The organism is Pedobacter kyonggii, from assembly GCF_004310665.1.
Lineage (GTDB): Bacteria > Bacteroidota > Bacteroidia > Sphingobacteriales > Sphingobacteriaceae > Pedobacter > Pedobacter kyonggii.
Map to the genome: position 1 here is coordinate 115,343 of NZ_SIXF01000009.1, position 57,671 is coordinate 173,013.

63 protein-coding genes (2 of these 63 running past the window's edge) are annotated in these 57,671 nt (G+C 40.7%); 36 read left to right on the forward strand and 27 right to left on the reverse strand.

The annotated features are described in order from the left end of the window. The 34 genes from EYS08_RS11655 to pepE form a co-directional block, all read left to right on the forward strand. A protein-coding gene (locus EYS08_RS11655) for a polysaccharide biosynthesis/export family protein (protein ID WP_165456430.1) crosses the window boundary here: on the forward strand, window positions 1-824 show its 3' portion. Its footprint begins 4 nt before the window's first position; the window shows 824 of its 828 coding nt (coding positions 5-828); its start codon lies beyond the left edge, outside the window; it ends in the stop codon at window positions 822-824. After that, the gene (locus EYS08_RS11660) at window positions 824-3,223 is read left to right on the forward strand and encodes a GumC family protein (protein ID WP_131030195.1); all 2,400 of its coding nucleotides are present in this window, start codon (window positions 824-826) and stop codon (window positions 3,221-3,223) included. Before EYS08_RS11655 ends, EYS08_RS11660 begins: the two co-directional genes overlap by 1 nt. Before the next feature lie 79 nt (window positions 3,224-3,302). After that, window positions 3,303-3,806, forward strand: coding sequence for a UpxY family transcription antiterminator (locus EYS08_RS11665; RefSeq protein ID WP_131030196.1), 504 nt, complete (start codon window positions 3,303-3,305; stop codon window positions 3,804-3,806). A gap of 152 nt (window positions 3,807-3,958) precedes the next feature. Then, window positions 3,959-5,758 carry an asparagine synthase (glutamine-hydrolyzing) gene (gene asnB / locus EYS08_RS11670; RefSeq protein WP_131030197.1) on the forward strand — a complete coding sequence of 600 codons (1,800 nt, stop codon included), beginning with the start codon at window positions 3,959-3,961 and terminating at the stop codon, window positions 5,756-5,758. Between the two features lie 25 nt (window positions 5,759-5,783). Continuing rightward, entirely contained in the window at window positions 5,784-6,893 is a 1,110-nt protein-coding gene (locus tag EYS08_RS11675) for a glycosyltransferase family 4 protein (protein ID WP_131030198.1), read from the forward strand. A 26-nt stretch (window positions 6,894-6,919) separates the two neighbouring features. Then, window positions 6,920-7,777, forward strand: a complete 858-nt coding sequence (locus EYS08_RS11680; RefSeq protein ID WP_131030199.1) for an ABC transporter permease — start codon at window positions 6,920-6,922, stop codon at window positions 7,775-7,777. A 120-nt stretch (window positions 7,778-7,897) separates the two neighbouring features. Further along, window positions 7,898-8,215 carry a four helix bundle protein gene (locus EYS08_RS11685; protein WP_208745845.1) on the forward strand — a complete coding sequence of 106 codons (318 nt, stop codon included), beginning with the start codon at window positions 7,898-7,900 and terminating at the stop codon, window positions 8,213-8,215. A 99-nt stretch (window positions 8,216-8,314) separates the two neighbouring features. Then, window positions 8,315-9,577, forward strand: coding sequence for an ABC transporter ATP-binding protein (locus EYS08_RS11690; protein ID WP_131030200.1), 1,263 nt, complete (start codon window positions 8,315-8,317; stop codon window positions 9,575-9,577). A 3-nt stretch (window positions 9,578-9,580) separates the two neighbouring features. Beyond that, window positions 9,581-10,294: a class I SAM-dependent methyltransferase gene (locus tag EYS08_RS11695; RefSeq protein WP_131030201.1), complete on the forward strand. Its 714-nt coding sequence runs from the start codon at window positions 9,581-9,583 to the stop codon at window positions 10,292-10,294. Between the two features lie 7 nt (window positions 10,295-10,301). Further along, a complete protein-coding gene (locus EYS08_RS11700) occupies window positions 10,302-11,099 on the forward strand; it encodes a glycosyltransferase family 2 protein (RefSeq protein WP_131030202.1) in 798 nt (265 codons plus the stop codon). Window position 11,100: 1 nt separating this feature from the next. Then, on the forward strand, window positions 11,101-12,027 hold the full coding sequence (locus EYS08_RS11705) for a glycosyltransferase family 2 protein (RefSeq protein ID WP_131030203.1): 927 nt from the start codon (window positions 11,101-11,103) through the stop codon (window positions 12,025-12,027). A 6-nt stretch (window positions 12,028-12,033) separates the two neighbouring features. Next, window positions 12,034-13,005: a glycosyltransferase family 8 protein gene (locus tag EYS08_RS11710; RefSeq protein ID WP_131030204.1), complete on the forward strand. Its 972-nt coding sequence runs from the start codon at window positions 12,034-12,036 to the stop codon at window positions 13,003-13,005. Then, window positions 13,006-14,157, forward strand: coding sequence for a UDP-galactopyranose mutase (glf, locus tag EYS08_RS11715; protein WP_131030205.1), 1,152 nt, complete (start codon window positions 13,006-13,008; stop codon window positions 14,155-14,157). A gap of 3 nt (window positions 14,158-14,160) precedes the next feature. Beyond that, complete coding sequence (locus tag EYS08_RS11720; protein WP_131030206.1) at window positions 14,161-15,297, forward strand: hypothetical protein; 1,137 nt, start codon at window positions 14,161-14,163, stop codon at window positions 15,295-15,297. Then, window positions 15,294-16,496: a glycosyltransferase family 4 protein gene (locus tag EYS08_RS11725; protein WP_131030207.1), complete on the forward strand. Its 1,203-nt coding sequence runs from the start codon at window positions 15,294-15,296 to the stop codon at window positions 16,494-16,496. The genes EYS08_RS11720 and EYS08_RS11725 overlap by 4 nt, the downstream gene beginning before the upstream one ends. After that, on the forward strand, window positions 16,496-17,419 hold the full coding sequence (locus tag EYS08_RS11730) for a glycosyltransferase (protein ID WP_131030208.1): 924 nt from the start codon (window positions 16,496-16,498) through the stop codon (window positions 17,417-17,419). Before EYS08_RS11725 ends, EYS08_RS11730 begins: the two co-directional genes overlap by 1 nt. Before the next feature lie 3 nt (window positions 17,420-17,422). Further along, entirely contained in the window at window positions 17,423-18,478 is a 1,056-nt protein-coding gene (locus EYS08_RS11735) for an acyltransferase family protein (protein WP_131030209.1), read from the forward strand. Between the two features lie 123 nt (window positions 18,479-18,601). After that, window positions 18,602-19,411 (forward strand): glycosyl transferase, encoded by an 810-nt coding sequence (locus tag EYS08_RS11740; protein WP_131030210.1) that lies wholly within the window; start codon window positions 18,602-18,604, stop codon window positions 19,409-19,411. After that, window positions 19,390-20,196 (forward strand): class I SAM-dependent methyltransferase, encoded by an 807-nt coding sequence (locus EYS08_RS11745; protein WP_131030211.1) that lies wholly within the window; start codon window positions 19,390-19,392, stop codon window positions 20,194-20,196. The genes EYS08_RS11740 and EYS08_RS11745 overlap by 22 nt, the downstream gene beginning before the upstream one ends. An 11-nt stretch (window positions 20,197-20,207) precedes the next feature. Continuing rightward, entirely contained in the window at window positions 20,208-21,134 is a 927-nt protein-coding gene (locus EYS08_RS11750) for a DUF6625 family protein (protein ID WP_131030212.1), read from the forward strand. Further along, entirely contained in the window at window positions 21,110-22,069 is a 960-nt protein-coding gene (locus EYS08_RS11755) for a glycosyltransferase family 2 protein (protein WP_131030213.1), read from the forward strand. The genes EYS08_RS11750 and EYS08_RS11755 overlap by 25 nt, the downstream gene beginning before the upstream one ends. After that, complete coding sequence (locus tag EYS08_RS11760; RefSeq protein ID WP_131030214.1) at window positions 22,069-23,103, forward strand: glycosyltransferase family 4 protein; 1,035 nt, start codon at window positions 22,069-22,071, stop codon at window positions 23,101-23,103. Before EYS08_RS11755 ends, EYS08_RS11760 begins: the two co-directional genes overlap by 1 nt. After that, the gene (locus EYS08_RS11765; protein WP_165456431.1) at window positions 23,096-24,253 is read left to right on the forward strand and encodes a glycosyltransferase family 4 protein; all 1,158 of its coding nucleotides are present in this window, start codon (window positions 23,096-23,098) and stop codon (window positions 24,251-24,253) included. The genes EYS08_RS11760 and EYS08_RS11765 overlap by 8 nt, the downstream gene beginning before the upstream one ends. Further along, the gene (locus tag EYS08_RS11770) at window positions 24,250-25,461 is read left to right on the forward strand and encodes a glycosyltransferase family protein (RefSeq protein WP_131030216.1); all 1,212 of its coding nucleotides are present in this window, start codon (window positions 24,250-24,252) and stop codon (window positions 25,459-25,461) included. Before EYS08_RS11765 ends, EYS08_RS11770 begins: the two co-directional genes overlap by 4 nt. Before the next feature lie 347 nt (window positions 25,462-25,808). Then, entirely contained in the window at window positions 25,809-26,183 is a 375-nt protein-coding gene (locus tag EYS08_RS11775) for a hypothetical protein (protein ID WP_131030217.1), read from the forward strand. Further along, window positions 26,184-27,470, forward strand: a complete 1,287-nt coding sequence (locus EYS08_RS11780) for a glycosyltransferase family protein (protein ID WP_131030218.1) — start codon at window positions 26,184-26,186, stop codon at window positions 27,468-27,470. Window positions 27,471-27,686: 216 nt separating this feature from the next. Then, a complete protein-coding gene (locus tag EYS08_RS11785; protein ID WP_244215934.1) occupies window positions 27,687-28,688 on the forward strand; it encodes a glycosyltransferase family 4 protein in 1,002 nt (333 codons plus the stop codon). A gap of 113 nt (window positions 28,689-28,801) precedes the next feature. Continuing rightward, window positions 28,802-30,202 (forward strand): exosortase Y-associated Wzy-like protein, encoded by a 1,401-nt coding sequence (locus EYS08_RS11790; protein ID WP_131030220.1) that lies wholly within the window; start codon window positions 28,802-28,804, stop codon window positions 30,200-30,202. 134 nt (window positions 30,203-30,336) lie between these two features. Then, window positions 30,337-31,557, forward strand: coding sequence for an XrtY-associated glycosyltransferase XYAG1 (locus EYS08_RS11795; protein WP_131030221.1), 1,221 nt, complete (start codon window positions 30,337-30,339; stop codon window positions 31,555-31,557). After that, complete coding sequence (locus EYS08_RS11800) at window positions 31,554-32,402, forward strand: glycosyltransferase family 2 protein (RefSeq protein ID WP_131030222.1); 849 nt, start codon at window positions 31,554-31,556, stop codon at window positions 32,400-32,402. The genes EYS08_RS11795 and EYS08_RS11800 overlap by 4 nt, the downstream gene beginning before the upstream one ends. Before the next feature lie 61 nt (window positions 32,403-32,463). Further along, window positions 32,464-33,084, forward strand: a complete 621-nt coding sequence (xrtY, locus tag EYS08_RS11805; RefSeq protein WP_131030223.1) for an exosortase Y — start codon at window positions 32,464-32,466, stop codon at window positions 33,082-33,084. A gap of 7 nt (window positions 33,085-33,091) precedes the next feature. Next, a complete protein-coding gene (locus EYS08_RS11810; protein ID WP_131030224.1) occupies window positions 33,092-33,643 on the forward strand; it encodes a WcaF family extracellular polysaccharide biosynthesis acetyltransferase in 552 nt (183 codons plus the stop codon). Window positions 33,644-33,664: 21 nt separating this feature from the next. Further along, complete coding sequence (locus tag EYS08_RS25710) at window positions 33,665-33,814, forward strand: hypothetical protein (protein ID WP_165456432.1); 150 nt, start codon at window positions 33,665-33,667, stop codon at window positions 33,812-33,814. Window positions 33,815-33,868: 54 nt separating this feature from the next. Further along, window positions 33,869-34,585, forward strand: a complete 717-nt coding sequence (pepE, locus tag EYS08_RS11815; RefSeq protein ID WP_244215935.1) for a dipeptidase PepE — start codon at window positions 33,869-33,871, stop codon at window positions 34,583-34,585. 80 nt (window positions 34,586-34,665) lie between these two features. On the opposite strand, the gene EYS08_RS11820 is transcribed toward pepE, so the two are convergent. The 26 genes from EYS08_RS11820 to EYS08_RS11940 form a co-directional block, all read right to left on the reverse strand. Then, complete coding sequence (locus tag EYS08_RS11820; protein ID WP_131030225.1) at window positions 34,666-35,517, reverse strand: hypothetical protein; 852 nt, start codon at window positions 35,515-35,517, stop codon at window positions 34,666-34,668. A 67-nt stretch (window positions 35,518-35,584) separates the two neighbouring features. After that, window positions 35,585-36,373: a DUF4099 domain-containing protein gene (locus EYS08_RS11825; RefSeq protein WP_131030226.1), complete on the reverse strand. Its 789-nt coding sequence runs from the start codon at window positions 36,371-36,373 to the stop codon at window positions 35,585-35,587. Between the two features lie 10 nt (window positions 36,374-36,383). Next, window positions 36,384-37,604: an ArdC family protein gene (locus tag EYS08_RS11830; RefSeq protein WP_131030227.1), complete on the reverse strand. Its 1,221-nt coding sequence runs from the start codon at window positions 37,602-37,604 to the stop codon at window positions 36,384-36,386. After that, the gene (locus EYS08_RS25715; RefSeq protein WP_165456433.1) at window positions 37,597-37,755 is read right to left on the reverse strand and encodes a hypothetical protein; all 159 of its coding nucleotides are present in this window, start codon (window positions 37,753-37,755) and stop codon (window positions 37,597-37,599) included. Before EYS08_RS25715 ends, EYS08_RS11830 begins: the two co-directional genes overlap by 8 nt. A gap of 6 nt (window positions 37,756-37,761) precedes the next feature. Then, complete coding sequence (locus EYS08_RS11835; protein WP_165456434.1) at window positions 37,762-38,196, reverse strand: M23 family metallopeptidase; 435 nt, start codon at window positions 38,194-38,196, stop codon at window positions 37,762-37,764. A gap of 35 nt (window positions 38,197-38,231) precedes the next feature. Next, window positions 38,232-38,645, reverse strand: a complete 414-nt coding sequence (locus tag EYS08_RS11840) for a hypothetical protein (protein WP_131030229.1) — start codon at window positions 38,643-38,645, stop codon at window positions 38,232-38,234. A gap of 57 nt (window positions 38,646-38,702) precedes the next feature. Further along, the gene (locus EYS08_RS11845) at window positions 38,703-40,685 is read right to left on the reverse strand and encodes a type IV secretory system conjugative DNA transfer family protein (protein ID WP_131030230.1); all 1,983 of its coding nucleotides are present in this window, start codon (window positions 40,683-40,685) and stop codon (window positions 38,703-38,705) included. A gap of 20 nt (window positions 40,686-40,705) precedes the next feature. After that, on the reverse strand, window positions 40,706-41,539 hold the full coding sequence (locus tag EYS08_RS11850; protein WP_131030231.1) for a DUF4138 domain-containing protein: 834 nt from the start codon (window positions 41,537-41,539) through the stop codon (window positions 40,706-40,708). Between the two features lie 18 nt (window positions 41,540-41,557). Continuing rightward, window positions 41,558-42,754, reverse strand: coding sequence for a conjugative transposon protein TraM (gene traM / locus EYS08_RS11855; protein ID WP_165456435.1), 1,197 nt, complete (start codon window positions 42,752-42,754; stop codon window positions 41,558-41,560). Further along, window positions 42,735-43,142, reverse strand: a complete 408-nt coding sequence (locus EYS08_RS11860; protein ID WP_131030233.1) for a hypothetical protein — start codon at window positions 43,140-43,142, stop codon at window positions 42,735-42,737. Before EYS08_RS11860 ends, traM begins: the two co-directional genes overlap by 20 nt. A gap of 11 nt (window positions 43,143-43,153) precedes the next feature. Then, a complete protein-coding gene (gene traK / locus EYS08_RS11865) occupies window positions 43,154-43,774 on the reverse strand; it encodes a conjugative transposon protein TraK (RefSeq protein ID WP_131030234.1) in 621 nt (206 codons plus the stop codon). A gap of 3 nt (window positions 43,775-43,777) precedes the next feature. Next, window positions 43,778-44,917: a plasmid transfer protein gene (locus tag EYS08_RS11870; RefSeq protein WP_131030235.1), complete on the reverse strand. Its 1,140-nt coding sequence runs from the start codon at window positions 44,915-44,917 to the stop codon at window positions 43,778-43,780. Between the two features lie 2 nt (window positions 44,918-44,919). Further along, window positions 44,920-45,690 carry a hypothetical protein gene (locus EYS08_RS11875; RefSeq protein ID WP_131030236.1) on the reverse strand — a complete coding sequence of 257 codons (771 nt, stop codon included), beginning with the start codon at window positions 45,688-45,690 and terminating at the stop codon, window positions 44,920-44,922. After that, the gene (locus tag EYS08_RS11880; protein ID WP_131030237.1) at window positions 45,687-46,352 is read right to left on the reverse strand and encodes a hypothetical protein; all 666 of its coding nucleotides are present in this window, start codon (window positions 46,350-46,352) and stop codon (window positions 45,687-45,689) included. Before EYS08_RS11880 ends, EYS08_RS11875 begins: the two co-directional genes overlap by 4 nt. 2 nt (window positions 46,353-46,354) lie before the next feature. Further along, window positions 46,355-47,008, reverse strand: coding sequence for a hypothetical protein (locus tag EYS08_RS11885; protein ID WP_131030238.1), 654 nt, complete (start codon window positions 47,006-47,008; stop codon window positions 46,355-46,357). Then, window positions 47,005-47,670, reverse strand: coding sequence for a hypothetical protein (locus tag EYS08_RS11890; protein ID WP_131030239.1), 666 nt, complete (start codon window positions 47,668-47,670; stop codon window positions 47,005-47,007). Before EYS08_RS11890 ends, EYS08_RS11885 begins: the two co-directional genes overlap by 4 nt. Before the next feature lie 11 nt (window positions 47,671-47,681). Next, entirely contained in the window at window positions 47,682-50,126 is a 2,445-nt protein-coding gene (locus tag EYS08_RS11895; RefSeq protein ID WP_131030240.1) for a TraG family conjugative transposon ATPase, read from the reverse strand. Next, entirely contained in the window at window positions 50,101-50,403 is a 303-nt protein-coding gene (locus tag EYS08_RS11900) for a DUF4133 domain-containing protein (protein ID WP_131030241.1), read from the reverse strand. The genes EYS08_RS11895 and EYS08_RS11900 overlap by 26 nt, the downstream gene beginning before the upstream one ends. 3 nt (window positions 50,404-50,406) lie before the next feature. Then, the gene (locus EYS08_RS11905; RefSeq protein ID WP_131030242.1) at window positions 50,407-50,712 is read right to left on the reverse strand and encodes a DUF4134 domain-containing protein; all 306 of its coding nucleotides are present in this window, start codon (window positions 50,710-50,712) and stop codon (window positions 50,407-50,409) included. 29 nt (window positions 50,713-50,741) lie between these two features. Next, window positions 50,742-51,056, reverse strand: coding sequence for a DUF4134 family protein (locus EYS08_RS11910; RefSeq protein ID WP_244215936.1), 315 nt, complete (start codon window positions 51,054-51,056; stop codon window positions 50,742-50,744). 10 nt (window positions 51,057-51,066) lie between these two features. Then, window positions 51,067-51,390, reverse strand: a complete 324-nt coding sequence (locus EYS08_RS11915; protein WP_131030243.1) for a hypothetical protein — start codon at window positions 51,388-51,390, stop codon at window positions 51,067-51,069. Window positions 51,391-51,401: 11 nt separating this feature from the next. After that, entirely contained in the window at window positions 51,402-52,049 is a 648-nt protein-coding gene (locus tag EYS08_RS11920; RefSeq protein WP_131030244.1) for a nucleotide-binding protein, read from the reverse strand. 49 nt (window positions 52,050-52,098) lie between these two features. Further along, window positions 52,099-53,085 carry a relaxase/mobilization nuclease domain-containing protein gene (locus EYS08_RS11925; protein ID WP_131030245.1) on the reverse strand — a complete coding sequence of 329 codons (987 nt, stop codon included), beginning with the start codon at window positions 53,083-53,085 and terminating at the stop codon, window positions 52,099-52,101. After that, complete coding sequence (locus EYS08_RS11930; RefSeq protein WP_131030246.1) at window positions 53,082-53,474, reverse strand: plasmid mobilization protein; 393 nt, start codon at window positions 53,472-53,474, stop codon at window positions 53,082-53,084. The genes EYS08_RS11925 and EYS08_RS11930 overlap by 4 nt, the downstream gene beginning before the upstream one ends. A 134-nt stretch (window positions 53,475-53,608) precedes the next feature. After that, window positions 53,609-53,818: an ATP-binding protein gene (locus EYS08_RS11935; protein ID WP_131030247.1), complete on the reverse strand. Its 210-nt coding sequence runs from the start codon at window positions 53,816-53,818 to the stop codon at window positions 53,609-53,611. A 383-nt stretch (window positions 53,819-54,201) separates the two neighbouring features. Next, complete coding sequence (locus EYS08_RS11940; RefSeq protein ID WP_165456436.1) at window positions 54,202-55,149, reverse strand: toprim domain-containing protein; 948 nt, start codon at window positions 55,147-55,149, stop codon at window positions 54,202-54,204. A 727-nt stretch (window positions 55,150-55,876) separates the two neighbouring features. Here EYS08_RS11940 and EYS08_RS11945 point away from each other — a divergent pair. Continuing rightward, window positions 55,877-56,068 carry an AAA family ATPase gene (locus EYS08_RS11945; RefSeq protein ID WP_131030249.1) on the forward strand — a complete coding sequence of 64 codons (192 nt, stop codon included), beginning with the start codon at window positions 55,877-55,879 and terminating at the stop codon, window positions 56,066-56,068. A gap of 35 nt (window positions 56,069-56,103) precedes the next feature. Further along, window positions 56,104-56,427 (forward strand): DUF4143 domain-containing protein, encoded by a 324-nt coding sequence (locus EYS08_RS26655; protein WP_394343110.1) that lies wholly within the window; start codon window positions 56,104-56,106, stop codon window positions 56,425-56,427. A gap of 287 nt (window positions 56,428-56,714) precedes the next feature. Here EYS08_RS26655 and EYS08_RS11955 read toward each other — a convergent pair whose 3' ends face one another. Next, a protein-coding gene (locus EYS08_RS11955) for an MFS transporter (RefSeq protein WP_131030250.1) crosses the window boundary here: on the reverse strand, window positions 56,715-57,671 show its 3' portion. The gene runs 327 nt beyond the window's last position; only the last 957 of its 1,284 coding nucleotides appear in the window; its start codon lies off the right edge, out of view; its stop codon occupies window positions 56,715-56,717.

A 57,671-nucleotide genomic window follows, 5' to 3' on the forward strand; every position in this document is an offset into this window, starting at 1 on the left:
TAATGAACCTCAGCCGAAAATATATTTATTTGCTAGTCACTTTATTTTCTATTTTCTTTTTAAGTGCCTGCTCGGTTCGAAAAGAACGTACTTTATTTTATGCACCTTCCGACATTGTTACAGATACAATCAAACACGTTTATGTTGTTAATGACCAGGGAATCAGCGATGCCTATTATAAAATTAAAATTAGCGATCAGTTGGCTGTTAGGAATGTTCAAAACCCTGAGTTTGGGGCGACATTGAGTACAGGTGTTTCAGGTGCTTCAGCGAATAATGTTGCAGCAGCAGGAACTTCGCAAAATATTCTTTCTTTTCCGGTAGAACCTGATGGCATGGTTAATCTACCTGCTATTGGAAAAGTAGGAGTTGTGGGTTTAACCAGGCGGGAGGCCACAATCAAAATTCAAGATCTTTACAAGCAAAAATTACTAAAAGATCCGATTATTGAGTTAACCGTTGTTAACTTAAAGGTTACTTTATTGGGCGAATTTGGCAAACAGGGTAATTTTTTATTGGAAAAAGACAACACCAGCCTAATCGAAATCATTGGCGAGGCTGGTGGCATTACGAAAACTGCAGATCCTAAAACTTTAAAAATTATTAGAGGCGACCGCAGCCATCCTGAAATTATCTATGTAAACTTAACCGATATTAATAGTCTGGCGAGTAAAAAACTGATTCTGCAGAATAACGATATTATTGTATTGCAACCCACTAAAGGCTCTGCACTAAGTGAAAAACTTCAGAGCTTTAATAACATTGTACAACCTTTACTTGTTGTTGTTAATCTTGCCGTATTAATTTTTACCGTAACACGCTAATGGAAAGAGCAGAAAATTTAGAAGTTAAGGCTGTTAGTCAACAAATTGATTTTTACAAAATATTCAGGGTATTTTGGAGCAGATGGTATTGGATAGCTGGCTGCATTGCCATTGCATTGGTTGTTGCCAAGGTAAAAGTGCTTTATACTCAACCTATCTATCAAACCGGAGCTTCCCTTAAACTTCAGGATAGTAACCCAAGTGTGAGCACAAACAACCAGATGCCCACACAGGTTTATAACTATACTGATAAAATTCAGGCAGAAAGTTTTGTGATCCGCAGTAATGATGTTGTACTCAATGCCATCGCTAATCTCGATTACAAAATTTCTTACTATTTAAAAGGCAGAATCAGGACAACAGAACTGTACCCAAATATTCCTTTTCAGATCGAAATTATCCAACAGGATTCAGTTAATTTTAGCCGGGGTTTATATAATATCGAAGCCATTGATAATAAAACCTTTAGTATTGGCGATCCCAATAACGAAAAAGCCAAACAGACCGTTCACCATTATGGTGAGGTACTCCATATGGGTAATATGCAATTCCGTATTAAATCCACAGTACCCAAAGGGGATTACAGTTTTAAATTTAATACCAAAGAAGATTTTATCGGACGGGCCATGGGCCTAAATGTGGCAGAAGCTGCCAGATTTACCAATGTAATGAGTTTAAGCTTAACCGATGGCAATCCTGTTTTTGCTGCAGATATGCTCAACGCCATTATGAAGGAGTATGTCCGTTATGACCTGATCCAAAGGCAACGTTCGGCTAAACAGACCGTACAGTTTATTGATACACAGTTGGGCTTTATCAATACTGAGGCTGGCAAATCTGGCAACATCTTAGCCAATTATAAAACTAAAAACAAGATGGTTGATCTCGGGTCTGCCACCACTACAACGATTGGTAAATTATCAGATTTTGAGAAACAGAAAACAGAGCTTAATATTAAACAGCTTGCAATTAAGCAACTGGAAGATCAGGTAAACAACAACCGCTCGAAGGTAGAAATTGGCCTAGACATAGAAGGCGATTTAAATAGCGGACTAGGGGCCTTGGTCACTCAACTCAATACCCTATTGGCCAATAGAATAGTTAAACTAAATCAGTTTAATACAGATTCGCAACCTGTAAAACAGATAGACCAACAGATTGCCAATGTAAAAGCGAGCATAAGAAGCAATGTACAGGCGATGCGCAAGAATAACGAACAGACCATTCGTTACATCGACAGTCAAATTTCCGGTGTAAACCAGAACATCAGTACCATTCCTGCCAAAGAACAAAACTTTGTAAAACTCAGTACCAACTTTGAGGTGAACAATAAGGTACGTTCTTATTTATCTGAGAAAAAATTAGAAGCCGAAATGAATGCTGCGGCCACGGTGTCTGGCGCTGCTATTGTAAATTTGGCTTACCCGTCTTATTATTCTATTTCCGCAGATTCAAACAAGATTTATACTTTTGCCATTCTATTTGGCTTAGGTGCTGGTATGGGATTGATCCTATTGGTCAGGTTTTTAAATCCTTACATCTACGATAAAGAGACAGTTGAGGGTTTAACCAATACCCCAATTATTGGCGTGATCCGCAAGTTCCCGGATTATATTGATCAGGATAACCGTCAGGCTTTATCCATTGCGAAACCTAAGTCAGTTTTCGCCGAGTCGGTAAGATCTGTGCGCACGAACCTAAGCTTTTTGGCCAGCCATAAAAAAAGCAAGGTAATCTGCATTACGTCCGAGATATCCGGTGAGGGCAAATCATTTGTTACCGTAAATCTAGCCGGTACACTAGCGCTAATTGAGAAAAAAGTAATCTTAATTGCTGCCGACCTACGCAAATCGAGGTTACACAAAGTTTTTGGAAGCGATAACCGTAAAGGCCTGAGTTCCATTTTATCCGGACAGCATAGCTTGGAAGATGTACTGATACACGATGAGGTACACCATATCGACTTTATTCCATCTGGCCCTGTACCACCCAATCCTTCGGAGCTTTTACACACTGCTGCCATGCGTGATCTATTGAAAACCTTAGAAAAAGAATATGATTATGTGTTGGTCGATACCGCCCCAGTAGGTTTGGTTTCTGACGCGATTCCCTTGATCCGGAATTCGGATATTAACCTATTTGTGATCCGCTCCGGTATATCGCAAACACGGGCGGCGGCTATACCGGAAAGGCTATCACGGGAATATGGACTGAGTAATATGGCCATTGTGTTGAATGCATTTGGCGATGATGCCCTTTATTCTAATTATTATACCACCGATTATAGCCGAGGCGGAGGCAACAGCACCTATTATTATTCTGATTACTCGGGTTATTCGGGATCTGGGTATTATGATGATGAAAACAGAAAGTGGTGGATGTTTTGGAAGAAGAAGTAGGTTCATTTGTCAATAGTTCATGGCTAATTGCTTAGGATGGTTAATGGAGATGGATAGAATTGTTGAAATAGATTAGCTAATGATCGATCAAAATTACAGGTGGTATCCGGTTTATACACGTTCGAGGGCTGAAAAAAAGGCTCATGAAGAGCTGATGAGAAAGGGTATTACCTCTTACCTCCCGCTAAAAAAAACGGTTAAACAGTGGAGCGACCGCAAAAAAATTATTGAAGAGGCTTTAATTAAGTCGTACCTGTTTGTGTATATTTCGGCCAAAGAATATGCTGAAGTTTTGATGACCAATGGCATTGCCAGGTTCATCTATTTCTCCAGCCAAATAGCGTCTATACCCGAACAACAAATCAATGATCTTAAACTCCTGCTCGCTACCGATACAGAACTTGAGGTTTTTGAATACGACATCAAACCTGGTGAGCGTGTGCTGATCAAAGCAGGTCCCTTTAAGGGGATCCTGGCAGAATTGGTATCGATACAGAATAAACAACGTATTATTTTACGTTTACAGAATATGGGTTATTCGATAAATATCAATACATCGATAGCTTTTGTGGAACCGATATAAGATGTGAGATTTGAGTCCTTAGATGTAAGAAGAGGGAAGGACTCAACAAAATATATAACGAAATAATCAGTTCATTTTTAAAAATAGAATGTGACTGAGGGGGCGAAGCTGTGCCCGGCCAAGAAATACCAAATGACCATTACCTTTTACAGATGTGCCGTATTGCGGGAATTATAGATAGCAGCAGGCCAATCGATCTACTTCAAACAGAAGTTAAAGGCATGTGCACGTTAATGGCTCATGGCGGGCCAGATGATGAAGGTTTTTACGCCAATGCCGGCGATGGAATTGTGATGGGGCACAGGCGTCTGGCCCTGATCGATTTATCTCCCAAGGGACATCAGCCCATGCTTTATCAGAACGGAAAACTGGTTATTTCTTTTAATGGCGAAATCTATAATTATCAGCTGTTAAAAAAGGAGCTTCAGTACCTCGGCTTTCAGTTTAAGACCGGGAGTGATACCGAGGTTATTTTAGCCGGCTATGCCGCGTGGGGAGTTGAGAGTTTCGATAAGCTAAAAGGCATGTTTGCTTTTTGTTTGTATGACGCTGATCTAAAACATAGCTACCTCGTACGTGACCCATCGGGTATTAAACCCTTATATTTTCGTGCAATCGAAAAACATCTGGTTTTTTCTTCGGAAGTTAAAGCCTTTGCAGAGACTGGTTATAGTTATACAGAACACGCGGATTGGCAAATCCTTTTTCTGGCCTTCGGGCATTTACCAGAGCCCTATACTACTTTTAGCGAAGTGATGATGTTGCCTAAGGGCCACTACTTGATCTGGCTACATCAATCGGATACTTTCGAAATCAAAAGTTATGTCCAGCACCACCCGATAAAAGAGATCACTGATTATCAGGAAGCCAAAACTGTAGTACGACAAAATTTATACGCAGCAGTTAGAAAACATCTTTTATCTGATGCTAAAATCGGTGTTTTTTTAAGTGGTGGGATCGACAGCAGTATTTTGAGTTTGCTTGCTGATGGAATTCTGGCAGCAGATAGTTTAAAGCTCAATACGGTATCGATCAATTTTGAAGAGGCTGAATTTTCTGAGCAGGTTTTTCAGGATACTGTTGTTGAGCGGCTTCATGGTAAACATTCAGCATATACCATCACGCCTGCCCTCTTCTCAGAACATTTCCAGGCAGCCTTAAACGCCATGGATCAACCTACTGCCGATGGCATTAATTCGTGGTTCGTTAACTATTTCGCTAAAGAAAACGGCTTAAAGGCTGTTTTATCCGGTATTGGCGCTGATGAGCTCTTTGGGGGATATCCTTCTTTTAAACGGATGGGCTGGATCAGACATTTGAAGAGACTGCCTCAGTTCATTCTCAGAAAAAGTCTGCGCTTTAAAAAGGCTTCGTTAAAACGATCATATTATTTAAGTTACCAGAATACAGTTGGAGAGTATCTTTTTTTAAGAGGGATATTCACCCCTGATGAAATCGCCCGGTTGTTATCGTGCACAATTGCAAAAGTTGACCAGGTTCTTCAAAATGCATTTATTAACCCTATTCCGAATCATTTAAAAGATGGCGAAAGAGCAAGTTGGTTAGAATGTAATTTATACATGCAAAATCAATTGCTTAAGGATACTGATACCATGAGCATGCGGCACGGTGTAGAAGTCAGGGTTCCCTTTTTAGATCAGGATTTACTGGGCACACTAGGTGCGATGGATGCTGGCTTAAAGTTTAAAGGTAAACGTGATAAATCACTTTTAATAGATGCATTTACAGACATTCTTCCCCGATTGATCTGGGACCGCAAAAAAATGGGCTTCACCTTCCCTTTTCAAGATTGGTTGAAAAACGATGAGCATTTCCTCCATTCGATAAAAACTAGCGAGAATACATTCGTTTCAACAATGGTTGATGATTTTAGGCAAGGGAATTTACATTGGAGCAAAGTGATTGTTCTTTATCAGGTGTTTAGGGTTTAGGGTTTAGGGTTTAGGGAAAACAAATTTGAAAAACAAAAAAATTTTATTTCTTACTTTACATACTTTCAGTTTAACTGGAGGGATAGAAAAGGTGAGCAAAACCTTTGCGAAAACGCTTGATGACCTGAAAACCAGTGCGCAAATCCAGTCTTACCAGGTATTGTCGATGTATGATAATGAACCTGATCTGGGTTATGTATCACAAAGTTCATTTAAAGGATATCATGGCCAAAAAACAACTTTTGGTTTAGCGGCCATCAAAGAAGGATTAAAAGCAGATGTGATTATTTTAAGTCATGCGCATTTGTTACTTTTTGCCCTGATCACCAAAAGGTTAAAACCAAGTGTCCGTATCGTGCTCTTTGCTCATGGGATAGAGATTTGGAATGCTTTAGCGGGCTGGAAAAAGCAAATACTGAGCAAAACAGAGATCTGGGCGGTGAGCCGATATACAGCAGATCAGATTATACATCGTCATGGAATAGCTGCGAGCAAGATAAAAGTATTAAACAACTGTTTAGACCCGTATTTTAAATTAAGCGAATCGGTTTCAAAACCTGCTACGCTTCTCGCTAAATATGGCCTTAATCGCGATCAAAAAGTGATATTAACGATCTGCCGTTTATCTTCATCAGAACAATATAAAGGTTACGACCAGGTTATCGAATGCTTAGAGCAGGTCATTAAGGTTTATCCAGATATAGCTTACTTGTTGGTTGGAAGAGGTGATGCTACGGAACTAGCGCGTATTCAAAAGCTCGTAGTTAAATTTAACCTCCAAAAAAACGTAATACTTACAGGTTTTGTTCCGGAAGATGAACTTGTTTTACATTATCAATTGGGTGATGTATTTGTAATGCCGAGCAAGGCAGAAGGATTTGGACTCGTTTTTATCGAAGCTGCCGCTTATGGTTGCGCTGTAATTGGCGGTAATGCTGATGGCAGCAGGGATGCCTTAATGGATGGCGAACTGGGTACCCTTCTGAATCCTAATGATGCAGCAGCAATGGGTGAAGCTATTATCGTTGCCTTGCAAAAAGAAAGGCCTGATATTAAAGCGATCCAGGAACTGTGTTATAGAACATTTGGATACAGGCAGTATCAAGAAAAAGTATCGAACTTGCTATTGGTATAAGGAGATAAAGAAGAATATAAATAAGCATGCATAACGACGAACACACCTGGACCATTGAGGCTAAAGCTTCCTTATTCGATCTAAAGCTCAACGAAATTTGGGCTTACCGCGATCTGCTTTGGTTATTGGTTCGGCGGGATTTTGTTTCTTTCTATAAACAGACCATATTAGGCCCATTGTGGTTTTTCATCCAGCCCTTATTTACCACGATCATCTTTACTTTTATTTTCGGGAATCTGGCCGGAATATCTACTGATGGTTTACCCAAACCACTTTTCTATATGGCAGGGATTACCGCCTGGAACTATTTTGCCGATTGTTTAACCAAAACTTCCACTGTTTTTAAAGATAATGCCAATATCTTTGGAAAGGTATATTTCCCACGTTTAATTATGCCTTTGAGTATAGTAGTGAGCAATTTGGTACGCTTTGGTGTACAGATGATATTATTTCTCTTAATGATGGCATATTACCATTTTGTTGTTGGAGCAAGCTTTAATATTACCTGGGCCATTACACTATTTCCTGTTATTGTTGTTTTAATGGCATTACTGGGTTTAGGCGCAGGAATGATTATTTCGGCAATGACCACTAAATATCGGGATCTTGCTTTCTTGGTTACTTTTGGAGTGCAGCTGCTGATGTATGCGACTACGGTCATTTATCCTCTATCTACAGCAATTGAAAAATACCCAAAATATGCCTGGATTGTTAAATATAACCCGATGACACCTATTATTGAGACCTTTCGATATGGGTTTCTGGGTGAGGGAAGTTTTAGCTGGGGGAGTTTGGGTTATGCTACTGGCGTTACAGTTGCTTTATTGATTTTTGGGATTGTGATTTTTAATAAAGTGGAACGAAATTTTGTTGACACGGTGTAAGGAGGTTAGAGAATTAGGGTTTAGCGTGCAATGTTTAGGAGTAGTGTCCAGGTTTAACGAAACTTTCATATATTCATGGCTATCATCCCTTATTTATTTCATCTATAAAAAATAAGGAATATGCACACCTGCTCATTTGAAAAACTAGAAGTCTGGCAACTATCCAGATCTTTTAGAAAAGGCATTTGCCAACTTACGGTAAAGTTCCCCAAGGAAGAAACCTTTGGCTTAACCAGCCAGATTAAAAGATCGATTAGTAGCATTGGGGCTTGCCTAGCGGAAGGATCCGGAAAAACTACTTCGAAAGATAAAGCCCATTATACAAATATGACCTATACCACTAAACTCGAAACCTTAAATCATTTAATCGCTGCAATGGACCTTGATTATATAACCAACGAAGAATATTTAACGTACCGATCGAAATTGAAAACATAACGATTAAGTTGAGTGGGCTTAGAAATTCACAAATTAATAACGCTAACCCCTAACCACCTAAGCCCTAACCTTTTTCCTATAACCTCTAACCGCTAAACATTGTCAAAAAATAGTGCCATAAAAGTAGAAAATCTTAGTAAAGCTTATCAATTGGGACAAATCGGCACTGGCACCATTAGTCGCGATTTAGAACGTTGGTATGCCCGTATGCGTGGAAAAGAAGATCCTTTTTTAAGAATTGGAGAAACCAATGATCGCAGCATTAAAGGTGAAAGCGATGTAGTTTGGAGTTTAAAAGACATTAATTTCGAAATTGAGCAAGGCGATGCCGTTGGCATTATCGGGCGTAATGGCGCAGGCAAAAGCACGTTATTAAAAATCTTAAGTAAGGTTACCGCCCCTACTACTGGCAGAATATCTGGGAAAGGCCGGATAGCCAGCTTATTAGAAGTAGGTACCGGTTTTCATCCAGAGCTAAGTGGCCGCGAAAACATTTTCTTAAATGGCGCTATTTTGGGCATGCGCAAAAAGGAAATCCAACGTAAGTTTGATGAAATTGTAGATTTTGCAGGGATTGATAGATATATTGATACGCCTGTAAAACGGTATTCTTCAGGCATGTACGTGCGTTTGGCTTTTGCCGTAGCTGCACATTTGGAATCAGAAATTTTAATTGTGGATGAAGTATTGGCTGTGGGTGATGCAGAGTTTCAGAAAAAGTGCTTGGGCAAAATGGGCGAAGTAAGTAAGGGTGAAGGAAGAACGGTGTTGTTTGTGAGCCATAATATGGACGCAGTTGCTACACTAACCAGCAAATCAATTTATTTAAAAAATGGAAAATTGAACCTATATTCTAATACTGAATCCGTAATAAAAGAATATATTGAAGCTGACAAAAATGAAGTCGGAGTTTATTCAAAAGAACCAAAATTAAATATTCCATCTTTCACACGTATTGAAGTCTTAACTTCAGAAATAGATGGTTCACATATGAATGGTAAAGACTTAGTTATTGATTTGGAAATTAATATGCCAGAAGTAATTGAGGGCATGTCTTTATCTCTTCAAATATGTAACCCAAAAGAACAACCAATAATTTATACATACATATTTGATACTGACACACCATTATTAAGAAAAACAGGTATTAATAAAATGCGCTGTACACTATCAAATTGTAAATTATACGCCGACAGATATTATTTAATTGCGCATTTAGCTGAAACAAAAGGCAAATCTAAATTTGAAGAGATCCATAGAATATGTGAGTTTGAAGTAGTAATGCCAAATAAGATAATAGAATGGGGCTGGCAGAAGGATGTATGTGTGTATACTGAGGATTTTAGATGGGAGAAAAAATAAATTATGAGAACTGAAAACTTAGGGCGCCTTAGTACAACGGACATAAAAGTTGATGATTTATATTATTTGCATTATAAATATTATCACAAAGATTTATTTAATGCATTTAATCAATATGCAACTGGTAAATTACTAGATATTGGATGTGGAAATAAACCATATCAAGATAAACTAAAAGATAAAATCAATGACTATATAGGCGTAGATGTAATTCAGTCAAGTGAAAACAAGGTTGATTTTTTATGCCCAGCCAATAATATTCCTCTCGAAAGTAATCAGTTTGAAACTATTATATCTACACAAACAATTGAGCATGTCGAAGACCACCAGGGTTTAATAAACGAAGCATACAGGTTGCTAAAATCTAATGGCATCTTTATAATTAGCGGGCCAATGTACTGGCCACTACATGAAGAGCCTTATGATTTTTTTAGATTTACTAAACATGGCTTTAGATATCTTTTAGAAAAAAGTGGATTTGAAATAGTTGAGATTAAATCAAATGGAGGAAAATGGTCGGTAGCAGGACAAGCATTGCTTCATGCATTATATCCCCAAGTTTATTTTATAAGTGGCTTTAAAGGAAAATTACTGCGGTTTTTGCTCAAACTCATTGGAGGGATAAAATCAATTAATAAGTTTTTTGTATTTATGGATAACCAAGGTACCATTGATCATTCTAATACAATGAATTATGTAGTTATTGCAAAAAAATAAAACAATAATGATTCTTTCTGTTGTAATACCTTGTTATAATCATGGCGAATTTGTTCAGGACGCTATTGATAGTGTTTTAACGTATCAGGACCAATCTATTGAAATAATAATTGTCGATGATGGTTCTACCGATTTAGCAACCATTAATAAGATTGATGAGTTAAAAAAAGCGGGATATCATATCATTCAACACAAAAATTCGGGGCTAGCATTTAGTAGAAATGCAGGGATCTTGGCTGCAAGAGGAAAATACATTTTACCACTAGATGCAGATAATAAGATTAAATCTGATTATATCAGAAAAGGGATAAAATTATTGGATCAAGGGATCTGTGATATCGTTTATGCAAAGCCCTCTTTTTTTGGAGAAAATATACCCGAAAGAAAATTTTTACCTTACGAATTTTTAGGTCATAGATTATTCTCTAGCAATTACATTGATGCATGTGCCATTTTCAGAAAATCTGTATGGAAAAAAATTGGAGGTTATGATGAGAAAATGCCATATCAAGGCCACGAAGATTGGGAATTTTGGTTGAAGTGCTATGTTAATGAATTTAGGTTTGTTTTTATAAATGAAGAACTGTATGAATATCGAATAGATAAAGGTTCAATGATAACTCAAATATCATCACAAAAATTTGAAGCAAACCAAGACTATATAATGATTAAATACAAGAATCAAATTTTTAATCACATTGAAAGAACGCATTGTTTTCAGCAGTTCTACGAAAATGATCAAAAAAATTATTTAAGAACAAGTTTTAAATATCTATCTAAATTTTTTAGAGCACTTTTAGAATAAAATGGATATCACAGTAAGTGTTATTTTACCGAATTATAACCACGGAAAATTTCTTTCACAAAGGATTGAGTCAATTTTATATCAAACTTATACCAACTTCGAGTTGATTATTTTAGATGATGCATCAACGGATGATAGTGCATCTATTATAGAAAAATATCGTGGGCATGAAAAGGTTTGCACAATTGTATATAACGAGCGAAATAGTGGAAGTACCTTTAAACAATGGGAAAAAGGAATTAAACTTGCTAAGGGTGAGCTAATATGGATTGCTGAAAGCGATGATTACGCAGATCCTACATTTTTAGAGCAAACAACTAAAGCAATTTTATCATCTGAGGACATTAATTTGTGCTTTGCTCAATCTTATAGAGTGAATAGTAAAAGTGAAATTAAAGAAAACTGTTTAAACTGGTATGGTAAAGATTTCAAGGCACCGTTTATCATAGAAGGAAAAGATTATATCAAAAAATATTTATGGGATGCTAATACCATATATAATGCAAGTGCCGTATTGTTTAGAAAAAAAGCTTATCCAATTAATGATAAAACCATTTGTGAATTAAAGTTTGTAGGTGACTGGTTTGTTTATATTAAGTTAATAGAACATGGGAAATTGGCCTATCTTCCCGAACCGCTGAATTACTTTAGGTTTCATGAATCCTCTGTTACCACTAAATTCAATAACGGCAAGTTGCATCTTTTCGAGAACTATTTCATTTTAAAATATATCTCAGAGCAGAGATTATATGACTTAAAAGAAAAATACAATACACGTTTAAATTATTTGGCTGGGCTTATTTTAACAAGAAACCTAAGTTTTAGCGAGGTGAGGAAAATGATAAATTATGCGATTAAGTTTGATCCTTATCTTATATTGAGATTATTGTCTATAAGGGTTAAATTGCTTTTTAAGAAAGCTAGCTAACACATCATGCAAATAGCGATAGTTTGTGCAAGTGATAACAACTTCGCGTTACCAATGATGGTAATGTTATCTTCTGCCGTTATAAATTTAGATAAAAATAGCATTGTAGACATCTACATTATTGATTCTGGAATTTTAGAAAAAAACCGACAAAAAATCGAGCATCTAATTACTCGTTATAATAATGTGAACTCACTGAGTTTTTTAAATAAAAACTTAGAAGATAACAAAAATCTTTACGCAACATCAGCAATCAATAAAACTACCTATTTAAGAATTTTGCTCTCTACTCTCTTGCCTAACCTTGAAAAAGTAATTTACTTAGATAGCGACCTCATTGTTGAGGATGACTTGATTAAAATTTGGTCAATTCCATTTGATGGTTGTTTAGCTATGGGTATACAAGATTATTATTTCCCCACCGTGTCTTCAAATGAAGCACTAGAAAATTATAAAGAATTAGGTCTTAATACGGACACGCCTTTTTGCAACGCAGGAGTAATTGTGATGAATCTAGCCGCATGGCGAGTTGAAGACATTGGCAACAAAATCATGAATTATTGCGAAACAACCAATCAAAATGACCAACAAGGAATAAATGCTATCTTAGCTGGAAGATGGAAGTTAATCGACCCTAGATGGAATGTAACGCTATCATCGCTGGACTCGTTCAAAAATACTTCGTTCTATCGAGATCTGTCATTAGAAGAAGTACGAGAAACTTTATTATCTAAACCAGGAATCCTGCATTACACAAGTTGGTTTAAACCTTGGCATTTAGGTTTACAACGTTTGGCTTTAATTAATAACTACTACTCGCAAAATCAAAGAAGTAGATTCTATTTTTATTTAAAAATGAGTGGATGGTTTAACCCTCTTCATTTTTCATTATGGCTATGGTTAAGAAAATCAATTCTTTTTTTTGGGATGAAACTTCCTCATCAGGTCAAAAATATGTCTTTAAAGCTAAAGCTGTAAATGAAAAAAATCTTAATTGTAGGTGCTGGTTTCTCGGGAGCGGTTATAGCTAGGGAGCTTGCTGATACAAATCAGTATCAAATAACCGTAATTGAAGAAAGAGGCCACATTGCTGGTAATTGTTATACGGAAAGAGATGCCGAAACTAATATTATGGAGCATGTATATGGCCCGCATATTTTTAATACCAGCAATGAAAAAGTATGGAATTATATCCAAAAATTCGGCGAATTTATACCCAGTATCAACAGGGTTAAAGCAGTGACTGAAAAGGGTGTTTTTTCAATACCAATTAATCTGTTAACGATTAATCAATTTTTTAACAAGAACTTTAATCCTAGAGAAGCTACTGACTTTATTACCTCAAAAGGCGACCATACGATAATAGAAGCTAAAAATTTCGAAGAACAAGCGTTAAAGTTAATCGGAACAGAACTATATGAAAATTTCTTTAAAGGTTACACCATTAAACAGTGGGGATGTGACCCAAAAGAGCTGCCAGCGAGTATACTAAACAGGTTGCCCATAAGGTTCAACTATGACGACAATTATTATAATTCTAAATTTCAAGGAATTCCACGAAACGGTTACACTGAGGTAGTGTCTAACCTATTGAATCATGAGAATATTAAAGTAATATTAAACACAAAATACACTAAGGCAAAAAATAGTGGCTTTGATCATGTTTTTTATGCTGGGCCACTAGATGCTTATTTCAATTTTTCATTAGGTAAACTGGCCTATAGAAGTATCTATTTTGAAAAAGAAGTATTTGATGGCGAAGACTATCAGGGTAATCCCGTAATAAATTATTGCTCCGAATCGGTCCCTTATACTCGTATCCATGAACATAAACATTTTACACCATGGGAGAAACATGAGAAAAGTATCTATTTCAAAGAATATAGTAAAGAAACAGAAGATAGCGATATTCCATACTATCCTAAACGTTTAGCTGCCGATAAAGAGCTTTTAAGAAGTTATAGACATTTGGCTGAAAACGAGAATAATATAACCTTTATAGGTCGCCTAGGAACATATAGATATATGGACATGCATCATGTAATTGATGAGGCACTAACCATAAGCGAAGATTTTATCAAAACCGGGGATGCAACTAGTTTCTATAAATTCCTAAATAGTGAAAGTTAATTAATGATTAAAGTTCACTGGTTTAGAGACGCACCTGAAGAGCGAAATGATTGGCTCCGTTTCGGCCTAATGGAGCTTGCAAAAAAAAAGGAAATTCGCTACTCGGAATGGGATTTAAAACAGATGACCGCATATGGTTTTTCTCAGGAGATTCTATCCAAGCCGAGCCATCGCCATTTATCGTTTCTTGTAGTTGATGATGGAAATCGAAGAGTAAAATGCATTATAGACAACGAAGATTCTTTTGCGCTATTTTCGGAACTCATCATCTATGCGGATGTTTATTTTTGCGCAGGGTATAATAGCGATGTATTTGAGCGGAAATCGCTACCTAAGTTCTACAACTGGCAAACCGCAACAGATGTAGCATGGTATACTGATCTACTTTCAAAAAAAATCCTACGCTTTGGAGATGAATTTTATAAGGTAAAAAAATTTATACCCATAGGGCCCAATCTCTGGAAAGATCTTCCAATTGGAAAAAGAAAACAGCTGACATTAAATATTCAACATCGCCTTCGAAAAATATTTGGGTTATCTAATCAATATCAAGCAGTTCATAAGGTTTTTCTATCAAGATATGACGACTTAATGAAATTAAGACATGAAAAACTAAGTTTTGATATCACCTTAAGTGATACTTCTTGGGGATGGCCAACACATCGGATTAAGCTACACCAACAATTGAAGAAACTTTCGAAAGAAGGATTTAACATACATTCTATATTAAAACTTGCAGAGCCATCTGTTTGTGATAATAGTATTTCAATAAATTTAGACCATAAAGACTTTCCAATGGAAATTGGGGGAATTTTAGGCTATGAGCAGATGCTTGCATCTTCAAAACTTGGTGTTTTTGCTTGTGGTTTTCATTGGGGATGGAGGAATATTTTAACCTTAGCGTTATTCTTTGGAATTCCCGTGGTAACAGATAGATTATTAACAGAAGCCTACTTTGACATCGATGAATTTATAATTCATGAAACAGAAGATGAAAACTGGCTTCTTGTTAAGGATTTGTTAAACGATCTTGATCCATTCGAGTGGGAGAAAATAAAAAAACATAACCAGCAGGTTTACGATAAATACCTTCATCCTGAAAGTGTGGCCAATTATTTCATTAGTCAAATTAACTTATGAGAATAGCCTATATTTCTTACGAACATCCTTTAGGTATTGTTGGGGGTGGAATTGGCACCTACATCGGTCAGATTTCAAAACTAATGGCAAGTAGAGGGCATGAAATAGAAGTATTTAGTGGTCATATGGATCAAAATCAAACCTTAAATATAGACGGTTATACCCTGCACCTAATTAAATCCTCCAATAGTTCGGAGTTTAGAAAAAATGTTTTAGCTAAATTTATTGACAGACATGAAGCAAAATTATTTGAAGTTATAGAAAGTCCGGAATATGGTGCGGATGCCTTGCTAATAAAGAAAAAATTCCCCAATCTACCACTAGCTGTCAAATTGCATACACCTAGCTTTTTGGTTTCACTGCTGAACAATTACAATGGGACGTTTCTAAAAAAACTTAGATTCATCATAGGTGGATTGATAAGAGGGAAAATTGTAAAGCCCTATTGGATTTACAACAAAGAAAATGACCCCGAGTATCAATTATTTCTATTATCTAATTCAGTTTGTAGTCCTTCAAATAGTTTGAAAAAAATTGTTAATGAAGCATGGGGAAATAAGGCTATATCGGTAATACCAAATTTATTTATACCATCAATTGACTTGATCCCTGCAGCCAAAAAAGATGAGGATGCCATTACCGTTACTTTTATAGGCAAGTTAGAAAGAAGAAAGGGCATATTGGATCTGATAAAGGCTATACCTATGATTTTAAAAGAAGAGCAGAAAATCCATTTTATGTTTGTAGGTACTCCACTTGGATCCCCAAACAAAGGTTTAAAGATGGATGAGTATATAAATTTGAAACTAAAAAAACATATAAATCATATAGAATTTAAAGGCTTTGTTGCATACCAGGAGATGGATAAGGTTTTTAAGGAAACCGACATCTGTATTTTTCCAAGTCTTTGGGAAAATTTCCCGACAGTTTGTCTTGAAGCAATGTCTGCAGGAATTCCAGTAATAGGTACTGGTAACGGTGGGATGGCAGATATTATAGAGAATGATAAAACAGGAATTTTAATCCACAAAAATTCACCTAAGGAAATTACCCAAGCTATTGTGAAGTTAAAACGGAATTATAAGCTCCGTAAAGAAATAGCAGTAAATGGTCGCAAACATATTTTAGAGAATTATAATGGAGACAAAATGGGTAAAATTATTGAGGGTTTTTATAAAAAAACAATAGAAGCTCACTAATGGAAAAGGTTTCTGTAGTCATATGTGCATATAATCCAAATAGGGCAATATTTGAAAGGGTAATCGATTCATTACAAAATCAAACTCTTGAATTCGAATATTGGGAATTGTTGATTATTGACAATAATAGCTCCTCCCCGATCTCAGATTGGTTAACTATCAATTGGCATCCTCAAGGTAGGATTATCTCAGAAATTAAACCGGGTCTAATTAATGCCAGAAATAGAGGAACTATTGAAGCCAAGTACGATTATATTATTAGTGTGGATGATGATACGCTCTTGTGCGATAATTATTTAGAATTAGCACAAAAAATCTATACTTCCGACCCCAACTTAGGAATAATTGGAGGTAGATCAACCCCAATCTATCTTGAAAAACCACCAAAGTGGATTTCTCAATTTAATGGTCTTTTAGCCATACGCGATTTGGGAGAAATGGAAATTGTACAACAACTTAACCATGAAAGACCAACCGAATATCCCACAATTGCCCCAATCCTAATTGCCCCTAGAAAGAAATGTATGGAAGAATACATTTCTTTCTTCGAAAATAGTTTGATTAGTAAATCTCTAGGTAGAAAGGGAAGTAGTTTAGCATCAGGTGAAGACAATGATATCAATATGTTTATATATGCCAAGGGCTACAAGATTGGATATTTTCCCGATTTAAAGTTTGAACATATTATTCCTGCATTTAGAACTACAAAAAAATATTTAGTCGAAATGGCTTATGAAAGCAATAGATCTTGGGTGAAGATGTTAACCAACCATGGTATTAATCCCTGGAAAAAAATTAAAAGTAATACTGTTTTACTAAGGCAAGCCAAAGCATTTTTCACTTATAAAGCTTGGAAAAACACACCAAATTATATCAAATGGCGGGGTGCGTGTGGAAAATTTAAAGGATTATCCGAACTATAATTTATGTCTAACAATTTAAATCGACTTCGCTATTTAGATGCACTAAGGGGTGTTGCGGTATTATTGGTAATGATGGTTCATTCAACGGAGTTAAGTAACACTTCGAGCTTTCCTTTGATGGTAGCCAATTTCATTTCTTCGGGTGTATTTGGTGTACAACTCTTTTTTATAATAAGTGCTTTTACCTTGTTTTATACCCTGAGCATAGAAAAAAAAACAAAAACTGATTTCTATTTACGTAGGTTTTTTAGAATTGCACCTGCATATTATGTTGCTATTCTTTTCTATTCATTTTATAGTGGTTACTGGGGGAGTGGAACATTACTAAATTTTGCTTTCTTACATGGCTTTGCACCAAAAAGTATTAATAGCATTGTACCAGGAGGCTGGTCTATTGGTATTGAAATGTTTTTTTACCTCATGGTACCTTTTTTATTCAAGTACATCAATACCTTAAATAAATCAATTTTATTTTTATCCTTCTCATTTTTATTTAAGGCTTTCTGCTTTTATCTGCTAAAACTACCCATGCTTTCAGATATAGCTGCCGATGGTTCATTTATTTATTTTTGGTTTCCTAATCAATTACCGATTTTCGCAATAGGTTTTATCCTTTATTTCTATGTGCAAAACGGTTCAGTTGAGTTAAAACATATTTATAAAAACCTGTGTGTTCTACTTGGAATGATATTATTTGTAATATTTACCAAGAATCCACTTTTTAGCAATCATATTATCGTAGCTGCTGTATTTGCCCTATTAATTGCCATACTAGCAAAACTAGACCGTGAGACTTGGGTAGAAAATAAAATATTTTTATTCATTGGTAAGGTAAGCTATAGTGCATACTTATGTCAATACGGGGTTATATTTCTCTTAAGAGATTTACATCTTATTAATATATTCACCAACTCTTACGCCAATTTCATCTATAATTTTACGCTATTTGCAATTGCAACGTTATTAATAGCCTATTTTTTTTATTTAATTATAGAAAAGCCATTTCAAAAAATTGGAAGAAAATTAATCCATAGCCTTAAGCTTACACCTCTTCATTAGGATCACCCCATGTTTCAAAAGTTAGTTAACCATCTTTATCGGTACCCAATTTCAAATTGGAAAACGATCCGACGCTTTGGGGGTTATTTAAGTTATAAGCGAATGCTGGCCTCTAAAAAAGAGATGGAGAAAGCCAGTAACAGTTTACTACCAATTATTTCACATCATAGTGGCGTTCCTATTTACTTTTTAACAGGTAAGAAATATTTGTATCAAACCCTTTTCTGTGCTTTGTCTTTAACTAAATCTTGTAAAGAAACCTTCCAATTTATTTTAATTGATGATGGAAGTTTTGATCAAGGTTTAATTAATCAGGTAAAACAACAAATGCCAAATGTAAAATTGGTCTTGAAAAATGAAATAGAAAATAATCTAGAACTTAAATTACCTACAGACGAGTATCCATTTTTACATCAAAAACGAAAGATATATCCACATATCAAAAAGTTGACAGACATTCATACCATTGATGATAATCCTGTTAAGTTAGTACTGGATTCTGATATGCTTTTTTGGAATGAACCAACTAAATTAATTGATTGGCTAAAAAACCCCAATGGATGCTTATATATGTTAGATAGCGAAGAGTCTTATGGTTACGACAAAGAATTGATGGAAACCTTATGTGGTTTTACGATTCCTGACTTAATGAATGTTGGCGCATTTGGTGTAAATTCTAATAGCATTAATTGGAATAATATAGAAAACTGGGCGAAATCATTAGAAGAAAAACAAGGGGCATCATATTTTTTAGAGCAAGCGCTGTCTGCAATGGTAGTTGCTAGCCAAACTAAAACCATTTTGAATGCAGAAGAATATATTGTTAATCCTGAGATAAACACTAGCGATTTAAATAAAGATAAATTGCATCATTATGTAGATCTATCTAAGAAATATTATTTTGAAACCGCATGGAAGAAATTCATAAAATAAAAAGCCTGAATGATTATTTAGATACTTATCAAAATACATCATTAGGAAATGATTTTACTTATGACTATTTTACAAAACTAACAGATCAATTTCCCTATTTAAAGGCACATCGAGACTTTATAGAATTTAATAAATTAGGCTTTGGTGAAAGGGCTTTCCATTCGATGTGGAAAATGCTTTTAGATCATCTGTTAAATCAATTCGCTAAACCTCAGATATTAGAGATTGGAGTTTATAAGGGACAAATTATTTCATTGTGGGCTTTAATTGCAAAAGAAAGAAATGCTGTGATTGAAATTACAGCAATAACCCCTTTAGAGGGGAATTACAAACCTAAAAACAGGATTATTACTTCAATACTCAGCAAAATTTCCAAAAAATTCAGGAGTAATTTAGACAGTGGAAATTTCTACGAAAAAGGAGATTATTTAAGCACGATAAAATCAGTTTTTGAAAAATTCGATTTAGATATTGAAACAATAAGGTTTATTAAAGGCTACTCCTCGGATACTAATATATTAGAACAAGTAGAAAATAAAAAATTTCATGCCATCTATGTGGATGGCGATCACACTTTCGAAGGTGTAACAAAAGATATCATCCATTTTTCTCGATTAATTCACAAAGATGGATTGCTAATCATGGACGATAGTGCATGCAATATTCCAAGCACTAAATTTTGGAAGGGACATCAATCTGTTTCGGATGCTTGTGAAATCATAGAAAATCTTGGCTTCGAGAATATATTAAATGTTGGTCATAATAGAATGTTTAGAAAGTTATAGAATTTTATACGGTGAGTACCCAAAACCATAAAATTGTAGTTATTATTCCTTATTTTGGATATTGGCCAAACTATTTTAATATCTTTTTAAAAGGCTGTGAGCATAATGATTGGTTGGATATTTTATTCTTTACAGACTGTCATTTACCTCAAGAAAAGCCTAAAAATGTAACTTTTATTAAGGCTACTCTTCATGAAATATCTTTGTTAGCAACAAAAAAATTAGGTATTGACATCACTATAGCATCTCCTTATAAGCTTTGTGATTTTAGACCTTGTTATGGTGTAATTTTCGAAGACTATTTAAAAGATTATGATTATTGGGGCTATGGGGATATTGATTTAGTTTATGGAGATTTAAAACCTTTTATTGTTAATAGAATTGCTGAAGGTTTTGATGTTCTTTCCAATAGGAGTGAGATTTTATCAGGTTCTTTGGCCTTCTTTAAAAACACCAATTTTATTAAAAATCTATATGCTCAATCTTCCTTATTAATCGACCAATTTACCGCCCCAGATTATAAGGGTTTAGATGAAACTGCCCACAACCATACTACTTGGCAGGGAGGTGATAAGTTAGATTTACCACCTCATTGCTTTACTTATCTTATTGCGAACGAAGATAAAAAGGGCACGATTAGAGCCTCTTTTCTCTCTACTTGCAAAGAACAAATAGAGGGTAGTGAAATAATTCATTACCAAAATGGGCTTGTTAGCTTTGAAGAAACTTCATTAGCTTATTATCATTATGTGTGCAATAAAAATAGATATGAGTATAGGTTACCTAAATGGCATGATATACCCACAAGTTTTTTTATTACAGCAACTGGTTTTTATAAAACTGACAAATTTTATCGGTTCATAAATAATTACAGAAAAATATCGGGTTTTATAAGCAATATTTTAATTAGGATATGGAAGAGGCTGACCAAAAATTAATGTTAGTTTCAATCTGTATTCCTTGTTATAATGCTGAGACTTATTTAGCTGAGACTTTAAAATGTTTACTTAGTCAAAGCCATAAAAATTTAGAAATTATTATTGTTGATGATCATTCAAAAGATGAGAGCGTAAAAATCATTCAAGAATTTGCTAAAAAGGATGAACGTATTTCTTTTGAAATGGCTCAACATAAAGGCGCAGCAGCAGCAAGAAATCAAGCGTATAAACAAAGTAATGGAAATTATATTGTTTTTTTTGATGCTGATGATTGGGTTCCAGAAAATTTTGTCGAAACGCAACTCCAGTCCCTACAATCTGACCAAGAAATAGTTGTGAGTACTTGTGGTAGATTTTATCATAATGATCTAAACACAATTACCATAGATGATTCTCAGGTTAAAACAGATTTAAGTTTTGAGCAATGGGTTTTACATTATTGGATTAATATTTCTCATATGACATGCCCTGGAAGAGTATTAATACCGAGAAATTTAGTAGAGCAATCAGGTTTATGGGATGAAGACTTAAATTTAAATGATGATTTTGTATTTTATACTCGCGTTTTTTCCAACAGCAGTTTAATTCGTTATAATCCAAGCAGTGTGTTTTATTATCGGTCGGGCATTAATGGTCTTTCTTCAAAAAAAGGAAATCTTGCTTATCAATCCTTATATAACTCTCTAGTTCGATCTATCACATCAGCCCAATCTAAGCTTAAAATATCTAAGGAACTTAATAAGTGTTACGCCAATTTACTACAGAACTTTATTTATGAAGCCTATCCTTATGAGCCTAAATTAATTAAGCAGGCTGACCAATTAATTAAATCATGGGGGGGCTCAAATTTAAAATTTCCAGCTGGAGGGAAAACGAAGCTAGTTAATAGTCTTTTAGGATGGAAATTGGTTAAAAAAATAAAAAATCTGATTTAATGAAACCCCTAAAAATTGCCATAATTGCCGATCCAGAACTGCCCGTTCCTCCTCTACTTTATGGTGGAATAGAACGTATTATCGATATGCTAATTGAGGAATATGTTAACTTGGGACATGATGTAAGTTTATTTGCACATTCAGATTCTAAAACAAAAGCTCAATTATTTGCCTATAGTGGCAAAACTAGCCATAGAAAAACCGATATCATTAAAAATACCTTCCTCATTAACAAAGAACTATATAAAGGAAAATATGATGTTATACATAGCTTTGGTAGGCTTTTGTACCTCCTGCCCCAATTGCCTTTAAATATTCCTAAAATAATGAGTTATCAAAGGGAGCCTACCATTTCTCAAATTAAAAAGGCATCCAAAATAGCCAAAAAAAACACCTTAGCTTTTACTGGCTGTAGCGCTTATATCAGCAATCAAATAGCTCCATATGCCCCCGCTTTCCCTATCTTTAACGGAGTAGATTTAAGTATTTATAACTTTAAAGAGGTAGTACCAACCGATGCTCCATTAGTTTTTTTAGGAAGGATTGAACCTATAAAAGGTACTCATATTGCTATTGAAGTAGCTAAAAGAACCCGTAAACCATTGGTAATAGCTGGAAATATCCCTTCCGAATATCAAAGCTATTTTGATACGCAAATCCAGTCAGAATTAAATGATCAAATTACGTACATAGGCCCAGTAAATGATGTTCAAAAAAATGATTTATTGGGTAATGCATCTGCTTTTTTAATGCCAATAGAATGGGATGAGCCATTTGGCATTGTAATGGCCGAAGCCATGGCCTGTGGTACCCCGGTAATTGGTTTTAATAGAGGATCAGTACCAGAAGTTGTGGTTAGTGGTTACAATGGTTATCGATGTGATACTATTGAAGAAATGATACATCATGTTCACAATATTGATAAAATAGAACGAAAAAACGTTAGGACTGACGCTGAACTTAGATTCTCTTCTAAGGTAATTGTAGATCAATATTTAGCACTTTATCAAAAAATGATTGATGGTAATGAGTAATAAAGCTAAACATAAAGTTACCGTGAGCTGTGGAACAAAGTTCCATTCTGACTACACTTCTTTTCAATTACAAAAACATGGATTGCTAAATAGCGTGCTTACTGCACATCCTAGCAGTCGATATTTGAATAGAGTTGATATACAGAGAAAATTGGTTACTTTTTTCCCTCCTATATTTGCTATTTCACACATTCTAAAAAAAGTATTTAGTAACTCTAATGGGTTAAGCCGTTGGTTAGACTATAATCTGCCTATTCTGTTTGATAAATTAGCCTCAAAAAAACTCAAAAAATCAGATGTTTTACTTACTTGGGCTTGGTCTGGTTTGGAATCTATAAAACAAATGAAAAAGCAAGGTGGAATAGCATTAGTTGAAGAATGTGGCTCTTGTAATAAATTTCAGAATGAGCTCTTAAAAGAAGAGTATGAAAATTTAGGTTTAGCATTTGACAGTCCGACACCTCAATTTATTATAGAACGACAACTTAAAGAAGCGGCAATAGCTGATTATCTGCTTTGCCCATCTAAGCATGTTGTTCAATCTTTTGTAGCTAATGGAGTTAGTGAAAAAAAATGTATCGTAATCCCATATGGTGTAAATCGAGGTATATTTAAAGCTCAATGGCTTGATAAATCAGAGTTTACAGTAATATGTGTAGGGACGGTAGGCGTTAGAAAGGGCTATTTGTATCTGTTTAAAGCATTAGAACTCTTACAGATAAAAATTAAATGCATTATAATTGGTAAAATAGAAGATCAATTTCTTTCTCATTTTAACTCTTATAAACATTTATTTACACATTATGATCATATTCCGCATCACGAACTAGTGAACTATTACAACAAAGCTTCTTTATTTGTATTTCCCAGTTTAGATGAAGGAATGGCATTGGTACAATTAGAAGCAATGGCCTGTGGACTGCCAATTATCTGCACTACAAATTCGGGTGGAGATTCTGTTGTTGAGGATGGCGTAGAAGGCTTTGTTATTCCTATTAGAAATCCAGAAGTATTAGCTGATAGAATAAAAATCTTACATGATAACCCGAAAATGCTTAAAGAGTTTTCTCAAAATGCCGAAAAAAAAGCGAGTACATATACTTGGGACACTTATGGAAATAAACTAGCAAAATTCATTGAATCAATTTGAAAATCTGTTTAATTACCCCAGGTCATATCTCTACTAATCCAAGATTAGTTAAGGAAGCAACTACTTTAGTAGAAGCTGGTTATAAAGTTCATCTAATTTTTACCCAGTATATGGGTTATTTATTGGGAGATGACCAACTATTGTTAAAAAATAACCCATCCATCACTTATGACACCTTGATATGGACCAACAAAGATGCATTTTCGAGGTTCTTAACGGGTATCCTTCAGAAGTTGAGTAATTTGTTTTCGAGCACTTTTAAGCATGGGTTCATATTTCATAAAATAGTTCTTAACCGCAATTATCGGTGGCAGCTTAGACGAGCAATTGCTTACAAAGCAGATTTATATATTGCGCATAATGCTGGGGCACTTGCGGTAGCTGCAGATGCCGCAAAAAAAAACCGAACCCGCTTTGCTTTCGATGCTGAAGATTATCATAGAGGCGAAGATTTATCGGCACGGATGATGAATAGCCTAATTTATCTCGAAAACAAGTATCTTCCAGAAGCACGATATATTACCGCGTCGGCACCATTAATTGCCACAGCGTATGCAAAATTGTATAATAAACCCGTTACAACGATTCTAAATGTTTTTCCGACTCCTAAATTACCGATCGATAAAAAAACTGAGCGCGCTTCTTTAAAACTCTTTTGGTTTTCACAAACCGTTGGATTGGGGCGCGGGATAGAAAGTATAATAATCTCAATGGCGGAATTAAAGGATCGCCCCATTGAACTTCATCTTTTAGGTAATTGTGATGAGGCAATGAAAAATCGAATTGGGGATATTGCCTTGGAGCATGGATTAAATAAAAGACATATATATTATCATCCGCCAATATTTGCAGACGACATTTTCAGCTTTGCTTCACAGTTTGATATCGGTATGGCCTCAGAAACTGGTATACCGTTGAATAGAGACATTTGTTTAACGAATAAAATCTTTACCTACCTTCAATCTGGACTAGCTGTTGTAGCAAGCAATACTAGTGGACAAATGCAGCTGATTCGCGAATATCCTCAAATAGGTATGCTTTATGAAAATGACAACCCTAGTAAATTAACTTCGATCCTAGCCTATTACCTTGACCATTCTGAGGAACTGATATTTGCTAAAGAACAATCATTGAGTTTGGCAGAGGAGATATTTAATTGGGAAAAAGAAGAAAAAAAAATTCTTTCGATTATTAATAATTTTAAATAAGCAAATGGTAAATGATACAATTGTAGTTATGGTTTCAATAGGAAATCGATCACATTTAACCGATCATGCCTTCCCGCGTTTATCTAAATGGGCATCAAAGCATGGCTACAATAGTATTTTACTAAAAAAAGCATATAACCCATTAGATAGAGCTCCACACTTTAATAAGCTTCAAGTGCATAAGTTAATCCCAGGCTTTAATCGATAATTGTGGATGATGATCTACTATTTAGCAAAAATGCGCCTGAAATGGAAAATGTGCCACAAGGTTTGGTAGGAATTTGTAGAGATTCTGAACGGCGACATACAGAAGCCCCCATGTTAAATTTACAGCAAACTCTGGCTTTATGGTAGTTGGAAGCGAATCGCTTTATTTATTAGATGAAGCCTATGAAAGTGGCGAATATCCGTTTAAATGTGGAGATGGCAGTGGAAAAGGAATTTGGGGACCCCACGATCAAGGAATCGTAAATGATGTATTGCTTAGAAATGAAAAAGTCTTTGAGCTCAACTATAAATGGAATTATCAACCTGTACTCGAATTTTTCATTAATGGTAAAGGGTGGGATAAATGGCAAACTGATAAATTTTATAGACTTGGCTATTATTCGAGTTTAATTTCTCCTTTTCCAAATAAAAATAAAACAGCTATCAAAAATGCCTATGGCTTACATTTAATACGTGCACCATATCCGTCTTTCTTTTCAAAAATATTTAAATAATTGAAAAAACTTCTCATCATTTCTCCTTACTTCCCTCCTTCTAACGCAGCAGACATGCAAAGGATTAGGATGAGTTTGCCCTACTTTAAGGAGTACGATTGGAAAGTTGAAGTAGTTACGGTTGCTCCAGTATATAGTGATTTTGTAAAAGACGATCAATTAAAGGAAAGTGTTCCTACAGCAATTAAAATACACGAGGTTAAAGCTTTCTCAAAGAAATGGACCAGCAAGATAGGTTTAGGCAGCATTGCTTTAAGATCTTTATGGTTTTATAAAGTATATGTAGACAAACTACTTAAGAAACAACATTTTGATCTAATTTACTTCTCCACTACACAATTCCCTGTATTGATATTAGGGGCACATTGGAAGAAAAAATTTAATGTGCCCTATGTAATAGATATGCAGGACCCCTGGCATTCTACCTACTACGAAGATAAGTCTAAAACAGAACGACCAGCTAAGTATTGGTTTTCTTACCGTTTAAATAAGTACTTAGAACCAATTGCCATGAATAAAGTTGGCGGGTTAATTAGCGTATCTCAAGCCTATTTAGATACCTTAGTAGGGCGCTATCCAAGATTAAAAGAAATTCCAAAACAAGTTATCACATTCGGTGCTTTTAAACCCGATTTTGAATGGGCAAAAAATAAGGTTAAAGAGCGTTATCCCAAGGAAGAAGGCACTTTTAATTTTATATACGTGGGCAGGGGCGGGCATGATATGAAAGCTGCTTTGATTTTGCTGTTTAGGGCATTCAAAAAAGGATTAACTCATCAGCCGGAGCAATTCAATAAGATTAGATTCCATTTTATTGGTACCAGTTACGCTCCACAAGGGCAAGGCATTCCAACCATTAAGCCATTAGCCAGTGAAATGGGAATAGCCGAATATATGGAAGAGCAAACGGATCGTATTTCATTTTATGATAGTATTTATACATTATTGACGGCTGACGCTTTAATGATTATCGGATCAGACGACCCACAGTATACAGCATCAAAAATCTATCCTTATATTCTTGCTGAAAGGCCATTATTAGCGTTCTTCCATCCTGAAAGTAGTGCTGCCCAAATTATTGAGAATTGTAACGCAGGAACAGTTATATCTTTAATAGAATCGAAAGATTTGACAATAGAAAAAGTATATGATTATCTTTTAAATGCTTCAACTTACAAATTATTACCCCCAGAAATAAATTGGAAATCGTTTGATGTTTATAGCGCAGAAAATATGTGCAAAAACCAATGTGAACTTTTTACCAAAGTTATTCAAGCTTCTAATTAATATGGTATAACAATTGAGTCCTTGAAAAAATTAGCCATCATCGTTACCCATCCTATTCAATACTATGTACCTCTCTATCAGCAATTGGCTAAATATTGCGATTTAAAAGTATTTTATACCTGGGGTAAAAAAGCTACAACAGCGAAGTATGACCCTGATTTTAAACAAAAAATTGAATGGGATATTCCCTTAATAGAAGGTTATGCTTATGAGTTTTTGGAAAATAAAGCCAAAAATCCCGGGTCACATCATTTTGGTGGTATGATCAATCCAACCTTAATTAATAAGGTTAAAGATTTTAACCCGGATGCCATATTGGTTTATGGTTGGGCTTATCAATGTCATTTATCTGCTCTGCGCTATTTTAAAGGGAAAATACCTATGTGGTTTAGAGGAGATTCGACATTAATTGACGAACAAAAAGGTTTTAAACAACTTTTACGTTCTTTGTTTTTAAGATGGGTTTATCGGCATGTTGACAAAGCTTTTTATGTTGGAACCGCTAACAAAGCCTATTTTGAAAAATTTGGTTTAAAACCTAAACAGCTCGTTTTTGCGCCACATGCTATAGATAACCATCGCTTTGCAGAAGATAGAAGTATTGAAAGCAGTGATTTAAGAAAACAATTAGGTATAAAAACTGATGATATTCTTATTTTGTTTGCCGGGAAACTGGAACCCAAAAAAAATCCGGAGTTATTGTTAAGTGCTTTTCAAGAATTGAATTTAGAAAATGTTCATTTATTGTTTGTAGGGAATGGTAAGTTAGAGGCTGTGTTAAAATCTAAAGCTATAAAAGATGCTTCGACTACCCGCCTGCAGGACGGGCGGGCGCTCAGCAAGACACATGTACATTTCGTGGATTTTCAAAATCAAAGTCAGATGCCGGTTATTTATCAAGCTTGTGACTTATTTTGTTTGCCTTCTAAAGGTCCCGGAGAAACCTGGGGCTTAGCGGTAAATGAGGCTATGGCAAGTGGGAAGCCTGTTTTGGTTTCAGACAAATGTGGCTGTGCTATTGATTTGGTAAAAAATGGCAAAAATGGTTACATCTTTGAACATCATAACATCGAAGATTTAAAAGACAAACTTGCTTTATTGATTAGCAATAAACCGCAGCTAAAAGCCATGGGAGAGGAATCTCCCTTATTAATTAAAGATTGGAGTATAAATATGCAGTGCGCAGCTATTTTAAATGAACTAAATCATTATGATTAGAATTCACATAAATAATTTTTCAAACAATAACAATAGGTTTTCAGAGCCTTAGGCTTTGGTCCCCGCCTGCCGGCAGGCAGGTTTCTGCTTATCTTTAGACTTTACATAAATAAATGAATGCCATAAACCCCTTACGTTATCTCTTACTATACATTCCTTTTCTACTGGCCTGGCTTACTTTAAAGCAAGCGCATATTTCGTATTTTATTGCGTGGGGCGGTTCTTTTTACATTTTTTATTTAAGCTATAGTGGAATAATTAAACCATTACCCAAAGACCTAAAGGTATTTGAACAGTTGATGCGCCCCATATTTTTAATGCAGGTAATTTTTGCAGGTTATATGTGTTGTACCTCAATATTTTATTACGTTAATGCCATAGGCTACCAGTATTTTGATTATACGGGTAATAGTGTACTGTTTAAAGATGATATCTATCAATCTATTGCTAAATGTCAGCTTTATTATGTTTTAGGCCATGCTGCATTAGCGCATGGTATTTTGGTGGCTATGAAATATCCTGTTGAAAAAAAATATTTACTCTATACGCCTTCTATGAGTAATTTATTATTAGGTGTTTCAGTAATTTGCCTGCCTTTAGGTTATTTATTTGGCAAAGTGGGTGCTTTAAGTCAGTTTAGTGTACAGCTTACCGGCTTAAGTTTTGTTGCTGGCACAATTGCATTGGCTTTTGCTATTAGAGAGCAAAAAAAGACAAATTTTTGGTTTGCAGGCGCCTTATTTTTGAGCAATTTAATGAACGCATTGGTATCGGGTTTTAAAGAACCCATTATTATCTGCGTATTGTTATTAGGTGTTTTTTTATTACCTGTTTATGGTAAAAAGATTGTACCAATTTTTAGTGTATTGTTGTTGGCATTATTTTTTGTGTTACCAACCTTTATTGGAAACTTTAGAAAACTGGCCGGACAAGGGCTTGAGATTACAGAGGTTAGAGATCGGAGTATAGATGCTGTTTTTACAAGTAATCAGGAAGAACTTAAGGAAGACAACTGGGCGTTTTTAATTTATCGCTTCTCCGAAATTGATATGTTTATCAAATATGTTAATTCAACCCCTAATTATGTACCTTATTACAAAACAAAATTGGTAAAAGATGCTGCAACTTCCATTATCCCTCGTTTTTTTTGGCCAGGTAAACCCAATATCGAAAATATGGTGATGCAAAGGGTTTATAATGCCGGAGTAGTTGATCGACAATCAATAGTATCAGCCAAACCTGCTTATATTGTTGATTGTTACCTCTCTTTTGGCATGATTGGCATTTGGATTGGTTTATTTTGCCTTGGTGCAATTGCGCAATTAATCGCCATTAAAGCCGAAAGTTTATTTGGAGGCTATTTTATGGGTTGTGCCGTAATGTTTTCAGGGCTATTTCAAATTTTTTGGCGAGGAAACAGTTTCGAATTTTTGGTAAATGCTATTTTCTGGAGCTTTATAACCCTATATATTTTTCATTTTGTTTTAAAAGCTAAAGGGATCTTACATAGGTAATTGCCTTTTGATGTTGTTCTCAAAACTATTTATAGCATTAATAATTTCTTATATTTTCTTCCTTTTTGTAGAAAAACCATCCCATCAGTTAGCAAAAAGATTATCATCTCTTCACAATCACCAAAGTAAATAAATTGAAAATCATCCAAATCACAGCTTCTTACAAACCTGCCTACATTTACGGCGGGCCTATACAGAGCGTTGCGAAACTGTGCGAAGCGATGGCAGCGCTAAGCGACAAGCGTGAGGCGGAAAGCGAAGTTAACTTACAGGTTTTAACGACTACAGCAAACGGGTCATCTGAATTAGACCTACCCATATGCAAACCTGTTTTAGTCGATGGAGTAAAAGTTACTTATTTTAAACGCTGGACAAAAGATCACAGCCATTTTTCGCCTGGGTTGTTGTTGAATTTACGGAAAGAGATCCTTCATTGCGTTCAGGATGACAAGACAGGTGATAAGGATAACAAACTGGTTGTACACATCCATGCCTGGTGGAATTTAGTTTCGATATTAAGCTGTTTGGTGGCAAAATGGTACAAAATCCCTGTGGTGCTCTCGCCAAGAGGCATGCTCACATCCTATACACAAACGAACCGCAATTCATTTTTCAAAAAACTTCTTCATCGATCAATCGGAAAAAAACTTTTGCAATACTGCCATATCCATGCCACCAGTGAGCAGGAGAAGCAGGACATCCTTGAAATAGTTACCCCAAAAAGCATTATAATAATCCCGAACTTGGTTAATTTTCAGTTACCGGTTTTCAGTTCGCAGCTGGCTGTACCCCACAAACCATTAAAGGTTGATGATTCTCCATTTCGGTTGATTTTCCTTTCCCGTATCGAAGAAAAAAAAGGGCTTGAACTGCTTTTCGATGCCCTATCATTACTTGATATAGATTGGCGGCTTACTATTGCAGGTTCAGGCAAAAAGGAATACGTTTCAGGCTTAAGGGCAAAAGCACAAAGTCTAAAGCTAGATCATCGTATCAATTGGATTGGGCAAGTTTCTGATCAGGACAAATATGGGTTAATGGCCAAACACGATATATTGGTACTGACTTCTTTTAATGAGAATTTTGCCAATGTAGTAATTGAAAGTTTAAGCGCTGGAACCCCTGTTTTGGTTTCGCAACAAGTGGGCTTGTCAGATTATGTAAATGAACGGGAATTGGGCTGGATATGCACACTGGAAATCAATGATATTAAAGAAAAATTAATAAACTCATATCACGCTCAGGAAGCCAGAGCAAAGGTCAGGCGATTGGCACCAGAGATAATCAGAAAAGATTTTGATGACCAGATTTTGGCCAACCGATACCTGGAGATGTATAAAGGGCTGATGTTATGAACAGGGATTTTAGCTTTATCATTTTGACCTTTAACGAGGAGATCCATCTGCGGCGATTGTTGGAATCTATTAAGGATCTGCATGCCGAAGTTTTTATTCTCGATAGTGGCAGTACTGATGATACTTTAAAAATTGCGCAGGCTTATGGAGCTGAAATACAAAACAACCCTTTTGTTAATCATCCCAAACAATGGGATTTTGCATTAAAAAACTTCGACATTAAAACGCCCTGGACTATTGGGTTGGATGCCGATCAGATGGTGACCCCAGAGCTTTTTGATCAACTCCAAAAATTCAAGAACATAGATTTTGAAGGTATAAATGGAATCTATTTTAACCGCAAAAACTATTTTCAAGGCAGTTGGATTCGCTATGGGGGCTACTACCCTATTTACCTGTTAAAAATGTTCAGGACAGGAATTGGTCATTCTGATCTAAATGAAAATATGGATCATCGTTTTATTGTTCCTGGCAAAACCCTAATTTGGAAGAAAGGACATTTGTTAGAAGAAAACCTTAAAGAAAACGACATCGATTTCTGGTTTAAAAAACACGAAAAATATAGCGATCTGATTGCTCAGGAAGAGATTGAACGCATGCAAAACTTACGCACACAATTATTAAAACCCAATCTTTGGGGCAATCCTGATGAAAAAAAAGCCTGGCTGAAGAGACTGTGGTGGAAACTTCCTCTAGGTTTAAGACCGTATTTATATTATAGCTACCGGATGATTTTTAAATTGGGTATTTTAGATAATAAGACAGCACGTCGTTTTCATTATCTACAAGGGCTTTGGTTTAGAAAGTTGGTGGACGAAAAAATATCCAAACTCAAAAATCCCTAGTCATTATGGTTAATAATTAATCAAGAAAAGTCCTACATTTATCCAGAATAGCAATAAGCATATGAACGAAATCCAGATCAAACAGGCCAAGAAACAAGCAAATATAAAAGCAATCAAATTCGTAATTGCCCTTTTTGTACTGTATATCCTATTCAGTCAGGGAAACTTGTTTATGAATAGCGTAATGACTCCAGGTGCAAGGTTTTATAATGCCGGCCTAGCTGAACATTTCAATTATATCCAGGGATTAAAGACAGCATTGATTGTTCCTGCAGTGTGGATTATCAAAGCTTTTGGGTTTTACGCCATTTACAATGAATCGGATGTAATGGTTGTGACAGGTCCATATCTCAGAATCAATTATTCCTGTCTGGGTCTGGGGGTGATGAGTTTTTTGGCTGCCTTTGTACTGGCCTTCCCCGCCCCCTGGAAATCAACATTTAAGATGTTGGCTATTGGGATCCTCACCATCTATGTTTTAAATGTTTGCCGGATAGCAGGTTTAGGCGTTCTGCTTGGTTTCTTTGAATCGCAGCGGCAGAACTTCACCTATCATCATGAGGTTTTCAATGTACTTGTCTACATCTGCATTTTTGTAATGTTATATATCTGGATCAAAAAGACCACCAAAGGTATCGGCAAGGCAAAAACCGAAGATACTATTCAACCAAAACAAGACTAATTATACATTGAATAAAACGCAGCTAAATAAGAACTTTAATACAGGCAGCTTCCAGATCGGCGCTTCCGTTTTGAAACAGTTTTTATGGTATTTTACCGATGTATTCTTTTTTAAAAGCCGGATCATACCCATTAGTTCAGTTCTTGTTTTCCTTTTAAGGCTTTTTGGTGCCAGGATCGGAAAGCAGGTAAGGATCAAACCTGGTATCCATGTAAAATACCCCTGGAAGCTGATCATTGGAGATTTTAGTTGGCTGGCCGACTGTTATATTGAGAATCTGGATCTGGTGACTATCGGAGAGAACTGCTGCATTTCTCAGCAGGCCATGCTGATGACGGGCAACCATAATTACAGTAAAACCAGCTTTGACCTGGTAACCGGTCCAATCAATATTGAAGAAGGGGCCTGGGTTGGCGCCTCTGCCAAGGTTTGTCCTGGAGTTTATATCCATAACCATGCTGTACTTACTATGGGGAGCGTAGCAACAAAAACGCTTGATGCTTACGGCATTTATCAGGGAAATCCAGCTGTAAAGGTAAAGGAGCGCGAAATTCTTTAGAGCATGAATATTCCAATTATCATGCTGCATCACATCGGTAAACCTACTGGCACCGGATTGGAAGATTGGAGTATTACAGCACAAAAATTCAGCTTGTTATTAGATGTGATGGAGCAAAAAGGTTTACCACCACTACCTTCGAAGAGTCAAACTGATTTTCCATTTAATTAGGTAAACCAAAAAATCTACTCATTTTTTACCTTTGCAAAACAAGCTTTTAAAAAATTGGAAAAGAAATTTACCGAAATGAATGTTATCCTGGCCTCTACTTCTACCCTGTTTGGCGGCAATTATCTGGAATACCTGAAAGATGAGCTCATTACGCTCTTTGCCGGGATAGATGAAATTATATTTATCCCTTATGCAAGGCCAGGAGGCATTTCGCATGAAGAATATACGGCCAAAGCCCGCAATTTTTTCGCACAGCTAAATATCAGCGTTAAAGGCCTCCATGAATTTAACAACCCCGCCAGTGCGATCCATGAAGCCAAGGGATTTTTTACCGGTGGAGGCAATACCTTTCTTCTGGTAAAAACACTTCACGAATTGGGACTGATGAAACCCTTAAGTGAAAATATCAAAGCGGGGAAAGCTTATCTGGGCTGCAGCGCAGGAAGTAACATCGGTGGCATGAATATGAAAACCACCAATGACATGCCTATTGTGTATCCGCCCTCTTTTGATTGCATGGGGCTGGTTCCTTTCAACCTTAACCCTCATTATCTCGATCCAAATCCGGAATTAAAACATAACGGAGAAACCAGGGAAACCAGGATCATGGAGTTTTTAACACAAAACGAGGTAAAGGTTGTAGGCCTTCGCGAAGGCAATTGGATCAGGATATTAAATGAAAAAATCACTACACAGGGAAGTGAATATACCAGGATCTTTGAGGTTGGCAAAGCCCCTTATGAGCTGAGTCCAGGTAGTTCGTTATTGTAAATATAAACAAAGATCATTGAAGACAGATGTAACCTTGATTTATCACTTGGGTTATCTCTTACTGTTTTACCCATTAGACTTTATCTCCCGATCTTCGGCTCTTTTCCACCTTCCCCGGCCTGCCATGGGAGTTGCCTGGCAACTTGTGGCGGTGGAAGAAGGCCATCTGTAATCCTTTTGGGATTTTGCCCGGCAAGCTGCTCTGAGGAGAATATCTGGTTATCTCTTAATATCACCATATCCCTTGAATAGATGTCAAGGGTTTTAAGCCTGGGATTCGCTGCAACATAAACGCCTTGTTCTTTCCCTTCAATATTTATCGAGAGCGCTATCAGATTACCATAACGCAATGCCCGGGTGACTGCTTCCTTTTTTTCAGGATCATCCAGGCCGGTGAATGGATATTTTTCGATTGCTTTTTCCAGCTCATAACCATAACCGGGGAAAAATTTATTCAAAGGGTGATTACCATCGTTACCGCTGACAGATAGGTCCAGTCTGAACCAGACAGGTACTTTAACCCGTTCTCCTTCTTCCTTTTGGGCAACATTTTTTACATAAATCTCTTTTTCCAGAGAAAGACCGCAGAGAAGTTTATAACACTGCAGGGCGGTCATTCTGTTGTCCCGCTCGAGTTCAAAGCGTTGGTAAACGTTTTCGGTGCCGTTATAGCGCTTAAGTGTAACCTCATAGCTGTTCAGGAAATAAACATCGTTTTCCTTCGCTTTTGAAAAATTGAGCTCAAAGCGCATCTGGTCAACACCTTTCTCTGGGTCTGACCTGAATTCTGCCGGAATATAACGCTGGTTGATGCCAAGCGAGAATTTTTCCGGCTGACGGTAGATGGCGGATTCCAGTACTTCATTCAATCTCGTCCCAAAGCCAAGATAATCGAGCGTTTTCTGTAGATATTCTAAATTTTTCTGGTCCATAATAATATTTTTTTCTTGTTGTTAAACCGTTTTTTGTGTTTATCATAGGGCTAAACTGATAGCAATTCTATCTGACCAGGCCCCGGCCCCTATCCTCCTGTACTATGGAAAAGGATTTACCCATGCCCTGCGCTTTGCTGAGTTCAGTCTTTTGGCCTTCCATTTCCTGGTAGGCTTTATTGAATGAGGCAGTAGTATAATCCAATTGCGCGCTTCCCTGGTTTAAAGATTTGATCCCGCGGAGCAACAGGTAGGAAATCCCTCCGTCCAGCAGCACCGATAAGATCAGCGCTTTGCGGTCAGAAAGCATTCCCAGGGGCTCAGAGGCGCGGTGCTGCAAACGGGTGCCATCGCCCAGCGTTAAAACTTCTCCCCTTTTAAAGGCTGATTTTTCTTCCTGAGACAGCAGCATGCCATTGACCAGATCCGGTGCCTGGACAGCTGAGACATCATAGGTGATGAATTCCTTGGTTTCGGGGTCGTACTCAATATTGAGCATAGAACTGCGTCCTTCCTCTTTCTGCACGCTTTTACCGATAAAATCTGATTCGCCCTGGATGAGCCGGGCCATTTCTCCTTCGCTGAGCAGGGGATGTTTCCTGGTTTCTTTGTAGATGGGATGGACAAGCAGTTCCACCTCATCCAGATCATTGCGGAATAAAGAAAGCTTGGCGTCCAACCGCTCGATATTAAATCCTTCCCAATGGATTCCGCGAAGGGAAATTAGTTCAGTTCTTCTGCCTGAAAGCAATGCGCGGATGTTATGGGGATCAAGCAAAAGCTGACCGCCATGATAGATGCCCAGTTTCTCCAGTTGGGAGACCGGCAGTTCACCGGTAATAAATAATGTTTTCATAACTTGAGTTTTATCGTCTGTTTTTTGGAAATCCAAGAACCTCCTGGTCAGATCCGTTCAGCTTTGAATTGATCCGGGCGCTATTCTGCAGTATTTCGCCGAGCTTGACTTCCAGCAGTGAAGCATATAGCTGATCTGATCTGGAAAGGGTGAACTGCAGGCCCGAGGGCAACTGCTCAACGCGGAGACGTCCCTGCTTTAAATGCCCCTGTATCCTGTAGAGATTTCCTTTATAGCTGATTTCATCACCCGTGGAAAGATATTTTAACCCTTGGGAGTGCATCTGAGGGGTTATCTGTTGACTGCCGGGTTCCACGCTGATCTCTTTTTCGACTTTTAATTCTATATCCCGGAGAAAAGAAAATATTTTCTCCGCGTCCATCGATGCTGCGTGGATTTCTGCCGGACTGTCCTCGAGTATCGAAACCCAGCTTTCCACGTAGGAGGCATGCTGGGAAGGGTCATGGCCGATGCCGAGCTCATCCCCGATCAGCATCGAAGCGATCTCGGCGCGCATTTCCTCTTTGGCGTAAGGTTCGATCCCGCTAGTCATCAGGCTTTCTCTGTCAAGTCTGGAAGGGTGGCCCGTCCAGTGCGCGAGTTCGTGGAGCAGGGTGGCATAATAGCCCGAAGAAGAACTGAACTGGCTACGGTCGGGCACGGTGATCACGTCATAGCGGATATGGTAGTAGGCACGGTCGATAAATTTATGGTCAATCTGTGCGCCGCTGTGAGCGATAAGCTGCTCGGCCCGCTCAATAGGGTTCCAGTCCATAACTGGTCTACTTTGCGAAAGCGGCGGAAGCCCGCTCATCTGTTCCGCATTGAAGACCCAGGCATTACTGACAATAGCTCTTTCCAGCGGCAGCCGCTCACTTATGGCGTTTCCGCTCTCATCACATAAGGGCACGCCTTTATCATCCAGAAGCTTTTTTAGTTCATGGGTCTTTACAAATTGGATGAGTGTCCCTTTCTCATTGCGGTTGACCCTGAACCCTGCCCCCTCTGCCTGTTTAAAGGTGAGCCACCTTGGATCCTCCCGGCCGGAGAGCAGCAGGTTCATGGCGTTGATGCCTTTATAGCGCTGACCGGTCTGTTGGTTATAGGGCATTGAAAATGCCTGGATTCCCTCATCGCTCCAAGGTTTTTGCCATGGAGAGGTCCCTGCTTTGAGCTGTTCGATGAGCCTTTGGGCGACCTGGACATATAGAGGCTGTTGCTGTTTATCCATCTTCCCCTCCTTCCCCGGCTGTAAGTTCATCTGCGTGGGAAGTGCCGTAAATTTCTGCTTCCTCAGCACTTAATGCTGAGCTTTCTTCAAGTGCGATGGCCTGCAATATCCGCTCGAGGACCTGCAGGTTCTTCTCATGATCTTTTATCATTTTGTTTTATTTTGCGTTTTTAGTGGACTGTAGAAAAAAAAGAAATTTCAATGGATCGATCTGCTCACCACGGTAGCGGACAGCGAAATGAAGATGCTCGCCGGTGACCCTGCCGCTGCGTCCGGAAATACCTATCACAGTGCCGGCTGGAATTTCGTCTCCCCGTCTTGCCATAATCACAGAAAGGTGACCGTAGGTGGTCACTACCGCGCCATGGGAAATACGGACGAAATAACCCAGAAAAGGATGAAAGCCATTTGCAAGGACCCTGCCTGCAAGTGCCGTTCTTATCGGTGAGCGCCTGGCGATAAGGTCGATGCCGGCATGAAAGTCAGCTTTTCCGGTGATGGGATGCCTGCGAACTCCAAAAGGACTGGTGAGCTTGAAGGGAACCAGGGGAAGATGAAAGATTTGGGCAGGAGCAGCAAAAGGATAGGCCAATAATACATGCAGGAGCAAAAATACAGCAGTCCTTTTCACCGCCCCCTCCCCTCTGCCCCTTTATAGGCCTGAATGGAAAGCCCCAGACTGCTCCCAAGATCAACAGTTGCTCTCTCAGCGGCCAGGGGCGAATCTCTGAGCAGTTCCATCGCCTTAAGCTGCGCCTCTTGCCCCGGTCTGTCCTGAAGCATATTGACCTGCAGCAAGGTTTTGAAATCCCTGGTCTGCAAAGTGGAGCAAGAGGTTAAAAGCTGCTGATAAAGGGTATTTTTATCTTTCAGCACCAGAATATCACTTAAGGGAAAATTCGAGACAGAAAGATCTCCAAAGGCAATCTTTGCCCGCCTTCCGGGCGGATCAATGCCGCTGATTACCCCGATGTTGAGTGTTTTTTCATCTGCTGCACCATGGCATATCACCAGGGCCAGCGAACCTGAATAGTTTTGCATAAAATTGGTTTTAAGGTTGGGTGGATTTTTTTTATTGGTCCAGCTGTGGTCGAGGCTTTAGCCTACAGGGAAGCTGGAAACAATGCGGGATACCTCGGCATTGATGCGTATAAAGTTTTCAAAAAGTATTTCGTCCTTTTTACCCTTGAAATCATAATAAACGGGCATTGGGGGATAAGCCGCCTCTTCATCCGCGATCGCCTTTAGGTTCAGATCGACGCGGCAATTAACCGCTGATGGCTGAAAATCTCCGTTAAAGGATCCTGCGGTATCGCCCGCGAGTATACCAACCAGTTCTCCTACCTTGAGTGATGCGATCTTGCCCGAGGGGATCAGGTATTCAAGCCTTTCGCTAAAAGATAAAGAAGCCTTGCCCCGGTCAATGGACAGGTTTTCATTCATCTGTTTTACCTTCCCAAAGAGTTTTTCAAGCCAGTCCAGTGTTTCCTTATTTCTCACCGAGCCCGAGAGCACGTTCCCGACCACTGCGCATATGGTCGTGGCTGTCTCTTTGCCGTATTGCTGCTGGAACTGCGGCAGTTCCTGAAGGCCCATCAACACCGCGACCCGGTTTGACCGGGCAGTGGCGATCAGGTTTTCGATGCGGTGCACGTAAAGGGTAGGAAGTTCATCCAAAATGAGTGCACTGGGCAGGTTGCCTTTGGAATTGATGAGTCTGGTGAGCCTATTGAGTACAACTGAATAACAGGCTGAGTTGATGTTCTGTGTATTGGGATCGTTGGCCAGTACAAGTGTTGCTGGCGAGGCTGGATCGCTGATTTTGAGCGGAAAATCATCACCGGAGAATACCCAGAAGGTTTCTTTGGTGGCCAGCCTGGAGATAAAGATTTTGAGCGTCCCCACCTGTCCTTCCAGCTGGTCAAAAGCCCTCGCCCGGTAAGCGGTCATAAAGGGAGAAAGCAGTGAATCCAGCTCAGTATTGCTGGTCAGGACGGCAAAGATCTGCTCATAAGGGCAGTTTAAAAAAGAGAGAACATGCGGCAGGGTTGAGTAGCGGCCACTTTCATAGCGGGAGAAAAAGTAGATACAAGCCGAGAGAAAATTTACCGCGCTCTGGGTAAAGAACTGATCGCTGCCAGAGGACTTATCCCCTTTTTTGAGGGCTTCAACCAGGGCTTCGGCAGTTTCCGAGGCGTCTGCCAGAGTTAGTATATAGCTGGCCTTAAGCACATTGATGCGCCTGCTCATCTCGACACAGTTGAGGTTGATCACATGAAAACCATAGCCCTTTAGCCGGCCCAGTTGCCGGGAGCGCAAAAAATGGTAATAGGCCAGTTGTCCCAGATCGCAAAACTTATAATCATACAGGCATATACAGAACTCCTTTTCGGTCAACTGCCGGATAAAGGGCATCACGATGCCAAAACTCTTTCCCGAACCGGGCGTGCCGATCAGCAGCGTACCGCGGAAAACATTCTCGATATTGATAAATCCCCTATGCACTTTTTTACGGTAATAAAAAAGACTAGGTATACTCACCTGGCAGGGCCCGCTCTTTTGCACGGTCTGCTGCATAAAGGATTCTTCCTCGATGTTCCAGCGGTCTTTGCCCAAACGGGAGCTGATGATCTTTGAAATATTGTCCATGGCCACATGCACCAGAAGGGTCCCTGTAAAAAGGGCCGCGCAATATCCCAGTTCCTCCCAGCTGAGCAGCAAAAAAACCGCTGTTCCTAATTTTGCATGAAACCATAGTCCTCCAAAAAAAATCCCGAGTCCCAGACCAAGCGGATAAAGTATAGCTGAGCGGTAGTCCAGGTCCTTTTCCTTTTTGCTCAGGGTCCCTACTGAGACCAGTATCACAAGAGCGAAGATAAATGCCCTGGAATATGCTGGCCGGGAATAAATGGCAATCCTGGAAATGGCTTCACTAAGCTGGTAAAGACGGTAATGGGAGAAAAATGGGAAGGCGCGGATTTTGGGTAGATAGATAAAAATAAGGATGTCGAGCATTACGCAGAGATAGATGCAGAACTGCAAAAAACGGTGCAGTCCTTGCTGTTCTTTACTTTCTTCCATAATCTGGATTTTTGGCGGGCTTAAAAGGTATCTGCTCCCAGCAGATCCCCGTACTTTATTTTTAAGCTGACTGTCCTGGCAGAGGGTTGTTTTTCACTCATTGTAAGCTCAAGAAGTTTGTCAGCGGAAAAAGTGAGCTTATCGATCACATAGATGTTCCTGAAGGACTTGTTGAACCTTTGCAGGGGATATAACGACCAGACGGGCCTGATTTCTACTGACTGGTGATTGGTCGCTTTATTGATCTTTTTATCCTCGATGCTCATCCTGAGCAGCTCCGCATCATAACTCAGCTGTGAGTGGTTTTCAAAGGAAAGATCCAGAAAGATCAGCTGGTCTATGCAGAAAACCTGGTTTAACCTGGCACTGATCCCCATTGAAGCAGTTTTCCGCAAGGCTAGGTTTCCCCGGCTACGAAGCATGTCCATTGCATGGCCCCTAATGGCCGCAGTAGAAATGCGCTGGCGCTGGGGATCCAGCGGTACCATAGCTGAGGGCAGGATTTCGATATCGGTGATAGCAGCGCCGCTCCCGCTGGCCTGACTGCTGAGGCGATACTGGGCCATAAAACTTTCCCCGATAATCGTAACGATGCCCGACAGGGCTTCTTTTATTGTCTTTGAGGGCGAATCAACAGGAATCTTGATGCGAAGTACATTTTTTACCGGCAGGTCTCCCCTGATCCTGGGATCGGAAATATCGGCATACAATATGGGTTCGGGGGAGCGGAAATGGATCGAGGATCCAGAAGAGACTGTAATGCAGGGAAGATTCTGCAGTAGCCTTTGGCCGGGATTTTGGGCAAAGATATATGGGCTGCTCAGCAGCAGCAGGGCAAGAAATAGCTGTTTCATCTTGTAAGGGTTTAGTTTTTACTTAAGTTCATTAGGATCGATCAGGTACACCAGGGTGGCATATTTGATCCTGGCCTTGTTCTGGCGGACCAGACGGGTAAAGGCGCCGGAGCTCGACTGGAACACCCTGCCCAGCAGGCTCATCAGCTGCTCCTTTCCTTCTCCCTGTGCATCTAAGGAGATTCCCTGTAGTGAAGAGCTGCCCAGCTCCCGGGTGAGCTCCCGGAAAGCAGAAGCAGGTACATAAAGCCCTTTTAAGCCGTCAAGGTCATAAACTTCCAGATGTACCGGCAGGATACCACTGCTGGAGCGTACCGAGGAGATCGATATCTGGATACGCTGGGCTGAAAACGCAGAAATTGTACCATAGAGGTAGCTGCCTTTTTTGATCGGGAATTTTCCCGCCCAGATGTCTTCCAGCAGCCGTAGACGAACCCTGGACCCGGCATAACCTGCAATCCCCTGATCGATAATGGCGGGGATATAGACTGGCGCACTGGACGCAGGCCGCACAGTATTAAACCCGATGATTTCTTTTGGTAAAAGGGATACACTGAGCTTATTCTCTGCTGGGCTGAGGGATGAAGATTCCCGCTTTTTTTCCTGCAATAGCTGTGCCCTGCGCGCTGGATCGTTCGCCTTGCCAATGCTATCGACAATGGCCATCTGCGCGCGGAATACCACCATCGGATCCTCTTGCCTGATAGCAGGCGCCAGGTCCTTAGCCGCCTGCGGCCGGTCCATTGCCCGGAGTGCTGCTTCCATCGCGCGGTCCTCTTGGGATAAAGATCTGCCGGCTTTCACAACCAATGTACCGGGCGGACCTCTCCTGTTGTTTAAATGGCCGGCATCAGTTTGATCGTAGCGGGATTTGATGGAGGACTCAATGGAATCCAGTAGCTGTTTTTCACTCTTGGAGTAAGCGGCGGTTGCAGCATCTGCAGGCGGCTGATCTGCGGATAGATCTCCTACGGCGGTATAACCGTCGCCCTTTGGGTACCGGTCCTGAAATGCCTGTAGCTTATTCTGAAGTTTTTGGCCCTGAACCTCGATAGATGCTGTTGAAACGTCACTGCGAAGGGAATCCCCGGAGGCAGTAGCGTCTTTTTGCTTAGGGCGGGCCTGACTGCGGTAAACGTAGTAAAGTAGCAGAATAAAGGGCAGGCAGATTAGCGGCAGGACATACCTGGGGCTTTTAAGGTTTATTTTTTTCATATGAAGGAGTATCGGTCTGAAGTTCATTGATCTTTTGTATCATCTCTATCATGCGCAGGCTATCCTGCCCGCTGGTCTGTTTCTTAGACAAAAGCCCTTTGAGTTCCGCCTGCATTTCAATGACGGTGGCGAGTTTAGCGGCGGTGCCGTAGATTTCCCTGGCCTCTCCAAAGGGCATGGAGCCATTCGCCACAGTTTTCGGTGGCGTCTTTCCTGTGGACCTGAGCAGGGTGAAGCAGAGCACCACCGAGCCTGCCATAAGCAGGATCATCAGGAAAAAAAAGGACTTGGGGTGACGCTCAAAACATGCAAACGCCCCGGAGCGCAACTCGGAAAAGGTAGTAGAGAACTGTAAAGACAGCCGGGAGAAAATATTGGTCTTTTTCATGGTGTTAAATTTTAAAATGGGTTTTTGGTCACATTGGAAATGTCCCTGTTTTCCAGTGTCTTCCAACCTGTGATGAGTACTCCGTGCGGATTGTTTTCCGAACGGGCCGAAAGGTCGCTCAAGTGCCCTTCGGTCAGCAGCGAACGGGTAATGACCGAACTGCGCCGGTCGATCCGCTGGGTGCCGTAATAACGGAAATACCTTGTTTTTTCGTCCAGAAAAATAGAATCTGCCTGGATGGTGAGCACCGCAGAGGAAGAGAGCACGGAGGAAAAAAAGCTGCGTTCCTTCAGGTTATTGTACTGCTGGACACCGCTCTCATCGATCAGGTACATGGCCTGTTTCATCTGGCTTTCGATATATTTTTCATCGGGGATCAGCGAAAAGAAAAGGCTGTGGAACCTGGCAATATGCGCGCGGTATTCTGCCCCCCTGTTCACCTGCACCTCTACCCTTTTGGCCAATAGGGGGATATTTCCGTTGTCCAGCAGATAAATACCCTTTCTTGCATCACTCACCTGGCGATAGGCAAAGAAAGAGACAATGGAGGCTATACTCAGCGAAAGGATAAAACTCGCCAGGCAGAGAAAAGTAGCAAGGCGTACCTTGCTTTCAATGTTGCGGATCAGCATATATTATCCTCCAAGTGCCTGAGTGGCCATACTACCCATCCTGCTTGCCCCCGATCCCATTGCACTCGCCGCGGAACTCACCCCTGAAGTGGAGACGATCCATGTCGAGATACTCGGCACGGTAAACATTGTCAATGCCCCGATGATAAAGGTGATGATCACCATACCAAAGGAAAGAACGCCGTTGGCTGCAAACCAGCTCAGTTTTTCCATACTTGCCCCAGAGCTGCCCAGCAGTTCCTGGTACCTGGTGATCTCGGCCTCCAGCGCATAATGCTGAAAAAGTGAGGCTACATACATCACCAGAAAACCGATCCCCGAATACAGGTTAACCGAAACAAAGCGTGCGATCCAGCTGGAAAAGGAATCACGGAACATCGGCAGGATACTGGCCGCCACCGAAAAGGGACCAAGGATGATCAGTATGGTTGAAAAAATGATCTGCATGATAAAGATGATGTATGCACTGATGCGCAGGATCCAGACCGCAAGGGTTTCAAGTAGCGAGGTCGCCAGCAGCTGCAGAGAGATCTGGAGCCTGTTGCGCATTTCCACCACCGGGTTCCAGACCTGTGAGAAACCCTCCTTGACCGAACTCTTGACCGATTCCCATGCATGTTCATACCAGCTGTCGGCCTCCTTACTGGCCACCTCGGTCTCTGCCTGCACCTTGTAAAGCTGATCGGCCACTTCTATCATCAGTTTTGCCCGTTGAAGGCGCAAGGAATTGATATTTCCCTGGTTCTCTTCAAAAAGTGCCGCAGTCCTGTTCTCCACGATCTCTGCGGGAAAGGCCACGACCTTAGTGAATACCGGCCACCATAGGATAACCATCGAAAGCCCGAAGGGCCGGAGCAGGGGCATAATTTCGAGTTTTTTATCCCCCGAGATCATCTCATAACTTCTAATGGCAAAAAAAATGAGCATAAAAATGGCACTGAGCGCCTGCGCATCGGCAATGAAAGCATCATAATGGGTCCAGATGGCAGACTTCATCTGTTTTAAAAAATGCATCATACCATCCTCGTATACCCCGTTCCCCTGAAGAAAATTGAAGGTATCTTTAAACGAGTCCGGTACATGCACTGGTGTGATCTGCATTAAAAAACCGGCGGTGCCGGTGAGAAAACTTAAATGCTGCATAATCATAGTTTTGAATGTTTTAAAATCCTGTCAGCAATCTCTATATCGCTCCTGGTCCTTGGGGACATCCCCTCTGCCCGCTGCTCAATGGCCTTGCTGCGCTGCCGAATGGAGATATGCTTCCAGACGTGGCGTTTCTTTGCTGACCAGGTGCCCTCCAGCGCGCGGTATTCGCTGAGCAGGCGCTGATAAGCCAGCAGACGCTCGCCGCGCTGCAGGGTGGTTTTTCTGGTGATATTCAGCCGCTCGAGGAGGCTTTGCTGCTCTTCCCGGTACCACTGGTATACCCCGGAGGAAACCAGGTATTGCCTTTCCTTTTCCGAGAGACCATCCAGGCTGTTTTTTTCAGCTAAGAGCAAAGGGGAAAATTCCCTTTTGTAGTAGAGCTGCCAGAGCGGATCAAGGTCGCTGAGCAGACCGGAATATCCCGAGGCTTTCTTTAGCGCTTCACTTTTGAGCGTATCGCTGTGCAGCTTATACTGCTGTTCGGCACTGGCCATAGCCAGTGCCAGGCCTATGCGCTGGGTCTGTGGGCCCTGGGGGCCTAGCGGGCGCAGGTCGGTCTTCGGATAATTGGGATGCAGCGCCCAGGTCATCAGGTAATAGGGATTGAGTCCCAAAAAGCCCGGCCTTGGGCTAAACTTATCTCTGTCCCACTGTTTAAAGACCATGCGCTGCTGCTGGGCAGTAACAGCCTGGTCGCTGATGAGCTTCTGGGCACCGCACAGGCAGCCCCACATGCAGAGCAAAAGGGTCAATATAAAATTTTTCATTTTTTCTTGAGTATTTTATAGGTTAGCAGCAGATTTTCTACCGTCCGCTTATCGGTATTGATAAATCCCGAAAAAGGATTCGCCGAGCGCCATATGCCGTTGATTTTGGCCCAGTACATACATTTTTTTATACTAAAAAGCAGTGCCCGGATGGTTTTGAGCTCAAGGGAGATCTTTTTGAGCAGCGCATCGCGTTTGGAAAAATCCAGCAGTAGATCGGGCCCCTCCTTTAGTACCAGCGCCGAAACCTCACCCGCTAGCCTGGTTCCCCGTGCTGCCATCTGGGCGCATGTGCGCTCAGCGAAAAGCAGCAAATGGGGAGCAGAACTGGCCATTGTCAGCACTTCCCTGCTCTGGGTAATGATTTCCAGGCTGAGCTCCCCAATCTGCCGGAGCGACATGGCATTTTTCAAGCCCTGATCCACCTGGGTCAGCGAGCGGTAGATAAGCCGCTCGGTCAGGATTACCGAGCCAAGATTCAGGTGGATCTTTCCCAGGCGGTCATCGATATCCTGCAGGGCCCGGCCATGACTAAGTTCGGCCGAGATGCGTGCTAGATTGTTTTCTGTTACGCTTTTCAGGTGGCCCCGGTCAAGTACGATCCGCTGGGCGGCGCTGACCAGCGCCCCAAGCAGCAGAAAAAATAGCAGAATGGCTTTCATGGTTATTTTTTTAGGGTTTTTATCTTTTGCAGGATACTATTGGCCAGGCTCTGGTCACGGTCGATAAAACCGCTAAAAGGATTTTTTTTCAGTTGCCATTTTTCTTTTGCGGAACTAATGACCAGGAAAAGGCCGCCAAGGGTCCCGCTAATCGAGCGCAGTTCGGAAATGGCATGAGAGAAAAGAATTTTGCGATCACTCTGACGCATCTGGGCCAGATCTCCCATACTCAGCATAAGCCCGTACAAATACCTTAGCAGCATCCCGGACCGATCTGCCAGGTCAATCTGGGCAGATAGCGCCATGGGGATCAGCAGAGGATCATCAGCGCAAAGTGAGAGCAGTAAAGCCTGTTTTTGATAGATCTCGGATATCAAGGGAGTGGCCTCAAGGCCGAGTTGCAGAAAATTTACGGCATTCCCTAAGGAAGAAAAACGTGAATTGATCTGCCGATAACGCATTTTAAGGGTGTTCATAGCAGAGCGGTTCATCTCCTCATTAACAGCGGAAATCCCTTGCTTATCCCTGGCCTTAGCCTGCAGACTATGCTCGGATTTACTTATTGCTACCAGTTGGTGCAGCAGGGCAATATTGATCTGGGCACGCGCGAGCTGGCAGCTAAACAGGCCAAGGATAAAAATTGTGGTGATTTTCATGGCCTTAAGGTTTTAGCGTTCAAAAGGATATTATCTGCAATGCGCCTGTCCAGATTGACAAAGCCGCTGTAGGGATTGAGTGAATTCCAGAAGCCGCGCTGCTTTGCCCAGTACATCGAGCGGTAGATCCCGTAGACCACTCCCCGGAGTATGCCCATCTGCTGCACGATCCTGGCTAGTAACTTGGCGCGTTCCCCGGAGTCCATCAATCCGTCCTTGCCGCCTTTAAGTACAAATCCCGATACTTCACTGGCCAGCGCAGTTGCCCTGACCTTGAATTCCCGGCCGCCACTTTCGGCAAAAACGAGCAGGGCAGGATTATTTTCGGCCAGCTTTACCGCTTTTTGGGCATCCTGAAGGATATCTCCTGAGATCTCATAAATATCCTTTACAGAAAGCAATGATCTCATCACTGTTGATACCTCGCTGAGTCCGCGGTAGATGTCCCGCTGAAGATCGTTTGCCACAGCCAGCTCACCGGTGACTGCCAGCTGGGCTTTCTGGATCAGCGTCAGCCGGTCATTGGTTTTGTTCAGCTGTGAATTCATCGCCCCCGATCCCGCCGCCACCGCTGCCGAGGTGGCAGGATCGAGGTAGATCTGGGCAACGGAAAAAAATGTAGATAGGAGTAGAACTGCAAATAAAAGAATCGATGTTTTCATGATTATGGTTTTTAAGTGGATGAAGAGTTGATGTAGGCTACAAAGCCCTCCAGGGAAAGGCCTGAGGATTCAAGGTCAGCTATAAAGGCATCAAGGCCTTTCTGGTAGGATCCCATGCGGGAGATATAGTATTCGAGCGCCTGCTTTTCAGGCTTTTCGGTCGAAAAAGTGATGTATTGCCGTATTGAGACCTCTACCCCATAGACCTCCCCGGTCATTCCCCGGCGGATATAAACCTCCTTGAACCTTGCCCTGCCCTGATGGTTGTCCAGGCGGTTGATGGTAAATATCTTTTTCTGCTCGGTCTCGCTCAGGGACAAAAGCGAGGCGATTTGCGCATAGTTTTCTTTGAACTTGCCCTGGTCCAGCAGGCAGATGGTATCGGAATTGCTGATGATACTGTCCTTGATGATCGCATTCCCGATGATATCTCCAAGTTCCTGGGTAACCACGATGGCCTCGCCCCAGAATTTTCTGACCGTTTTGTACATGTATAAAAGGTAGGAGGCCATTAGCGGCGATGCGATCGCTTTCCAGGCCTCCTCCAAAATTATCGCTTTGCGCTGATGGTTACGGTGCCGCATTTTTTGCAGGAAGACATCCATAATGATCAGGGTAACAATGGGAAAAAGCACCTTATGCTCGCGGATGGCGTCGATCTCAAAAACAATGAAACGCTGCGAGAAAAGCGAGGAATCCACCTGCTGGTTGAGCAGTAGTCCGAATTCTTCTCCGCTGCAGAATTTTTTGAGCACATAGCGGTATTCATCCAGATCAAAACTGATGCGCTCATCTTTTCTGATCTGAGCGATCTTTTCGCAGGAGTAATGGTAAAAAGAATCAAAGCATAAAGTTCCCTCACCTTCCCTGCCTGAAAAATGATCGGTATAATAAGCCGAGACCACGCTGGAGATCACCGTATCCTCGATCTGGGAAATTTCTCCTTCAGACCCGCGCAGCAGCAGGGCGATGAGCGTTTTGATAAAATCTTTCTTTTCCAGGTTATATTCCGCCCCTGAAATCGCAAATGGGTTCATCGTAATGGGATGCTGTTCAGAGTAGGTCAGGTAGCTGCCGTTAAAATAGGCACAGAGGCCACTATAGGAGTGCCCGGTATCCACGATCACCACATCCATGTTATAGCGCATGTACTGTTCGATGAGTGCGTTCATGAAAAAAGATTTTCCCGATCCCGATCCGCCCAGTACAAATTTTGAACGGTTGGCAATCCTTCCACTCCTCATCGGAAGATCAGCGGGATCAATGCCCAGCGGAATCCCCCTGCGGTCGGTGAAGCGGATGAGGAAATCTGACTGCTCGCTTTCCTGCAGCCGCTCTTTAAATATCAAACAGACAGCCGCCTCGCAGCTCAGCAGGAACCAGTCGTATCCTTTCAGCGATATCCCGTTACCGGGCAAAGCCGAGGAGAAAAGTTCCAGCTGGTTGTAGGCATTTTTTGAAGGGATGATCCCCATCTGAAAAAGGGAAGCTTCCACAAAATTCACCGCCTTCGATAGATCTGCGTGCCCAGCGCAGACCACCAGGTTATAATGGGCATTGATGAGCAGCTGGTTTTCCCTGGCCACCTCCACTAAAAGCTGATCGATATCCTCCAGGCACATCTGGTTGGCGGGACCGGGCAGACCGGCGTGCCGTCTGCGTTTGAGTCCGAGCCTGCCAAGGGTACTTGCCTGTGAGGGGATTTCGATGAGCTGATTGTAGATCATACACTGGTAAGCAGGCACATGGTGGAGAAAAGAAAGGTTATCCATCGGGAAAGCACTGAAAGCTTTACCATCGGTCTTTTCCTGATAGGTTCCAAGTCTGGAAGGCAGATCAATCGAATCGATATCCACCAGCGAAATACTTTTTATGCGCTGCTCCCCGAGCTCAAGGTGGGTGTCACCGGCGAGGATATTCTCCAGGGAAACATGAGGGGAAGAAAAATCCATCGCCAGTATGCGTTTGGCGAAAAGCTGGATCTGCTGCCCTTTGAGCAGGACCGGAGAAAGGCCGCTCTGATCCATCAGATCAATTACTTTGCTCACCCTGGAGATAAAATCAGCCTGCGCGGTGGCCTCATATACATAGAACCTTCCTGCTTTGATGAGCCTGGTCAGGGTAAGATAGGTATCGATTACCGAATAGCGTCTACCAGAAAAATGGCTGTCGTAACTCTGTTGAAGGAATTCTTCCTGCAATTTAGCCTGAAAAGTGCCCATTGAAAAGATATCCTGCTTCTGGATGATATGGCCTTCACCAAGGATCTTGATGATATTGACCACTAGCAGATGAAAATCCTGATATTCCGAAGCATCAGCAGCATACTGCAGTACAGGATTGCTCATTTTAATGACCAGCGAAAAATCCCCGCGATCCGAATAAAGCAGATCATAACCAGCCTGGTTGATGATCCCTGCATAGGGAAGCTCAAAAGTGCTGTTTTTTGTTTTCATAGCTTATTTTTAGTCTTGACGGCTGGATAAATATGCCCCGGTCACGCCGCTTGGTATGCAGCCCTTTTTTCTGGTGAAAAAAGATCAGCGAAAACATCACAACGATGCTTAAGATGGTCACCACACTACCCACATACATATTGATAAATGCTCCGCTTAAGCCGCCCAGTAGCAAGCCACCGGCCAGTGCAGCCGCACCCCATCCGATGAACCTTCCCTTCAGGCCTTTATAGCTCAGGGGTTTCTGCAGGCCTTTGTAAATTGGATACTGTCTCATTGCTTACACCCCAAAAAATGCCTTGATCACTACCGAGACGAGCACCAGGAAAATACAGGACCCTCCCCAGCTCATCACTTCCTTACTCACGTCCCGGTCGCCCGAATTCCATTTGATATACACGATTACCCCTCCGATCAGACCGACTACCGCGCCGATAGCCAGGATCAGGTTTCCCACCGGATCGACATAACTGCTAAGGGATGAGGTGGCGGCATTGATCCCGGTCGTTCCACCGCCCTGGGCAAAGGATTGTAAAGCAAGCAGTAGCATGGCAGCTGAGGCAGCCCATGATTTTTGAGTGTTCATAAATTAATGGTTTAAGGTTGATAAAAGAATTACAGCCCGAAAAGCCCGCGAAGAAAGGTTCCGGTAAGCAAAAGAAAAAGACAGGAAAAAAACCAGCCCATAACCTGTCTATCGATATGGTGCCTTCCCCCCTGCCAGTTGATAAAGACCCTTAGCCCGCCAAGCAGGCCGGTTATAGCGCCCAGCATGAGAACCAGATCAGAAAAGCCGCCGTAATAGCTGTGCATCGTTCCACTAACCTGGTATAGCTCCGCAATCCCCGGGGGATCCTGTGCGTAACAGGCGCGCCGGCCGGCCGCTGCCGTAAGCAGCAGCACGGCTAAGAATTTAGCTTTCTGCATCATGGCGGTGTTTTCAGGAGGGGATCTGTGAAGAAAAAATAGCAGCATCCTGCAGGGCGCCGTTCATGGCCTCTTCCAGACGCATCCCTCCGGTCGAACTTATCGGCCCGGAACTCATCACCCCTTCATTCTCCTGCAATGCTCCGTAGTCTGCTGTTGTTTCCTGCAGGGATGCGTCAATGGGTTCCTCAAGCGCTGAGATATTGATCAAAAGGGTTTTCTGCTCGGTTTTAGGATAACTTCCAGAAGGAAGAAAGAGGTCAAAAAGGAGATTAAGGGAATAGTAGATCAGATAAAGGATAGCGATAAAAAAAATAAACTGGCCTGGGTTTGTCATTTGATTTGTGTTTAAGGTTTATGGATAGATATATTTTCCCTTAGAGGCAGATACTGTGAATAGATCAGTTCCAGCAAGGGAGCACACCTTTTGAGCAGCCTTGCATCCACGCTCATCGAGCTGATGCGCTGAAAGCCGATGTGCTCAAAGATGCATGGAGAGACCGGGGCAATCTGGCGGAGCACCTGATCGGTCTCTTCCCTGAACTCATAGCTGGCATTTGAAATGACCCGGTTGGGCAGGAACAGTAGTGGGATCCCCTTTTTGATCCTCCGTGCAAAACAGGCAAAATAAATGCTGGCATTCAGGGTCGGTGTATCATAGCAAAAAGGACAGATGAGCAAATCCGGGGCAGCGAAGAGCTGCACCATGTGCTCATCATACAGCAGTGAGGGAAATTCCAACAGTATAATAGCGCCTTTTTCTTCAGCTAACCTTGAAATCAGCAGTCTGGCATGGGAGAGATCACAGGTGACATACTCCATTGGAAGCTCGTGCTCCAAAATCTTTGAACGCTCAAAAAGCAGGCTCAAGGTTCCCTTTTCTTCCATTGAAATCAAAAAGACCTTCTCTTTCTTTTCCGAAAGGTAACTGGCCAGTAGCAACAGTAGCGTGCTCTTGCCGGTGCCGCCTTTTGCATTTCCGATTGCGATCACCATATTTCAAGAAGATTAAGTTTACAATAAGGCCCAGCCGGCAAAAAACAGGCTAACGCTGATAAACAGCCCTTTGTTCCAGAGGCTTTTCTATAGGTGGGCTACCGATGAACCTGGAGAGTTCCATGATCTGCTGCCCGTCAAAAAGCTGGAATTTACGGTGGTCTATGATAGTAAACCCGGTCAAAGCGCCCTGGGAAAAAAGATAGCAGACCTCAAGCCCTGCTGCCATGAGCAGAAAGTCTGCAAGATCTGACCGGAAGGCCTTTATTTTTTTCCAGCTCCCTCCAGCGCCCTTTTGATAGACCGGCTCTACCCCATTATTGTGGATCTGGATGGCAGATAAAATAAAGGAGCGGATCTCGCGCGCCCGGGTGAGGTCAGGGATGGAGCTGGCGAGACTGAGCTGCATTTTTTCGGCATTTAACCGAAGAAAGGTCTTTCCGAACTTACGGATGAGAAGCTGCTGTTTATGGATAAAAAAATGGTAGCCGCTTTTTTTAAAAAGGAGCTCAAGCTGAAAAATGCTGCTGCACCGGTAATCCATTAAACGCTGGATATCTGTTTTGAAAGCCTCAACCTCATCAATTCCACAGATTTTATTCAGATGGGTGACCGCTCTATTGCGGTCAAAGGAATCAGAGATCTTTGATCCATCTATCCGCACATCGGTAGAGACAATATGCACGTGGCGGTTATGGGTGTCGGTATGAAAAAAAACCAGGTAAGGCTGATCAGCATAGCCCATTTCTCTAAGCCATTGTTCTGAGATCTTCAAGAATTCTGCTTTGGTCAAGCTATTTCCAGCAACGGAGAGTACCGCGTGGAACTGATCATAGTGGCTTTTGCTGTTTAGTGAGGCCATAGCCCCAAAATAATGTTCTAAATCGCTGGTCTGGATAGTGGAATAGGCGCCGAGTAATTCCAGATTCCTCATACATAACAGCTCGGCATCCCCCATGTTTACTTTATCCATATTGTAGGAGATTGCGGGAAACCCCTTTGAGGTGGTAAAGAGCCGTACGATAAGTGATTTCATGGCATTTTTCTTTTGTGGTCCATCCTGATGATCAGCATTTTAATCGCCTGTTCCAAAGATTTCTGCGCAGCCTGGTAGTCCTGAATGATTATCCCGTACTCTTGCGGTTCTTGAGCGGGCAAACTACCATTTCGCTCTTCAGGGTATATTTTGAGCTGCGAGAGCAAGGACCTGATCTGTGCCAGGTCTTTACCGATCTGAACAAAAACACCCAGAAGTTTTGAAGGATCAACATCAAGTAAGCTGCCATAGATAATCTTGCGTCTGATCAGATCAGATGTGGTAATGTTTAAGGCCTGGGCAAATGAGCTGAATCTCTGATATTCCTCATCACTTAAATAGCATCGAACCGGACAGGATCTTAGGCCGCCTTCCTTTCTTGGTTTCATAGCGGAAATTTTAATGGTTAATGATAATCTCCTTTAAGAGATAGCCTTTGGTCTAGGCTAAGAAATTAAAGAAAAGGCTTCAGTCCATGTTTTTGGAATTTGTGGAGGGATAGGATTGCCGATCATCCGGGCGATCACGTTTCTGAAATTCTCAAGTTGCTCCCGAACAGACGCATGGTGTACCCAGAGAATTCACAAATAATCTGTTTGCTATAAAACTGCCTGATAAGAAAAGTTTTACCAACCCTCCTCCTGCCATATATAGCAACAAGCTCAGCTGCTTTGCTCGTTAAAGTATCTTTCAGCTTTGCTTTTTCTTCTTCCCTGCCGATTATTGTATCCATAATACCGTGGTTTATTATGTTTCCCTTGTCATATATATATAGTTTTGGCGAGCTATCCAAATCGATAGCTCGCCAAAACTATGATTTCAACACCACTTTTGGCGAGCTATCCAAACCGATAGCTCGCCAAAACTATCATTTTAATGCCGCCTTTGGCGAGCGATCCACCGGATTTTATCGTGCCAAATGCACATAAGAGCTTCTTCTCACTTTTATTGGAAATTTTTCGCCTTCATCTAAGTTTATGCTTTCAATTTAATAAACTTCATCTATTGCATGTTTTCCACGGTTATGTTAAAAGCTTCTTTTGTTTCACTAAAAGTGACGAAGATCCGCATAAGCACCCTTCCATTTAAAACCGTTGGGTAATAAGGCAAGATAACTTACCTCCCTTTTCCTTTGAGAAACGAACTTTGCTGCTGATCCGGCTGCAACTGTTTACCGGAGATACCTTGCTGGATCTTTTCATTGTAATCATTATATCCCTTATAAATTTCAGACCGGTCTATTGTCCCCGGTAGTACTTTCAAAAATTCTGTACTGGCCTTTCTTCCTGAGGGGTCATGATCAAAAAAAACCTCTATGGCAGCATAATCAGCGGCGAAGTGGATCGCGGGCTTTAAAAAGGCGACCGAATTCAAGATCAGGATACTGGCATCACCATTGGGATGTTCAAGTTTCCAGCTCAAAAAATCCATCATGCCCTCAAAAATATTCAGACTGTCTCTGTTTCCTTCAAGGAAAGTCATCGACTTTTTCCCCAGACAGCCCTTAAAACGGCTGTTTCTCACCTCCCATCCGCCCAGATTGTTCTGCCAACCTGCGGCAAACAGTTCCATCCGTTTGCCATTGTCTTTTTTGATGCTGTAATAGATCTCTTTAAGGTAAGGGCCTGAAACTGCTGAAATTCCCCTTTGTTCAAGGTAGGCGCTGACCGCCGGGTTACTGCCTGTTTCCTTTACTTCCCTGATAAGGTAGGACGGGTGTTTTAAGGGGATTTCTATCTGGGCAGGTTTTGCTTTTTCGGGTAATCCCTCAAGACTACCCGAGATATCTGCAAGCCTTTCCATCGCTTGCCCAAAATGCAGGCCTGGCCAATAAGCAAGTGCAAAATCAATAATACTGCCTCCCTTTGCCAGTCCATGGTCATACCATATACCCAGCTTTTCGTTCACGCAGAACGAGGGAGAGGTATCATTGTCCCTGAGCATCGAGAGATAGAATAGTTCGCCCCCCGATTTCTTCAGGGGCTCAAAACCAAGTTTTGAGAGCAGGAAAACCAGATCGGTTTCTTCTCTTAGTTTCCTCAGATCAAAGCGGTGTTCTTCCATTATCTTTTTTTTAAAGTCGAGGGAAAGCATTCTATTATATATAAAAAATGGGTCAGCGCAACCGCCAACCCATTTTCCCCGGACAGTAGTGTCCGGTAGATTATTTTCGGAATTACTCGCGTCGATTTCTACAAACCGGGCCTTCGCCTGCCAATGCGCTTTCGTTATATTGATATGATCTCAACTTCGCAGAATTTTCTGCCGTAGCAGAATAATGTTTCATTCCTGTATGTCAAAGAACGGGTGCCAGGCACCCATCCGGCTTTTACATTGGAAAAACCGGATATATTTTCTCTCGCGGGAGGTTCCGCGACGGATGTTTCTGTATTCATGGCTTAAACTTATGCAGCAGCTAAGCGCGGGGCAACTTTTGAAGGAAATTGACGGATTTTGAATGTTTTGTGAACGGAAATAGACAGATTACCTGGCCGATATACTGTCCTGGTCTATCTTCGGACATCAGTACTTCTCGGCAGCAGAAAATTTAACTACCTCTATACCGTGCTAATTCTCTGAAATAAAAATTAGACATAGGTTTTATGCGCTATTACCGCTCTGGGAAGCCAGCCCGGATTTCTTTGGATTGCACAAGAAAAAATGACCGTCTTAAACTATGCAATTTGAAAGTTTAACTTTGAAATTACATGGTTTAAGACCAGCAATTAGTGTAATTTAAAAGTTAAACTTTCAAATTACACTAATTTTGTACAATTTCAATTTTACAGATATGATCACACGGGAATTAAAAAACAGGCTTGTAAATGCACTTGCAAATGTCCCTGTTGTTGCCCTATTGGGTCCTAGACAAGTAGGCAAAACAACATTGGCACTTCAAATTGCAGAACAGATATTGAACAAGGAATCAGTGTATCTTGATCTTGAACTGGATACAGACTTGAATAAACTGGATGACTTTTAAATATCTCAAACTTCGAGGACCTGCTGGGTCATCCAATTCTAGGAGCAAGCTGGGAGGGCTTTGTTATTGAGAATATAATTGTTCAGCTTTCTGGAAAATGGCAATATAGCTACTACAGAACTACAGCGCAAACTGAAATCGACCTGGTATTAGAGGGGCCTGATGGACAAATATGGGCAGTAGAAGTAAAAAGATCTTTAGCTCCAAAGGTTGGCAAAGGGTTTTATTCCGCGTGTGATGATATTAAAGCAACAAGCAAATTTGTAGTTTATTCCGGAGTTGAACGCTACCCGATGTCCAATCATACAGAGGCAATAGGTCTTACAGATTTTTTGCAATTGTTGGAAGGAGCAAGTTAACTTTAGCAGATCAAAAACAAATTTAAACAGACCGCTACAACTTACCGCGAAGCCAAGGCAAATGCCTCTAATCATATCTTTTACTCATACTCAGCCATTCTTCCACTAGGCAGTTTAATTTTATCCGCAGCCAAAACATGCACAAATTACATGGTTTTGGCTGCGGATAAACAGAATCACATCTTACTAAAGATCCTCAAGCCGCCACGGATCAAGGTAAAATGTTTCAGACAGTACAGACTAAAAGCATCCCCGTAAATTATGGCAGCATCAGAGCCAAGTATCGGCTACCCTCCATTTACCATTTGTACAGATTTGCTCTTTTTTCGTGAACGCAGGTATATAACCAGTCCACCGAAAGCTACAATCAGTAATATGGGAATAATCAGTGTTGCCTGCAGGATTTCAGGGCCAGCCAGATTTTTGGCATTGGCAAGCGCCTGCCCCGATGCTGAACTTTCGGGAGCTTTTAAATAAACATCAAGCGAAGCACCGGAAGGTAAATGTTTAACGATGAGATTATCGTAAAAACTACCCATAAACATCGTATAGATAGAAACAGCAAACATCCCAGCACCGCCCATTAGGTTTAGGCCCAGAGCTCCTGATTTAGGGACATTCTCGGCCACAAAACCGATCATAGTCGGCCAAAAATAACAAACACCAATTCCAAAGATAATGGCAGCGAAGAAAACGGAATTTCCGGTAAAAGTGCTCAGCATATAAAGTCCGGCTGCAGCAAATATTGCCGATAAGAGCAGCACACCCTGAGGGGCAAGACGGTGAACCACAGGTTCGGCAAAACCGCGGCCGATTACCATGATCCCAGTAGTCAGGGTAAGCAGTAAAATGGCATTATCTGTTACGTTTTTCAGTAGTAAGCCGATCCATTGACCGGTAAACAGCTCGGTAATGGCCGTACCGAACATACAGATGAACATAAAAATAAACAATGGAGAAAGTACTGCTTTATACATATCCGAACTAGAATAGCCCGATGATACCCTTTCGGTAACCGGAAAATCTAACTTTGAAAACAGGTATCCGTAAATTAAAGTAGGGATAATCATCATGGCAACCTGCACCTTCCAGCCCAGTCCGAGCTGAACAAATAAGGTAACCAGCAAGGTACCGATCACAATACCCCCAGGAAACCATAAGTGAAAATGATTTAAGCGGGTGGTTTTATTTTCCGGGTATAAGGCAGCTACCAAAGGGTTACAGGCGGCCTCTACCGTACCGTT

Coding starts and splice junctions, on each gene's coding strand:
- asnB (WP_131030197.1), top strand. CDS start 3,959: ATGTGCCGTATTGCGGGAATTATAGATAGCAGCAGGCCAATCGATCTA.
- EYS08_RS11860 (WP_131030233.1), bottom strand. CDS start 43,142: ATGAAAAAGACCAATATTTTCTCCCGGCTGTCTTTACAGTTCTCTACT.
- EYS08_RS11825 (WP_131030226.1), bottom strand. CDS start 36,373: ATGAAAACATTATTTATTACCGGTGAACTGCCGGTCTCCCAACTGGAG.
- EYS08_RS11790 (WP_131030220.1), top strand. CDS start 28,802: ATGAATGCCATAAACCCCTTACGTTATCTCTTACTATACATTCCTTTT.
- EYS08_RS11945 (WP_131030249.1), top strand. CDS start 55,877: ATGATCACACGGGAATTAAAAAACAGGCTTGTAAATGCACTTGCAAAT.
- EYS08_RS11695 (WP_131030201.1), top strand. CDS start 9,581: ATGAGAACTGAAAACTTAGGGCGCCTTAGTACAACGGACATAAAAGTT.
- EYS08_RS11880 (WP_131030237.1), bottom strand. CDS start 46,352: ATGAAAGCCATTCTGCTATTTTTTCTGCTGCTTGGGGCGCTGGTCAGC.
- EYS08_RS11830 (WP_131030227.1), bottom strand. CDS start 37,604: ATGGATAAACAGCAACAGCCTCTATATGTCCAGGTCGCCCAAAGGCTC.
- EYS08_RS11665 (WP_131030196.1), top strand. CDS start 3,303: ATGATCGATCAAAATTACAGGTGGTATCCGGTTTATACACGTTCGAGG.
- EYS08_RS11765 (WP_165456431.1), top strand. CDS start 23,096: ATGAGTAATAAAGCTAAACATAAAGTTACCGTGAGCTGTGGAACAAAG.
- EYS08_RS25715 (WP_165456433.1), bottom strand. CDS start 37,755: ATGATAAAAGATCATGAGAAGAACCTGCAGGTCCTCGAGCGGATATTG.
- EYS08_RS11875 (WP_131030236.1), bottom strand. CDS start 45,690: ATGAAAAATTTTATATTGACCCTTTTGCTCTGCATGTGGGGCTGCCTG.
- EYS08_RS11930 (WP_131030246.1), bottom strand. CDS start 53,474: ATGAAACCAAGAAAGGAAGGCGGCCTAAGATCCTGTCCGGTTCGATGC.
- EYS08_RS11775 (WP_131030217.1), top strand. CDS start 25,809: ATGGTAGTTGGAAGCGAATCGCTTTATTTATTAGATGAAGCCTATGAA.
- EYS08_RS11680 (WP_131030199.1), top strand. CDS start 6,920: ATGCATAACGACGAACACACCTGGACCATTGAGGCTAAAGCTTCCTTA.
- EYS08_RS11910 (WP_244215936.1), bottom strand. CDS start 51,056: ATGATGCAGAAAGCTAAATTCTTAGCCGTGCTGCTGCTTACGGCAGCG.
- EYS08_RS11905 (WP_131030242.1), bottom strand. CDS start 50,712: ATGAACACTCAAAAATCATGGGCTGCCTCAGCTGCCATGCTACTGCTT.
- EYS08_RS11800 (WP_131030222.1), top strand. CDS start 31,554: ATGAACAGGGATTTTAGCTTTATCATTTTGACCTTTAACGAGGAGATC.
- EYS08_RS11710 (WP_131030204.1), top strand. CDS start 12,034: ATGCAAATAGCGATAGTTTGTGCAAGTGATAACAACTTCGCGTTACCA.
- EYS08_RS11915 (WP_131030243.1), bottom strand. CDS start 51,390: ATGACAAACCCAGGCCAGTTTATTTTTTTTATCGCTATCCTTTATCTG.
- EYS08_RS11940 (WP_165456436.1), bottom strand. CDS start 55,149: ATGGAAGAACACCGCTTTGATCTGAGGAAACTAAGAGAAGAAACCGAT.
- traK (WP_131030234.1), bottom strand. CDS start 43,774: ATGCTGATCCGCAACATTGAAAGCAAGGTACGCCTTGCTACTTTTCTC.
- EYS08_RS11660 (WP_131030195.1), top strand. CDS start 824: ATGGAAAGAGCAGAAAATTTAGAAGTTAAGGCTGTTAGTCAACAAATT.
- EYS08_RS11895 (WP_131030240.1), bottom strand. CDS start 50,126: ATGAAAACAAAAAACAGCACTTTTGAGCTTCCCTATGCAGGGATCATC.
- traM (WP_165456435.1), bottom strand. CDS start 42,754: ATGAAAAAAATAAACCTTAAAAGCCCCAGGTATGTCCTGCCGCTAATC.
- EYS08_RS11925 (WP_131030245.1), bottom strand. CDS start 53,085: ATGAAATCACTTATCGTACGGCTCTTTACCACCTCAAAGGGGTTTCCC.
- EYS08_RS11900 (WP_131030241.1), bottom strand. CDS start 50,403: ATGAGACAGTATCCAATTTACAAAGGCCTGCAGAAACCCCTGAGCTAT.
- EYS08_RS11760 (WP_131030214.1), top strand. CDS start 22,069: ATGAAACCCCTAAAAATTGCCATAATTGCCGATCCAGAACTGCCCGTT.
- EYS08_RS11755 (WP_131030213.1), top strand. CDS start 21,110: ATGGAAGAGGCTGACCAAAAATTAATGTTAGTTTCAATCTGTATTCCT.
- EYS08_RS11935 (WP_131030247.1), bottom strand. CDS start 53,818: ATGGATACAATAATCGGCAGGGAAGAAGAAAAAGCAAAGCTGAAAGAT.
- EYS08_RS11745 (WP_131030211.1), top strand. CDS start 19,390: ATGGAAGAAATTCATAAAATAAAAAGCCTGAATGATTATTTAGATACT.
- EYS08_RS25710 (WP_165456432.1), top strand. CDS start 33,665: ATGCTGCATCACATCGGTAAACCTACTGGCACCGGATTGGAAGATTGG.
- EYS08_RS11740 (WP_131030210.1), top strand. CDS start 18,602: ATGGAGAAAGCCAGTAACAGTTTACTACCAATTATTTCACATCATAGT.
- EYS08_RS11700 (WP_131030202.1), top strand. CDS start 10,302: ATGATTCTTTCTGTTGTAATACCTTGTTATAATCATGGCGAATTTGTT.
- EYS08_RS11705 (WP_131030203.1), top strand. CDS start 11,101: ATGGATATCACAGTAAGTGTTATTTTACCGAATTATAACCACGGAAAA.
- xrtY (WP_131030223.1), top strand. CDS start 32,464: ATGAACGAAATCCAGATCAAACAGGCCAAGAAACAAGCAAATATAAAA.
- EYS08_RS11890 (WP_131030239.1), bottom strand. CDS start 47,670: ATGAAAACATCGATTCTTTTATTTGCAGTTCTACTCCTATCTACATTT.
- EYS08_RS11685 (WP_208745845.1), top strand. CDS start 7,898: ATGCACACCTGCTCATTTGAAAAACTAGAAGTCTGGCAACTATCCAGA.
- EYS08_RS11885 (WP_131030238.1), bottom strand. CDS start 47,008: ATGAAAATCACCACAATTTTTATCCTTGGCCTGTTTAGCTGCCAGCTC.
- glf (WP_131030205.1), top strand. CDS start 13,006: ATGAAAAAAATCTTAATTGTAGGTGCTGGTTTCTCGGGAGCGGTTATA.
- EYS08_RS11920 (WP_131030244.1), bottom strand. CDS start 52,049: ATGGTGATCGCAATCGGAAATGCAAAAGGCGGCACCGGCAAGAGCACG.
- EYS08_RS11735 (WP_131030209.1), top strand. CDS start 17,423: ATGTCTAACAATTTAAATCGACTTCGCTATTTAGATGCACTAAGGGGT.
- EYS08_RS11850 (WP_131030231.1), bottom strand. CDS start 41,539: ATGAAACAGCTATTTCTTGCCCTGCTGCTGCTGAGCAGCCCATATATC.
- EYS08_RS11845 (WP_131030230.1), bottom strand. CDS start 40,685: ATGGAAGAAAGTAAAGAACAGCAAGGACTGCACCGTTTTTTGCAGTTC.
- EYS08_RS11870 (WP_131030235.1), bottom strand. CDS start 44,917: ATGCAGCATTTAAGTTTTCTCACCGGCACCGCCGGTTTTTTAATGCAG.
- EYS08_RS11840 (WP_131030229.1), bottom strand. CDS start 38,645: ATGCAAAACTATTCAGGTTCGCTGGCCCTGGTGATATGCCATGGTGCA.
- EYS08_RS11720 (WP_131030206.1), top strand. CDS start 14,161: ATGATTAAAGTTCACTGGTTTAGAGACGCACCTGAAGAGCGAAATGAT.
- EYS08_RS11725 (WP_131030207.1), top strand. CDS start 15,294: ATGAGAATAGCCTATATTTCTTACGAACATCCTTTAGGTATTGTTGGG.
- EYS08_RS11730 (WP_131030208.1), top strand. CDS start 16,496: ATGGAAAAGGTTTCTGTAGTCATATGTGCATATAATCCAAATAGGGCA.
- EYS08_RS11820 (WP_131030225.1), bottom strand. CDS start 35,517: ATGGACCAGAAAAATTTAGAATATCTACAGAAAACGCTCGATTATCTT.